A 57671-nucleotide genomic window follows, 5' to 3' on the forward strand; every position below is an offset into this window, starting at 1 on the left:
GATTGATATTAAAGATCAAGAGTTTGAAATTGGTGATTTAGGCTCGGTGACCTTGGGTGGTGCCTACTCGTCTTTGCTAGCTGACATCGCTGTAAAAAGCCGTCAGGCGCAGGCAGATCACGATGCAGCAAGCAGCATTTATATGCAAGCCGCGATTGAAAAATCCGGCACCAGTGGTGTCAACATGGATGAAGAAGCGGTAAATCTAATGACTTACCAGCAATCTTATCAAGCTAACCTGCAGGTGATTAACACCGCCAATCAGGTGTTTGCTTCAGTGATGCAGTTGTTCTAAACCGGAAATTAAGCGGAGTAAATAATGCGAGTCAGTACTAACCAATATAGCTTGATGATGTCCGGCAGCCTTAATCAGAACTCACTGGGCATCAATAAACTGATGCAGCAAATGGCCACTGGAAAGCGTCTGCTATTGCCATCCGATGATCCAATGGCCTCGACCCGCGTGCTAAGTTTGCAGCGTGAACAAGCGGCGATTAGCCAGTATCAAGGTAATATCGAACAAGCAGATATTTTGCTGAAAAAACAAGAGACCTACATGAGCAACACCGTCGATGTGTTGCACCAAGTGCGCGATCTTATCTTGTGGGCAGGTAACGATACTAACGGCCCAGACGAGCTTGCAGCGATGGCGAGCGAACTAGAGCAGTTGCAAGACACCATTGTTAGTTTAATCAACGCCAAAGATGAAAACGGCAAATACATGTTTGCTGGCAATGAAGTTAATACCAAGCCATTAGAGCGTGATGCGGATGGTAATTGGGTCTATAACGGTGATGATGGGGTGCGAGAAGTGGTGGTTGGTGACGGGGTGACCATCAAGCTTAACATCAATGCCGGCGATCTGTTGTTTGGTGATGATGGCAACTTGCTGGATCAGATGGATGAGCTGATTGCCGCGCTACAAGACCCAGACTTTGATCACGCGACGAACGATGTGATTGAACGCAGCCTAGGGATGCTAGATAGAACCTTGGGCTCGGTAAGCAGTGCGATCACCGATTTGGGTAGCCGTCAAAATTCATTAACCACTATGGAAAATGGCCACTCAGAAGTGAGTCTATTTAACGATGCCTTGATTGGCGAGCTAGAAGACCTCGATTATGCCGATGCAATGGTGCAATTTAATAACTACATGTTAGCATTGCAGGCGACGCAGGCGACCTATATTAAGACCGCCAATATGTCTTTATTTAATATGATGTAATTGGGTTAATACACGCACTGTATTTAGCATCCCATCACAACCAATAGCAGTAGGGCAGCAATGGTATCTCAGGTAAACGACTTACGCTCAACAGCCGCAGGCATTAATAACCGTCAGCCGGTGATCGCGCGCCGTAATCAGGCCGCAGCTGCCGTGCCTGATACACAAAAAGCGGATCCATTGCGCCTCTCGCGCACCCTGACACCGGAGCATACCCGTCAGCAGAGCTTGATCCAGCGCGCGCAAAATAAAATGGCCGCTGGGCAAGTAGCCGAACGCACCCTTACTGACATTGGTAATGGCCTCGCACAACTAAGCAAGCGCCTGCACCATGTGCTGAAAGGGCAAGGTAATACCTCGACTATGGCGCAGCAGCTCGATTCACTCAAAGCGACTATGGAGGAGCGCTTTAGTCAGGCCGAGCATCGCGGCCAAGCGGTACTGGATCGCCAGCTAAAACCGGTCTTTCAAGGTGAAGCGCGTACGCAATTTCGCCTTAAAGGACTCGATAGCCGCACCGCAACGCAGCGCGATGAAACCTTAATTTTTAATTTTGCCAAAGGCGGTGCTAGCGCGGTACCGGTGCGCTTAGAAGCGGGCGCCTCACCGGAAAAGCAGGCCGCACAGTTTCGGCAGGTATTTAACCCGCAAGGGGTTGGGGTAGGCTTAGATCGCCAGCGTCAGTTGGTCTTTTCCGCCAGCGAAGAGGACTGGCAGCACCTGAGCCAACATATGCGTGTGGTTGGGCAAGGGGAACGCTTTCCCGCCGGGCAAGCCAATAAAGCCAAGCTAGAAAGCACCGCGCCGCGCTTTGAGCCGACAAACTGGAAAACCGACAGCAAAGCACAACTGCAAAAGACGCAGGTGGAAGCCAAGCGTATGCTGGCGCAAGTTAAGCAGAGCTTGCAAGAGGTACGCGAGCACAACCGCGAAGTGCAGCACAAAATGGACGAGCTCAATGATCGCAATGGTCAGCTGGCTGCCACCCAGTTAGATAAGGTGATGCAGCAGTTGGATGCGATGCTCGGCGAGAGTGATCGTTTTGCGGTGGCTTACCATAACTTAAAAGCGCAAGCCCATGTGCACCGCCACACTGTGGTGTCGCTACTTGCCGATCTGTAAGATCGGCTAAATTTGTAACTTATGCTTTCTAACGTTTTTAACCAACCTGTCATTTAACCTTTCCGTCATTTTTGGGAGCATCGCTGTCGTTCAGCGTCAGAACTGATGCTCACTCGACACCTATGGCCACTATCGCCAACTGCTCCTTACCACAAGGAGCCGTTATGCAGCCGCAACTTCCCCCAGGGTTAGATCGCCTCAGTCAGATCCCCCCACAACAACTTAAAAGCGAACAACAGCAGTCTCAGCCAGCGAAAACTGCGGTGCATGTTGGCACGCAACAAGGGCAACAGCAGTGGCCGCAACTGCAGATGCCCCTCGCGCAGTGGCAAGTGGTGCGCATGTTGTATCAACCGAGCAGTCTAACCGCGACTCGTCCCGAACCTCCCTATAGCCAAGCCACTTCGGCGCAGCAGAGCAGCCCTGCACTGCAGTTGCGGGGTGATGGGGTGTTGCAACTGCGCGTCACCATTGATGGCCAAGTGCAGCAGATCAGCTGGCAGATCCAACATGGCGAAGCGGTGTTGCTCGCTTCCACACTTAATAAACCAGACGATATTCAGCTCTTGCCGAGCCTCAACGGCGGCTGGCGTGTGGTGGTTAATCGTGGCGAAGTCAACGAGCCGGTACAGCTATTATGGCGTTTGGATCATGGCAACCCAATTACTCATCAAAAGGGGCAGCTGGCCGCTCGAGTCTGGGTCGGAGCTTTTTTGGCATTGGTGCTGCTGTTGCTGTTGATTGTTTAAGCAAATGGCCATTTAGGTGTGTTTATACGTGGGAAATCACGCTATTTAGGTTTAAGAAAAAAAAATTTCTGCCGAGGTGGAAATTTTTTTTATTGGATCTTTAAGAGCACAAATTGGATCGCCGTTTCCAATTAGTGAAAAGAGAACAGCATTACCAACTGAGGGAATTACCATGCTATCTATCCACACTAATTACACGTCTTTGCTAACGCAAAACAACCTAAACAAAACAGCTTCTGGTATGGACCAAGCGATGCAGCGCATCTCAACCGGTTTTCGTATCAACTCTGCATCTGACGATGCAGCGGGCCTACAGATTGCAACTAGCCTACAATCGCAAGTAAATGGCCTAACGGTTGCTTCGCGTAACTCTCAAGATGCAATCGGTCTGCTACAAACTGCAGAAGGTGCATTTGATGAGATGACTAACATCGCACACCGCATGAAAGACCTAGCCACCCAAGGCGCGAACGACACCAACGATGTCAACGAGCGCGCTGCAATGAAAGCTGAGTGGGATGAACTACAAGACGAACTTGTCAGCATCATGGAGAACACTGAGTTTGGTTCTGGTAATAACCTACTGAGCGATTCAGGTAAGCTATCAGAAGCGATGACATTCCAAATTGGCGCATCAGATCAAGAGCAGTTGACTGTCGATGTATCAGATCAGCTAGCGGCAGTTCAGACTGCTGTTGACGCACTAGCGGATGGTGATTTTGATGATTCTGCTGCTGCTTCGGGACTAATGGGCCTTGCTGATGCGCTAACTGATGCTACTGGCGATATCCGTTCTTCACTGGGTGCGAACATCAACCGTCTAGACCACACCATTACCAACCTTGGTAACATGCGTGAGAACACTGAAATGGCGAAAGGCCGTATCATGGATACTGACTACGCGGTTGAGTCTTCAAACATGATGAAGAACCAGATGCTAACGCAAATGTCTATGTCTATGCTTTCTCAAGCAAACGGCATGTCTGGCATGGTAATGAGCCTAGTAGGCTAATACCTATGGCTAAATCAGCGTAGTTAAAGGAGGGTGGTGAGGCGACTACGTCTACCATCGTCCAACGCTGCTAAAAAACCGCCTCTCTGTTGAGGGCGGTTTTTTGTTTGTTTATTGAGCGTTAAACGGCTAATTATCTCCCTTTATTGTTTACTCTTTTTTGTTAAAAAAGCCTGTTTTATCTTCCACTTATTCGCCTGTCGTTTGGCTTAAGATCACTTAAGTCTCTTCTCGCTTGTGTCGCTGTATATCCATAGTTTACGCGGTTTTACTTTGTTGCACTGCTCGTTGCCTAGCCTGTTGCTTTATTTGTTGCAGCGGCTGTTGTGTAGCAGCGGAAACGGCAATGCCCACTTCCGCCTATCGGAAGCACCACTTCCGCTCGCAGCGTTCGGCATTTCTGCCGTTCTTGCAAAAATCGCCGTTTTTAGCGTTTAAACCCAATTAGTGGCAAGAAGTGGTCAAAAAACCATGTTTTTAATATTGGAACACTTCTTGCATTTACCCGTTAGCTTATTCGAGTGCGTAATGCACCAGGGAGACAGTTATGTCGATGATGGATCCGGCGTCGATGGCGCGACAAATGGTGATGCTGCAGCGTCAGCCGTTTGATATTCAGTATGCTAGCCAAAAGCAAGGCTATCAGGCGCAGCTTGATGCGTGGAAAGATATCGATTCGGCCTTTAGCCGTTTTAGCTCCGCATTGGGCGGCTTAAACAGCACAGATAGCAGCTTTGTTAAAAACAGTGCCACGCCAAGTGAAGAGGGCTTCTTTAACGCCTCTGCCAATCAGTATGCGCGTGAAGGCTCGTATGATCTGTTTGTTAGCCAATTGGCGAAAGCGCAGCAAGATGCCTTTACCCTAAAAGGGGATGCGCTGCCAGAAGAGGGCGAGATCACCATTGAGCTGGGTGGCGAAAGCATCACCGTCGATTTTGCCCAGTTTAATGCTGAGGGCGATAAGAATGTGCAGGATTTAGCGGACTTTATCAATACTGAAGCGGACGATTTAGGCGTTGAGGTCTCCGCCACGGTGGTACAGAGCGGCGGTGAGCGCAGTTTGGTGCTAACCAGTAACGAAACCGGTGAAGAGAATGCCTTTACGGTTAGCTCAAACGATGATTTCAGTGAGTTCTTCGCAGAGCGCCAAGAACTAAACGCGGCTCAGAATGCCATTGTTTACCTGGGTGGTGAAGATGGTCTGAAGATTGAGAACAGCACCAATACTATCGATAACGCCATTTATGGCGTCACCATCGAACTAACCAAGGCGCAGCAGTCAGGTGATGAGCCAATCACCTTGGTGGTCGGTAGCGACAAAGAAGCCTCGACCGATGCGGTGAAAGAGTTTGTTGATGCTTATAACGCTCTGGTCAACACCCTTAATAAGCACACTAAAACTGACTATGCGTTAGAAAACGACGAAGATGATGGCTCTGATGACGACGATGATGACGATAACAGCATCACCATTACCCAAGCGGGCGCGCTAGCAGGCGATGGCACTGCACGCGGCTTGAAGAATATGCTTAACAATGTCACCCGTGGCCAATTTGATGAAGGCACGCTATACAGCATCGGCATTGAAGCTAACCGTGACGGGACATTAAAGATTGACTCGGCACGCTTTGAAAAAGCCCTGAATGAAAATCCAGAGAAGATCGATGCGATTTTCTTAGGCGAAAATGGTGCTATCGCCTCGCTGGAAAAAGCTATAGATCCCTATACCGGTAGTGCCAACTCAGGCGGTAACTTGCTAAAGAGCCGCCAAGATACCCTGCAAGGCAATATCGATCGCGTTGATGAGAAAACCGAACGTCTCGATAAACGTATGGAAAGTACTTACAACCGCTACTTGCGCGAATATACCGCGATGCAGCAAGTGATGTCACAGATGGCTAACACCAGTGGCATGTTCATGTTTTAAGGAGCACACAAAATGTTGATGGATGAGAACGGCTTTGATGCGTATCACCAAGTAAATGTAGAAGCCCAAGCCGCTGCCGCCAGCCCGTACCAATTGGTGATGATGTTGATCAATGGTTTTATGGACAACCTAGAGCGAGCAGAAGGCCACATGCAGGCCAAACGCTTTAAAGAGAAAGGTGAAGCCGTCACGAAGTGCATTGACATTATTGGTGGCCTGAACAGTGCGCTGGATATGGAAAAGGGCGGCGAGCTAGCTAAGCAGATGAGTGGGCTGTATGAGTTTTGCAGCCTGAAACTGTTTCAAGCCAGTTCGCGCAATGACCTTGAGGTGCTGGGTGAAGTGAGAGCGGTAATGGGCAATGTTCAAGAAGCATGGCAGAACTTCGGAGCGACACATGGATATTAATGCCACGTTGCTACGCCGCATCGGCGCTAAGTTACAGCAGTTGGTGCGTGATGATGCGTGGGATGAGGTGCGCAAGCTGGATCGACAAATCCATAAGCTGTTGTTGGCATTAAAGCAGCAACCGGATTTGGCGCAGAGCTTGAAAACCGAGTTGCTTACTTTGAAACAGATCCACCTCGATGCGATGACGGCCTGCGAAATAGAGAAAACGCGCGTTGGTCAGCTATTAGCTAACTATCAGCAGCAACGTGAAGGCGTCTCAGCCTATCACAATGTGGAATTGGGCGGTGGCGCATGAGTACCGTAGGTTTTAATGCAGGTTCAAGCTCAGCAGCGTCTGGCAATGCCTCAGCAAGGGGATCAGCGCCCATTGCGAAAGGGCAAGCTGGCGCACAAGGCGAAGGGGGGGATCTGTTTGCCCAGCTGTTGGGGTTACCTCAAGCGTCGTTAGAGGTGGGTAGACAATCAGATGGCATCTTTAACGGTATGCCAGAAGATCGCGAGGCGTATTGGTTTGATCTTTACGATCAACTTAAGGGCCTTGCTGATGGTCAAGATTGGGTGTTTAACCACGATCAACCTCTGTTAGATCAACTGCCCCCGGAAGGACAGTACCGCGTACTTAACGTGGTTAATCAGCTCGGTAGCACCTTGCGTGAGCAAGTGATTGGCATGATGCGTACGGCCGATGGCTTGCAAGATGTGTCGGTACAAATGGCACGTCAATCGGGTCAATTTGCTGCGCACCTGTCTCAGCCTATGGCGGCGGATCTGATGCCAGCATCGAGCTTAGCTGGTGGCACGGCGGCAGCGAGCGCTGGCACTGAGCAGTTGAACTTTATGCAGGCCATGGAGCGCATTATGGCCAATGCGATGACGCCAGTCACACCAGAGCTGCACAAGTTGGATCTGGCCGATGGGCAGGTGTCGTCACTGCATGTGTCTCTGTTAGCACAGTCGGCGCAAAACGGTGACGGTGCAGCGCGTGCTGAGTGGGCGCCAGTGAAAATGGATGCCAACCAGCAGCAGTGGGGTCAGCAGATGGTCTCGGTGCTGAAAGAGCGAGTTGAACTGCAGATGAAACAAGACGTGCAGCAGGCACGCATCCGTTTAGACCCGCCTCATTTAGGTGCACTGGAACTGTCGGTGCGCATGGAAGAGGGCAAGATGACAGTACAGATCAATGCCGCAGATCCAGCGCTGCGAGAAGCCTTGCAGCAAAGTGTTGAGCGTTTGCGAGCTGAGCTGGAAGGCAAGCAGCTGGCGGGTGGCAATGTGAATGTGGATGTCGGTGATAGTTCGCCAGAATCAAATCCTGAACAGGCTACCCCATTGGATATTGCTGCTAACCCTCTCTCTTTGGATGCGGAATCGGTGATTGAACCGATCACCCCGACATCATCACTTTCAATGCTACAGCGAGCCAATCGTGTAGCCCATTTGGTTTAAGGAACTAGCGATGACGCGTGGAAATAAAATTGGATTGAGCTTAGTCATTGCCGTGGCAATTGCGATCTCAATTATTGGTGTAACAGCATTTACGACTTACTCGTTATTGAGTGGCGATCAACCGGTGTCGATCAGCTTCTTTGGTGGGTCAGATGAAGATAACCGTGTGCGTTTCACCAACTTGGATAAATTTGTTATTTCAATTGACGGTGCAGAGCGTACCCACTTTTTAATGTTGGAAATGTCTCTGAAAACCAGCTCTGAAGAAGCGCATGATGCGTTGTACGAGTTTAAGCCGTTAGCACGCAACGTACTGTTGCGTATGTTTAGCAAGAAAACCTACGAAGAGCTTCGTGAAATAAAAAATATTGAGTTGCTTGAAGGCCGTGTCCATCAAGAGCTAACCATGGCACTGGTACAAAACGGGTATAACCACCGCATTGATGAAGTGCTGTTCACTAAGATGGTGGTTCAGTAAAGCAGGGAGTGGTGAGATGTTAGACGCGCAGTCAATCACACATGAAGACGATTATAGTCAATGGCAACAACAACCCACCGCGGTGAATGAAGAAGCCATTATTCGCAAACACTTAGGAATGGTAAAGCGGATCGTTAACCAGCTTCGTCCGCATGTCTGTGGCTCTATGGGGCTGGATGACATGGAGCAGATCGGTTTGATGGGATTGCTAGAAGCGATCCGCCGCTATGGCGATATGGATGATAACTTCCAGTATTTCGCTGTGCGCCGTGTTCGTGGTGCCATATTGGATGAGCTGCGTCGTCGTGATTGGCGTCCGCGTCAGCTGCGGCAAAAGGTGCATCAGCTCAATAACAAGACCAAACTGCTTGCCAAAGAGCTGAAGCGTAATCCGACGGAGCATGAAGTGGCCGCCGCCATGGACATAGATCAAGAAGAGTATCATCGCTTGTTGTATGCCGCACAAGCCGAAGAGCTGCATAGTCTTGAGCAACTGTTTGAAGACGGACAAGTGTTACATAGCCTCGATTATGAAGATCGTGGCGTGCGTAACATGATTGATGAAAATTTGCTGACCTTGGCGCTGCAACAGTTGCCAAAGCGTGAGCAGCTTATTCTCAGCCTGTATTACAAACATGAAATGAGCTTAAGAGAGATCGCTTTAGTGCTCAAGCTGACTGAGGCACGGATCTGTCAACTACATAAACAATCACTAAAAAACCTACAGGTAGTGATCAAACACCTGCAGTAGAGGTACTAACATGCAAAAAATAATGGGTCTTTTGATCATCATCGTCTGTGTCTTTGGTGGTTATGTGGCTGCTGGCGGATATTTAGGCACGATGTGGCAACCTGCGGAGTTGCTGATCATCTTAGGTGCGGGTGCAGGTGCGACTGTGATTGGCGTCTCGGATAAAGTCATCAAAGAGATGTGGGAACAAACCAAAGGACTAATGGATAAGCGTGACGAGCGTAAGCTTTATCGTGAATTGCTGTCACTAATGCACCACTTGTTAGAGCAGGTGCGTACTGGCGGTATGCGAGTCTTGGATGAACATATTGAAGACCCGTTCCAATCGAGCTTGTTCCTTATCTACCCTGAAGTGTTGGAATACCCTCACCTAGTCACCTTCATTAGTGATAATTTCCGTTTGCTGGCGATGGGCAAAATCTCCTCGCATGAGTTGGAAGGGATGTTAGAACTTGAAGTGGCAGCGATTGAAGCCGATATGCTGCAACCATCAAAAGCGATGCACAAGATTGCTGAAGCGATGCCAGGCTTTGGTATTTTGGCGGCGGTAATGGGCATTGTTATCACCATGAGTAATATCGATGGTGATATGTCAGCGATTGGTGTCAGCGTTGCTGCAGCCTTGGTAGGGACATTCCTAGGTATTTTCTTCTGTTACTGTATTTTCGATCCACTCAGCAGCGCGATGGAGAAGCGTGTTCGCCGTGAGATTTCTGCGTTTGAGTGCGTGAAAGCGATCATGGTGAGCTTTGCGGGTCAGAAACCGTCGCTGGTTGCCGTGGATGCGGGGCGTAAATTGATCCTGCTTGATGTCAAACCAACCTTCGCGGAAATGGAAGCGTGGGTTACGCAGCAGGTATTCCAGTAATGCGCAGTCAACATCAGACAATCGTTGTAAGGCGAGGCGTTCGGCGTAGTGACGACGGTGGCCATGGTGGGGCGTGGAAGGTGGCGTTCGCTGACTTTACTTTGGCGATGATGGCATTTTTCTTGGTGATGTGGGTGCTGGCAGCTGCAACCGATGAGGAAAAAGCGGAAATTGTTGGTCACTTAAGTGGTGGCAGCCAAACACAGAACCCTTTTGCTGCGCTGTTTGAAGATAACAGCCCATTTGTGATGGATATGGGCGGTAGCGCCCTGCCTGCGGCGGTGCCGGGGATGCCATATAACCCAGCGAATATGGGGAACTCGTTAACCACAAGTGTGGTCGGTGGCGATGGCGACAGCTATGGTGGTTTGGGTGAAGAAGGCCCGTCACTGGTGGCAGGCCGTTATGAAACCCAAGAGCAGATGGTGTTGCTGGGTGAGTACTTGAAAGGGCAAAGCGATTTCTTATCGGCATCGGATGTGATGACGGTGGATGTCGTACCGCAAGGGCTGCGCATTTTGGTTAACGATGACAAAGATAAACCGATGTTTAAACGTGGTCAGGCGTATATGACGCCTTACTTTGAAGATCTGTTATTGGCGTTGGCCCCAACATTTTCTGTGATAGAGAACCCGCTGATGATCACCGGTCATGCAGATGCCGCAGCGTTTACCACCGCGACAAGCGGCAACAATTGGGAGTTGTCAGGCCGTCGTGCGCAAAAAGCGCGTCGCGTGTTGGAGTATGGTGGTATGCCTGCTGAACGTGTGGTTCAGGTGTCAGCAATGTCAGATACCATGTTGTTAGATAGCGAGAATCCCACCAGTGATATCAACCGTCGCATAGAGATATTGGTCTTGAACAATAACAGCGAACAAGCGCTGTATCAGTTATTTGGTCGTGAAGCACCCAACCCGTTAGATGAAGCAAAAAGGGTCGCAGAGCAAAACCGACCAATAGGGTAAGACTGTTCGATGCTTTATCCTAAAAGACGGTGACGGTTTTATTAAGCCAGTAGCGCAAGCTGCTGGCTTTTTTATTGATGGCTAGAGGGAAGGCAAAAAGAGGATTAGAAAAAATAGAGTACCCAAGAGGCGATGGCAGTGAGAAAACTCGCAAAGGTAATTGTAAAGCGCAGTGCGTCATCCTCAAATCGCCGTGCACGGATACTACCAACACGCAGTAAAATAAGGTTATAGGTTAGCAGCAGCAATGAAAGCAAGATACTGATCTTTCGTGGTAAATAAAACATCTGCACCCAAAAGCCGATCAGCAGAATCCAGTTAGTGGCAATCAACAGAATGAAAATCTGTTGTATGCGATCTGCGCCATTACGAATAAATTCCGTTTGTGGTGTGCCTTTTTTTCCTGCCATAAGAATCGTCCAAGATATAAACCCTGTAGGAAACCAAACGACAGTAGTGAGATAAGACTTAAACGTGTTGGGCTTTTTCTTGAATGAATTCCAGAAATAGACGCGTTTTAGTGTGATTGTAATCTAACTTTGGATAGTAGGCATAGGTGGCTTGGGTCGGTTTTTTAATCTCTGGGAGCACAGGAACCAGTAAGCCTTTATCGAGTTCACGATGGATGTGTTTTTTTCCAACTAGTAGAATCCCCATGCCACTTACCGCAGCGCCAATCAAGGCTTCTGGGTTGGGACTGGTAAAATTACTTTTTAATTTCAATCGAATATCGTTTTCGAAATCATGTTGCTGCTCAAAGCGGGCTAAACCAAAAAGGAGAAAATTATGCTCTATCAGATCGCTAGTGGAAGTAATTTCTGGGTGTTGGGCCAAATAGTGCGGTGAGGCAAAAAAGCTGGCTTGGAAGTCATACAGTTTTTTGGCGATGTAACTGCTGGAATTGAAGTCGGCTAGCTCGCGGCTAATAAAGATATCTAAGTTGAGGTCGGGTAGCTCTCCGGGGGTAATCGTATGCAGCTCCACATTGAGCTTGGGATGCATCGCCATAAACTCGGCTAAATAACTGACTAAAAAACGACTTCCTACCGCTAAGGGAGCGCCGATACGAAATACGCCGCTGACTTCGCCAAAGGTCGAGTTGGTTTCGGCAATGAGCTGATTCCACTCTTGCAGTAAACGCTGGCTCTTAATGTAAAACAACTCTCCTGCATCGGTCAGTTTCAAGCTGCGGGTGGTACGCTTTAGCAGTTGCACCCCGAGCTGTTGCTCTAGCCAAGCAAGGCGTTTGGATAAGGCTGAACTGGTGGTGTTTAGAACGGTCGCGGCTTTGGCTAACGTGCCATTATCGACCACAGTGACAAAGGTCTTGGTGCATGTCATCCAGTCCATATTATCTTCCTTTTAGTTATTTTGTCTTATGGTGACCGGAAGGTAGCAATAACACAAGCTAAGATAATAAAACAGGCTGCAATGCGGGGACTTATAAGCAACCGCATAAAAGCGCTATACCTTATGAGTGACAATAAATCTACGGTTTGCCATGCGGCTTTTGTTACCATTAGGCATGAATATCAAAACGCAACATTTATCACCCCAACGAAATTGAGGCATGGATGAGAAAAGCATATGGAATGACGCTGAGTAATCGCTTAGTGGCGTTTGTGACGATTGTGGTGTTCGCGGCAATGATGGTGCTGTTTATCGGTGGTGCGATGAGCTTTCGTCACCTCGCGGACAATGCGGTTGACGAGCTGTATCGCCGAATGGTCGAGGTGATTGATGAAGAGCTAGAGGACCCACAAAGTGTCCGCACTATCGATAAATGGCTACCGAAGGTATTGCGTTCTGCCAATGTGATTGAGTTTGAGCTATCGAATCAGAGTGGCAGTGTTTTCCACTATACCGTAACGACATATCAAGCGCGCACCACGCTGCGGCAACAAAGAAACTACACCTTGGTACACAACCCTGATTTGCAGGTGCAATTAACATCTGAACCCGCTCTTAGCTATGCCAGTTACTCTCTCAGTGCGATGAGCACGATTACTTTGGCGATTTTGGTGGTTGGAATCGGAATTATCTTTGGTGTGCAGTGGCTAAAAAGGCAGTTACATGGCTCGGAAGTGCTGGAAACGCGTGGACGTATGATCTTAGCTGGACGGTTAGAAGAGTATCAAAGTGGCCGTGTTGAAGAGTGGCCAGTAACGGCCAGTTTGGCGTTGGATCAGGTGATTACAGAGTTGCAAGATGCGAGGCAAGAGCGCAGTCGTTTTGATACGTTTATCCGCACCCATACTTTTCTTGATCAACTCACAGGAGCGGCCAATCGGGTGCTATTTGATAGTCGGTTGAGTGCCCAAGTGAAGGAGCATGACAATACTGGAGCGGTGATTCTCATTCAGATCTTTGAGTTTGATGAGGTCTACGCCGACATGGATAGTGAGCAGACAGATGAGTTCATTAAAGATGTCGCCACGGTGATCACCAGCTTGAGTCAACGCTTCCCAGATTCTGTTTTATCGCGTTATTTTGACGGGCAATTTGCCTTATTGTTAGCCAATCCAACTCAAGCCGAAGTCGGCGCATTCATCAATCAATTGCTTAAAGCATTAGAAAAGTTGCAGCCTCCGCAGCCATTGACGCCGGATAACTGGTGCCATGTGGGAGTGAGTTACTTTAAAGCGGATGAGCGCCGTGGTCGTATTATGGATGAAGCCAATATGGCCCTAAAAAGTGCTCAACTACAGGGTACAAATAGCTGGTTGGCATTTCGTAAAGAGAACCAATTAGTGGAAGGGCGGGGAAATGTGCGTTGGCGAACCTTGTTTGATCATATCTTAGAGCAAGAGAAGATCGTGCTCTATCACCAGCCTGTATTTCGTCATCAACAGTGCATTCATCATGAGTTGCTGGCTCGGATCCGTGATGAAAATGGCATGCTAATCAAAGCATCCCGCTTCCTTCCCGCGATGAAAGAGGTGGGCTATATTTCCCGCTTAGACCGTTTCATGTTGAGTAAGGCATTGAAATTGTTGGCACAGGAAGAAGGGGCGATTTCTATCAATATCAGTGTCAGTTCACTGTCTAATCGTAATTTTTACCGCTGGTTTTCACAGTCACTGCTCGAATGCTCCCGCTCTCGTTTGCAGCGGTTGAGTATTGAAATTTCTGAAGCTAGCGCCGTGGCGTCCATTGATGTGCTGCGCCCGGTTGCGCGTCTGTTGCACGGGCTCGGTGTGGCGTTGATCGTTGACCATGCGGGTCGTTCCGTGGTGAGCATGCACTATATCAAAGAGCTAAAGCCACAGATGATCAAGCTACATCGTAGTTTGGTGAAAGACATTCATCAACGTTCTGAGAACCAACTCTATATCCGCAGCATGTTGGGCTCTGCCACCAATACTGAAGCAGAAGTGGTGGCGGTGGGAGTTGAACGCGACAAGGAGTGGCGTTGTCTGCAACAGTTGGGTGTCAACGTAGGACAGGGACGATTGTTTGGGGCTGAGTTACGTCGCAATATGCCCGACTAAATGGGGCATAACATACTTATTTTAATGATGAAGTGAGAAATGACTCATAGGGTTCAAAAAATAGACTTGATCTACGCGAGCCAATATTATATTTACTCTATTACATATGAATTTGAAGTAATATCACAGAAATATTGATGCCAGCAATACTAGGGAGTGGTTGGTTATGGCTTGGTGGCGTAGCGTACTTCCAGTTAAGACGAAAAAGAAGCGGATGCCCGCTGGTATTGCTGTAACCGCTGCGGGTATCTATGCAGTAAATGGTGCAGATGGACGTGCGCCGCAATTTGCCTGGGATTTTTGTGCTTTTGATGCCGTCTCCTCTTGGCAGCAGGCCGTTGACAGCGTTGTAAAGACCCTTTCCTTACGCGGGCGTGCGGTGACGTTGACCCTAGACGCTAGTTTCTACCAAAGTTTTTCAATTGATATGCCTGCCATTCCCCCGAATGAATGGCCTACCGCGCTGCCTTTTTTAGTCAAAGATTTGCTCAATGAGCCGCCGCAACAGATTGTTGCCGCAGGGCTTCCCCATCTATCTGCAAAGCGCTTGCAGACATATGTCGCTCGCCGAGAACAGATGATTGATTTGGTCGTGGCTTGCGACGCCGCTGGCATCAGCATTGAGAGCATCGGTGTTGAAGAGTTATCTTTGGCAACCCTAGCGTCTGCCACTCAGCATGATGTTATTTTGTATCGTCAGCAAAATGGCGCACTGATGCTGGCGTCTTTTATTGAACAGCAGCACGGTTTGCAGCGCCGGATTCGCAGTATTCATGGCGCGATCAGTGGTCCCGATATTACCCCGTTAGAGTTGGATACGCTGGCATTGGAGTTGCAGCGTTCATTGGACTATCTGGCGGCGCAACATCGCGATACGCCCGTGTCGCGTTTACGTCTACGCTGTGATGGAGAAGACAACGAAGCCCTTGCTGTGGCGCTGTCTGAGCGTTTGAATGTGAGTGTCGACCGGCTGGGAGATGGGCTTCCTACCGATCTGCCGATGGGCGGGCTGCTTGCACTGAGTGCCGCCGGCGCTTCTTCTCATGCGCTTAATCTTTATTCACCGCTCCTGCGTCCTCGCGCAGAGCGGCTAACCCTCAATAGAGTGGCATTGTGTGGTGGTATCGTCGCGGCATTGTTGGCGACAGCCGGGATCCACCAAGAGTGGCAGTATCGGCAGTTAATGGCACAGACCAGTACGATAAATGTGCAGTTGGCAAGTAGCGTGGATCGTTTATCCCGCTTAACCGCAGAGCAGGCGCAGCGCCAGCCTAGTGCGGAGAAAAAACAACAGGTGCGAGTCTTAGAGCAGCGCATTGCTGACAAGCGCGTCGCATTACAGACGATCACCGCCCATGATGAGCGTTTACGGGTGGGGTATGCACAGGTATTGGCGGATCTCGCCACCATTCATCAGCGTGATATCTCTCTACAAAGCATTTCGATAACTGGCAATGCACTGAATATTGATGGTTTTGCTGCGTCACCTGAAGCGGTCCCGCGCTGGGTGCAGCAATTTAATACCCGCCCGGCGCTGATGGAGCGCGGATTCCGCCATTTTGAATTGACTCGCTCAACGTCAAAGGGAGTGACGTTTGCCTTGCAAACCCTGCATTCTGAACCGATGGCAGAGCCGTTTAAGCATGAGGTGTTGCAATGATACAGCAGCATTGGAAAGTGTGGCAGACGCGCTTTCAGGCGTTATCACGACGAGAAAGAAGTTTGTTGGCGCTGTTACTGTTGACCGCTGTGGCTTGGTTAGGCGGCGTCGGGATTGTTGAGCCTATCTATCTGAAGCGTCTACAACAACAGCAAGCATTTGATACGACCGAGCAGCAGTTGATACAGCATCAAGAGCTGTTGGCATCAGCACAATGGCAATATAAACAAGACCCTGATTTGGAGTTGAATCGACAAATCTCAGCGTTGAAAGCACGAGAAGCGTTGTTGCAGCAGCAACTTGAATTGCAGGTTCGTCAGTTAGTCAGTCCTGCAGAGATGGCAGCACTGTTGGAAGAGACATTAGCACTTGCGCAGAATATCGAAATTATCTCGCTACGCTCCTTGCCAGCTCAAGCCTTAACCCAAGATTCAGATAGTGAGCAACAAGAGGCGATACAAGGAGGGGGTTACTATCTGCACCCATTCTCATTGACCCTTTCAGGGCGGTATCGAGATATTTACACCTACCTTAAAGCGCTAGAGGCAATGCCAGTAGCGTTCTATTGGCAGCAGTTTGATTACCAGGTTAAACGCCACCCTATCGCAGAGGTTAATTTAATGCTTTATACCTTAGGGCCGAGGAAGGAGTTTATTCGTGGTTAGGATATTGAGTGCGTTAACGCTTTTTCTGTCAACGGCGGTATCGGCGACTTGGGTCGATCCGACGGCACCATTGGGACAAATGCCCCCGCCTAAGCAGCAAGCTAAACCTTTGGTGGCCCCAACCTTGGAGGGCATTATTTGTGTGTCGGAATGTCGCGCTGTACTCAATGGCACGTCAGTCAGTTCTGGCGAGACGATTCAGGGGTTTTATGTCGCGGCGATACAGTCCGATCAGGTGACGTTACGTCATGGTCGCAAAACCCTCGCTTTGACACTTTTTCAGGATCACATTAAGCAGTAGGAAATCGATGCGTAATACAGTGATGGTATGCCTGTGCCTTATTTTGGCCGGGTGCAGTATGGGGCATCAGCCGCCAACGGATATTCAACAAGCCCTTAATCAAGCTGCGTTAGATGCGCAGATACGACACGCTTTGCCAGCCGCTGTGAGCGCAGATTTAATGCCATCTGGAAGACGGGGAATGGAGATGGCACCGCCGCGACCAGATGCACAACGATTTAGTGTCAGTGCTAAACAGATTGATGTGCGCGATTTCTTGGGCGCATTGGTCAAAGATACTGAATACAGTGTGGTGATTCACCCTGAGGTGAGCGGTCAGGTGAGTTTTAATTTGCAGTCGGTCACCTTGGAGGATGTCTTTACGGTGATGACCGATATCTACGGTTATGAGATCCATCGACGCAATAACATTATTCAAGTCTTTCCGGCAGGGCTGCGTACAGAAACATTTCGGGTCGATTACCTGCAATTAACGCGACAAGGTAGCTCGATGACTACCGTGAGTACGGGCTCGGTTTCTAATGACGATAGGGGGAACAGTCTTGACTCTCAGGCATCTGATGGTGGTTATCACAATGGTTCTCGCGGCGGAGCATCTGGGGGAACACAAATTAGTACCTTGTCGCAAAGCCAGTTCTGGTCACAGTTAGAACGCAGTATTGCCGCGATTATTGGTGCCGGTGAAGGTCATTCGGTGGTGGTGTCGCCGCAAGCCAGTTTGGTCACAGTGAAAGCGCCAGCGGCGCAGTTGCGTGAAGTGAAGCAGTACCTTGATATGTCACATGCGCGCTTGCGTCGTCAAGTGATCCTTGAAGCCAAGATCTTAGAAGTCACCCTCAATGATGGCTACCAACAGGGAATTAATTGGACCAATCTGAGTAAGTCGATTGGTGGCACAGTGATCGGCATCGATCGTCCAAATACTGGTAGTGCGACACTCCCTGGCCTTGACGCTATTGGCACAGTGCTGGGCGGGCAGACCAATATTACCATTGGTGATGGTAATTTCGAGGCTGTGATGCGCTTTATGAATACGCAAGGTGATCTGAATGTGCTTTCTAGTCCACGCTTGACCGCGGCCAACAACCAAAAGGCAGTGATCAAGGTGGGTAATGATGCCTACTTTGTCACCAATGTCTCCAGTGATAGCAGCACCGAAACCAATCGAATCTCTTCTGATTTAGAGCTAACGCCCTTTTTCTCTGGGATCTCGTTAGATGTCACTCCGCAAATTGATGATGATGGTGGGGTTCTTCTGCATGTCCACCCTGCAGTGATCGAGGTGACTGAGGATATCAAACATATTGATCTTGGCACGAGCCAAGGGGCGATCACGCTGCCTTTAGCCAGTAGTTCAATTCGAGAGTCTGACTCAATCATTCATGCTCACAGTGGCGATGTGGTGGTGATTGGCGGTTTGATGCGCAGTAGCAGCAGTGACAGTGTGTCCAAGGTACCGTTATTAGGGGATATTCCGGGCTTGGGGCACTTATTCCGTAATGTATCGAAACTACACAGTAAAACTGAACTGGTCATTTTATTGCGTCCTACGGTAGTTGGTGCAGATACATGGCAGCAAGAGATTGATCGTTCGCGTAACTTGCTCGATAGCTGGTTTGCAGGGAGCTAAAGATGAAGCACAAAATGCAGGCTGTGTTCCTGTTTGTGATGTTCAGCACTGACGTGAACATTGGCGTGAGCGCTGACATGATGCCAGTCAACATGCAAGATCAGTCGCCAGCTCATACGGCAGTTGACGAGCCAGCTCAACAACAAACGCTAATGATTGAAGTGGCATCTTTAACGACAGAGCAGCTGGTTGAGCAGTATTTGCAGGATGGCAAGAAAGCCATGGCCAACGGTGATAGCCAAAAAGCGTTGCAGCACTATACGCAAGCGCTCGAATTGGCGCCGCAACGCACGACGCTTCGCCAACAAGTGGCGGCACTGCATTATGGTCGTCGCGAGACCGCACAGGCGGTAGACATTTTGCAGCGTGGTCTTGCTGTTGAATCGGATAATCAAGCATTGCGACTGACGCTAGCCCGCTTGTTACAGCAAGAGTCGCAACCCCAAGCCGCATTGACGGCTCTGCTCCCCTTTACGTCCATTAATGATCTTGAATATGCCGCTTTACGCGGCGCACTTGCTCATCAGTTAAATGACAACAAGATCGCGCTACAAAGCTATCGCTATCTAACCCAACAACATCCTTTCGATGGGCGCTGGTGGTTGGGATTGGCCATTGCCAATGAGCGTAGTGGAAAATTTGTACAGGCTGAAGAGGCTTACCAGCAGGCCCAGCAATATAGCGGTCTCTCTGTGCAATCGCAGAGTTTTGTTCAGCAACGTTTGTATGCACTACAGCATTTACAAGAAGAGGGTAGCGTGTGGCAATAAAGCTGAGAAAACGGCTTGGTGACTTGCTGGTTGAGGAGCAGGTGATCAATGCGCAGCAACTCGATCACGCTTTGCGTGTTCAGCGCGACTCTGGGCGTAAGTTGGGTGACACTTTAATCCAACTTGGCTTTTTAAACGAAACGCAGTTGATCAAGTTTTTGGCCGAACAGCTCGGGATTGCTCGTTTGGATCTTACCCGTTTCCATGTCGATATGGATGCTGTTGCGCTGTTGCCAGAAGTGCATGCGCGACGCTTACGTGCGTTGGTGATTGGCTTTAATCGTGGCAATAAGTTGCGCGTTGCGATGAGCGATCCAGCGGATCTGGTGGCACAAGAAGCCTTGTTGGCACAGTTGCATCAGTATGATGTTGAGTTGGTTATTGCGGCGGAGTCGCAACTGTTGCAAGCCTTTGATCGTTTCTATCGTCGTACGAAAGAGATCCACTCTTTTGCTGAGCAGTTACATGCAGAACACCAGCATAGCAGCGGACTCGATTTTAGTCTGGCAGCATTTGACGATAATGATGAAGTCACTGTCGTTAAATTGATTAACTCGCTGTTCGAAGATGCGCTGCAAGTGGGGGCGTCTGATATCCACATTGAACCGGATCAAGACACGCTACGTATCCGGCAACGCATTGATGGTTTGTTACATGAAACGCTAATTAACGAGGTGGATGCGGCGGCGGCGCTGGTGTTGCGCTTGAAATTGATGAGTGGGCTGGACATTGCTGAGAAACGTCTACCGCAAGATGGCCGTTTTCATGTCTCGGTGCGCGATCGTGAGGTGGATGTGAGGATCTCTACCCTGCCGACCGAGCATGGTGAAGCAGTAGTGATGCGCTTGTTGGATCAATCAGCGGGATTGCTGAGTTTGAGCGAGATCGGCATGCCGACTGAGATCTTGGCACGTTTACGCCGTCAGTTGCAACGTCCCCATGGCATGATTTTGGTAACAGGCCCAACAGGCTCGGGAAAGACCACCACCCTGTATGCCGCATTGAATGAGTTAAACCAACCGCAAAAGAAAATTATTACCGTTGAGGATCCGGTTGAGTATCGATTACCTCGAGTAAGCCAAGTACAGGTTAACAATAAAGTGGGGCTGACATTTTCAGCCGCACTGCGCACATTTTTGCGCCAAGATCCGGACATTTTGTTGGTTGGCGAGATGCGCGATGAAGAGACCGCAGAGATTGGTTTACGTGCGGCATTAACGGGTCACTTAGTGTTATCAACACTGCATACCAACAATGCGGTGGATAGTGCGTTACGACTCTTAGACATGCAAGCGCCCGGCTATTTAGTGGCAAGTTCGGTGAGTGCAGTATTGGCACAGCGTTTAGTGCGGCGGGTCTGTCCAGACTGCCGCAGTGATGAGGTCTTAGAGCCGCAACAACTGGGTTGGCTGGGTAGCCGTTTTCCTCAGCTATACCATCAGCGTTTTGTGCGTGGTACTGGCTGTCAGAACTGTAACCTAACCGGATACAAAGGACGTATTGGCGTCTTCGAGCTGTTAGAGATGGACGTGACCATGATGGATGCATTGCGCGGTGGCGATAGCGTTGGCTTCGCCCAACTAGCACGCTTGAACCCAGATTATCAGCCACTACTGATGAATGCACTGGAGCTAGCGATACAAGGGGTCACGTCACTGGAAGAGGTGATGAAGTTGGCTGACGGCGAAGATGGAGAGAGGCAGGAATTGACTCTACCCATGGGATTAATGGAACCGATATCTGCTGTTGATCCATCTGCGTCAGAGCTGGCGCCATCTGCACCTGAGCTTGAGCAGTGAGATCCATAGGATGAATAAGTCAGCGCGTTTTCGCTATCGGGGTCGCACGCTAGCAGGGGAGTTGGTGACTGGTGACATTGAGGCCACCAATGTAGATCTGGCGCGAGATGAGTTAGTGCAGCAGGGGATCATTCCTTTAGCACTCAAGCCACAGCGGCGTGGCGTGACGTGGGATCCCTCGCAATGGTTGCCTCAATCGGTGCCGTTAGATGTGTTGGTGATCTTCTGCCGCCAGATGTACAGCCTAACCAAAGCCGGTGTGCCCTTGCTGCGTGCGATTCAGGGCTTGGCACAGAGCACCAGCCATAAGCGTTTGGCGCTCACGCTACAGCAGGTGTATGACGATCTGCTAAATGGTCGCACACTGTCCGTTGCGTTGCGTGCCCACCCACGGGTGTTTTCTGAGTTGTTTGTGTCGATGATCGCGGTGGGAGAGAGCACTGGCCGATTAGAGGCAGCATTGTGGCAATTAGCGACCTACTTTGAGCAAGAGATGGAGACCCAACGGCGGATCAAAACCGCCATGCGCTACCCAACCTTTGTGCTCAGTGCGATTGTGCTGGCCTTGGTGGTACTTAATATCAAAGTAATCCCGCAGTTTTCGACCCTGTTTACCCGTTTCGGTGTCGATCTCCCGCTACCCACGCGCATTTTGATCAATATGTCGGCGCTGTTTATTAACTATTGGCATGCGATGCTTACTGTTGCCATCGCAAGTGCCTTAGCCGCGAGAATATGGTTAACCACGGCTGTTGGACGTGAACGTTGGGATGGTTGGCGGCTACGCCTGCCAATTGTCGGTGACATTATGAATCGTGCTTTGTTGTCGCGCTTTTCGCGCAGTTTTGCCTTGATGTTGCAGGCGGGTGTGCCGCTCAATCAGGCAATTCAATTGGCAGCCGAAGCATTAGGTAACCGCTATCTGGAAAAACGTCTGTTTGAGATGAAGCAGGGCATTGAATCAGGTAGCAGCATGACAGTCACGGCCGGTCAGAGTGGGGTGTTTACTGCCTTGGTGTTGCAGATGATTGCCGTTGGTGAAGAGACCGGGCGGATTGATGAGCTACTGCTGGAAGTGTCTGACTTTTATGATCGTGAAGTCGACTATGACTTGAAAACACTCACGGCACGCATTGAGCCCCTATTGCTGCTGCTGGTCGCGGGTATGGTGCTTTTGTTGGCGCTGGGAATATTTTTACCGATGTGGGACATGCTCGATTTGGCGCGTAGTTATTGATTCTGCGTCAGTCGAGTTTTGCCGATCATGTTTCGCCTCAATTAAGCGGGGAGAAGCATTGACTTATTCACTGGCTGTCATTGGGCTGGTGGTAATTTTGTTAACTAAATGGAGTTATATATGAAACGTCAAGGTGGTTTTACGCTAATCGAACTGGTGGTGGTGATTGTTGTGCTGGGTATTTTAGCGGTCACTGCAGCGCCACGCTTTTTTAATCTGCAAGGGGATGCGAGAAACGCGGCACTAAAAGGCTTAGAGGGCGCAGTAAAAAGCGGTGCCAATATTGTTTATGCTAAAGCGGCGATAGAGGGTAAAGAGGTTGGCGATGCAGATTTAGATATCAATGGTGTACCAGTCAAAACTAAATTCGGTTATCCAGAGGCTACAGAGAACGGCATTACACAGGTTATCGAAGGTTTTGAGGCTGATTGGGCTATCGTATCTGGTTCAGTAGCAACGGGAAGCATTAAACTGACCCTAAAAGAGTTTGGGGCTGATGATACGACAAGCTGCTTCTTAATTTACAGTGAGGCACTGTCAGCGGTTAGTGCGGCAAGCGCAGTTGTTGATCCTGATGCTTGTAAATCTTAGTTAAATGCGCGTGAAGGTTTGCGTTGGCTTCACCTTGATTGAGCTGGTGGTAGTAATTTTATTGCTGGGGATTGTGGCGCTAAGTGCCCAATCCCGTTGGCCGGGGCGCAGCAGCTTCCAAGCTCAGCTCGCTCGCGATCAAGCGGGATCGATATTGCGTCAGTTACAGTTAGGAGCGATGCAATTTGATGCCACCAGCAACATGGCGGCGTTAACGCCCGAGCAACGCCTGGCGGTGCAGTGTCGCCGCATTGAAGTGAGTGAACAGCACTTTGGTGCGCCGATTGCCGTGGACGGTGTGGCGTGTGAGATGTCCAGTGCGCGTCTATCAACCGCAGCGGATGGGGTTCGCTTTGCCCTGCAAGGCGGCTTGGACGCAACGCTGCCTCTTTACTTTGATCTCTTGGGGCGACCGGTGCAGATGATGGTGCAAGGCGCTGTTTCGGTGTGCCGCGCTGAAGCCTGTCAGTTTACCTTCTCTCCACAGCAGAGCGACACCGCCACAAGCGCGCTGTTATGTCTTAATTATGAAGGGTTTATCTTTGATTGTTAATGCGCGCAGTACTCGTTACTAAGGAGCGGGGTGAAGAGACGAACGATTCAGCAAGGCTTTACCTTGATTGAGAGTGTGGTGGCGATCGTGATGATCGCTTTCGCGGTGTTGATCCTGAGCCGTTTTTTGCTGCCTGCAGTAACCCAATCAGCAGCGCCTTACTATCAGACGCGAGCCGTTGCGTTGGCGAATGCTGTAATGAGTGAAATTGTCGCCCGTCAATTTGATCACCACTCTGATCCGCATTCGATTGAACGTTGCGATCCCAATGTTTCGCAATGTACTGATCCAAGCCGATTGGGTTGGGAGGCGGGAGAAGAAGGCAAGCCGATTCTGTTTAATGATGTCGATGACTATCTTGCGGATCAGATCGCGCGAGGGAAAAGCTGTTGGGGTGATGTGGCCATGTGTGCGCCATTGCCCTCACAAGGCACGATTGATCAATTGCTGCCTGGGGATCATCACCATTACGCCAATTTTGCTGTGACCATTGCGGTCTACTACGACGCCAGCTTTGATGGTCAGGCCGAGGCAACACAAGGTAATCATAAGCGTATCGATGTGACGGTCATGACCGCTGCTCATGGCAGCTATGGGGTGAGTGCTTATCGGAGTAACTACTGATGAAGGGATTTACTTTGCTAGAGATGGTGATCACGCTGATGGTGGTGGCTGTGCTCTCTTTAGCGGTAACAGGCATGATCAGTTTGGCTGCGGATGGATATAGCAGTGGTCAACAGCGAGAACAGCTCCAAGGCGAAGCGCGCTTCTTGCTGGGACGTCTATCACAAGAGATCCGTCATGCCATCCCTAACAGTCTCTCTGTTGATGAGGGCTGTTTAAGCTTCTACCCAGCGATCTTGTCTGGCTTCTATCTTGATGATCGCGACAACCCATTACAAGTGTTGCCATTGCCAAGCGAACGCTCTGCGTGGCTATCTCCCGGCGCTCGAGATGGTTGGCAGGTGGCGGTAGGGCTGGGCTTGCCGAGCCAGTTTTCGGAGGCGCCGCGTGTTGTCGGTGATATTGAACAATTGGAGCCTGACGCCCCGCTGCGTTTGACGTTAAGTGAGGATCTAACCACGCGATCCTCCGGGCAGCGACTCTACTTGTTCGATCAGCCAGTGAGTTTCTGTGTTGAAGGGCGTTACTTGTATCGAGGTTATCAAGGGCAACGTGCCGTGCTTGGCGATCAAATTGATCAGTTGGCTTTCCATGTGGTTGGCGGCGGTCTGCATGGTAGTGGCCTGGTGAATATCGATTTGGGGCTTATTGGGCGTCGTAGCGGTGAACGTGCTCAGTTTAATCACAGTGTGCAGGTGCTTAATGTACAGTAGTCGGCCCTTTTTTCTCGGCAAAACATGCTTACTCGCCAAGCCAATTAAACAAGGCGGCAGTGTTTTATTGACCACGGTATTTATTATCGTTGTTGTCGCCCTCTTTGCTGGTGGGTTAAGCCGTTTGCTGTGGTCAAATCAAGAGACCACCACCTTGGAATTGCTTGGATCTCGCGCTTGGTGGGCGGCGCACTCAGGTAATGAAGTGGCGTTGAATCAACTTTTCCCTGTTGACCAGCGGGTTGCTGATCTGAGCGTGTGCCCCGATGGATCGCAGCAGATGGCACTACCACCGCTCGATCTGCATGGTTGTGAGATAGCTGTGATCTGTTCAAATTATTCATACGCTGTATCTGCGGCGACATCCAGTGCCGAGACAGAACGGTATTTTCTGTTAGAAAGTACCGCCAGTTGTGGCTCCGGTAAGTATCGAGTGAGTCGCGTTCAAGAGCTATTAGCGAGGGATATTGAATGAAGAGGTTGGTCGGTTACTTGTTGTTGCTCTTTTCTTTTTCCCTTTCAGCGCAGTCTATTGCGTTATCTAACCAAGATGCATCATTGATGAGTGATGTACCGCAAGAGTGCCGCTATTTTACTGGACCAGTGCAAACTTGGTACGACGCATCCACCGACAGTAGCGGCACGCTACATACCGATTGGAACGGAGTGATTGTTAATGCCACTAATGACGTCGAAGTGGGTTACATGCCCGGGCAGATCGACCACCCCGACGAGCATAAGCTTAATTGTGAAGCGGGACAGTGTGTTGCGAACCCCCGCCTGATGGTGGCCAAGCCAGACTTCCCTATTTTGAATAGCTTCAGGGATAGATTAAAGATAAACGGGGATGATGAATTCCACTTGTCGCCAGAGGATGTTCCTAATGGAGGTTATCGTTTATTGAGTGTTGGTGGTAACTCGACGCTCTATTTGAGTGCGGGAAATTACTATTTTAATACGGTTGAGATTGGCGGTTCAGGACAAATTGTCATCGCAGGAGAGACCCGGCTTTATGTTAATCAACTGACGGTATCTGGGGCTGGCATGTTCAACCAAACAGATGATTCAACCAAGCTGGTGGTTGTGGCAAGCGGTTCAACAGCCAAGATAGAGATGAAAGGAAGTGGTGATTTAAAGGGATTACTGCTCAGCGAAAATGAGGTGATCTTATCGGGTAATACACGCATCACTGGTGGGGTTACCGCATGGAATACAGAGTTAAGTGGCTCTGCAAAAGTGATTGGTGACGTTGATAAGTGTTTAACGCCTCCAACCCTTTCTCGACATTTAGTGATTCAGCCAACACAAGCGGTGGGGTTAACTTGCGAGGATTTACCCTTTGCTGTGACAGTGCACCGTGAGGACAACAGCCTAGATGTCGATTTCTCGGGTCACATTGATTTAGCGATCACGGCGGATTCTGGAGGTGTGGCATGTTGGGGCCTTAGAGAGGAGGATCAGTGCCGCACGGTGCCTGTGCCGATTGAACAGGGGCGAGTTGAGCTATTTTTACGTAGCCAATCGGTGGCAGAGTTTGCACTGCGCGCCGAAGTGGTGGAAACGCCATCGGTGCATGGGCAAGCAGGGCCTTTTATTTTTGCTCCGTACGGTTTTCGTCTGCGAGATTTAACCCAACGCAACCCCGTTGTTACCACGGCCAACAAGCCAACCACGCTTGAGATTGCGGCGGTGGCGGCGAGTGGTGCTAACTGTGAGGTGATTGAAGATTATCAACCCAGTGGTGAGTTGCAACTCAGCCAGTTTGTGCATATGGCTCCGACGACGTTTCCTGCAGCACAGCCTTTACTGTTTAACGAGACGGTATTGCGACCTGAGGATATGGCTCTGATAGATCTCACCTTTAACGATGGAATAGCACATGCTGAGATAACCTATGCAGATGCAGGGCAAATACAATTTTTATTGAGCGATCCGAATTGGCAGCCTCAGGGGTGCGATGAAGAAGCGGAGTGGCGTTGTGATGATAATTCGCTAGAGGATTGGTTAGGATTGCGCGGTACTGCCACCGTCAATAGTCGACCTTATGCCTTCGCTCTTTGCGATTTTGAGGGTGTGCAAGGAGAGACAGAAATCAGCGGCACGGCATCGCAAGGGGCGGGGTTCAGCGCAGCAGGCGATCCGTTTTCTCTGCATGCTATGCCAGTAGTGTGGCGACAAGGCGATGATGCCGTGGTATCGGAACCTCTTGATGGCTTAAGCTTATGTGAGCGTGCGATAACGCCGGCTTTCTTCGAGCCAGATGCGCCGGCGGCAACATTGACCTTATCTGTTGCAGAGCTTGCGTCGCCAAGCGGTGGCGAGTTGGGGACGTTAGCAGGTACAGTAACGCTCTCACCTACTGCTGGGTCCACGTCGCTATGGTTTGATGATCTGCGTTGGGACCAGGTTGGCAGCTTGCAGTTATTGGCCAGTCCGAGTCAATATTTAGGTCAGACGATTCCCGACTCAGCGGTGGCGAATGTGGGTCGCTTCTATCCTGCTTACTTTGACTTATGGATGGATGAGATCAGTTATCCATCGGGTCAGCAGGACTTTGCTTACCTCGAGCAACCCTTTGTGCTTAACTACCGATTGAAAGCCTACAGCCGTGATGGTGTGGAAAGCGGTAATTATTATATCGCTGACTATACGCAGCGTGCCGAGATTGGTGTTGACGCGTTTGCACTCGATACCATGACGCGATTTGATGGGCGGATCGATAAGTACCTCTCTACGAACTGGGCCCCATCAACAGATAGTACGCAGGCTGGACTTAATTTTTCTCGGGAGGTGCTCATGGGACGTTTAGTCGATGACGCTGAGCGCGAACCGTTATCTGGTGAGGTAACAATTCCTGATGGTCCTTGGTCGAGTGCTAACGCAGTATGGGGATTGTATATTGAACATTCACCGGATCCTACGCAGATGCGAAGCGATAAATTGAGTCCGGTTAATCGCCGGATTGAGGGGGCCAATCAACGTGCTGAGCAGGTGTTACCTTTTATCAGTCAACCCCACCTCCGCTATGGCAGAATGCGCTTAGAGGGGGTAACTGGACCCAGTAATGTGACATTGAGCGTACCTTTACGCACGGAATACTGGAATGGCAGTAAATTTGTCGTTAATAGTGAAGATAGCGCCTCGCATTTTGATGCCGCGTTTAGCTATCGCCATCTTATCGCTTCGACTTCTGGACCGTCGGATAGCGTGTTGCATGGACAAGGCCATGTTGAAGCGGGAGAGTCATTGCAGCTGTTCGTTGCGCACGACGCAAAGGAAAATGCCCGAGAGCAATCACGTTTGTGGTTATGCTTAATGGATGAAATGCTGAACGTGGGCGATGGGAATAAGAAAAGTTGTCCTTACGCTGACGCAGAGCAGCCTTGGCTGCGTTATAATTGGCGAGATTTGGGGGATGAGTCTCCTTCCGCAATAATCACCTTTGGATCCTTTCGCGGAAATGATAGAGTTATCTATCGCGGTGAACGGGGGCTGAATCGTGACTTGCAATGAGGATGTTCAGAGCATGGGGTGCTAACGGCACACCAACCCTTAATACGCAATAGTTTTTATTTGTTGCCAGTGATAACTGGTGGCAAACGCCGCGCTTTATGAAAAAACCGAATTAATCGTCAGGTTTAAGCGATGCTAGCTTGCCGAGACCTCTGTCGGTTGATACATTTAGCGCAATTTACCGATTTTTATAAGTTTGCAGGAAATAACCGAAGATTATGTTTAAAAAACTTCGTGGCATGTTTTCAAACGATCTGTCTATTGACTTGGGTACCGCCAATACCCTTATTTACGTAAAAGATCAGGGCATTGTTCTAGACGAACCTTCGGTTGTTGCGATTCGTCAGGATCGCGCAGGATCTCCCAAAAGTGTGGCTGCAGTAGGCCATGAAGCAAAGCAAATGCTGGGTCGTACGCCAGGCAATATTGCTGCTATCCGCCCAATGAAAGATGGCGTAATTGCTGACTTTTTTGTTACCGAAAAAATGCTGCAACACTTTATTAAACAAGTGCATGACAATGGTTTCTTGCGCCCAAGTCCGCGTGTATTGGTGTGTGTGCCATGCGGCTCTACTCAAGTTGAGCGTCGTGCTATCCGTGAATCAGCAGAAGGTGCTGGTGCGCGCGAAGTGTATTTGATCGATGAGCCAATGGCGGCAGCAATTGGTGCTGGTATGCCAGTATCAGAGGCAACTGGTTCAATGGTGATCGATATCGGTGGTGGTACTACTGAAGTGGCGGTGATTTCATTGAATGGTGTGGTTTACTCTTCGTCGGTACGCATTGGCGGTGACCGCTTTGATGAAGCGATCATTAACTATGTTCGTCGTAACTACGGCAGTTTGATTGGTGAAGCAACGGCAGAGCGTATTAAACAAGAAATTGGTAGCGCTTACCCTGGTGATGATGTGCGTGAAATTGAAGTTCGCGGTCGCAACCTTGCTGAAGGTGTGCCACGTAGCTTTACGCTTAATTCGAACGAAATTCTAGAAGCGTTACAAGAACCACTAACGGGTATTGTGTCTGCGGTAATGGTTGCACTAGAGCAGTGTCCACCTGAGCTAGCATCTGACATCTCAGAACGTGGCATGGTATTGACGGGCGGTGGTGCGTTGTTGCGCGATCTGGATCGTTTACTAACCGAAGAGACTGGAATTCCAGTGGTTGTTGCTGAAGACCCATTGACATGTGTGGCACGTGGGGGTGGTAAAGCATTAGAAATGATTGATATGCACGGTGGCGACCTCTTTAGTGAAGAGTGATTGCTATACAATAGCAGGTAATGGTTTGTTATGAAGCCTATGTTTGGCAGGGGGCCATCCCTGCAGTTACGCCTGTTTTTTGCCATTTTTCTATCGGCCAGCCTTATGCTGGCCGATAGCCGTCTCGATGCCTTCGCAAATGTAAGATACCTTCTTAATAGTGCTGTTGCACCTTTGCAGTATTTGGCAAATATGCCACGGGAAATGCTAGGTGGGGTGACTTCTAGCGTTGGTTCTCGTGCGCAGATTCTGGCAGAAAATGAGGCGCTTCGTCGCGAGATATTGGTACTGAAAAGCAACATGTTGCTGTTCGATCAGTTAACACAAGAAAATCAACGCTTACGTGAACTTCTTGGCTCTCCATTTATGCGTGATGAGCGTAAAATGGTCGCATCAGTAATGGCGATAGATTCGGATCCTTATACGCATCAAGTGATGATCGATAAAGGACGGGTTGATGGTGTTTATGAAGGCCAGCCAGTTATTAACGACCGTGGTATTGTTGGCCAGGTGATTCATGTTGGTGCACATAATAGCCAAGTGATGTTATTGATTGATGCCAGCCATGGCATTCCGGTTCAGGTGGTAAGAAACGACATTCGGGTCATTGCAACCGGAACTGGTGCGCCTAATCAGATCCAACTTGAGAATGTGCCAAGCAATACCGATATTGAAGTGGGTGATTTGCTGGTAACATCGGGATTAGGTGAACGCTTCCCTGAAGGGTATCCAGTTGGCTATGTTACTGACTTTTCTTTTGATAACCAGCGACCTTTTGCTGAAATTAAAGTGCGCCCAGCGGTACAGTTTGACCGCTTACGCTACCTTCTGTTGGTATGGCCAACGGATGAAGAGCACGGAGGCCTAGAATGAATATTGCCAGTGGTCGATTGGTCATTTGGATCTCTTTCACGATAGCAATGTTATTACAGGTTGCCCCGTGGCCTGGTGAACTGGCTTTTTTCCGGCCAACCTGGATATTGCTTGTCGCTTGTTACTGGGTGCTAGCCTTACCGCATATTGTTAATGTCGGCACCGCGCTGGCGCTAGGCTTGATTTGGGATCTGATGTTAGGCTCTACCTTAGGGGTGCGTGGCATGATGATGTCCATATTGTGCTATATTGTGGCGCTTAATTTTCAGGTCTTACGCAACTTGTCGCTTTGGCAACAAGCGCTGATTATCGCGTCGATCTCGTTAGCCGGTAAGTTGATTGAGTTCTGGGCTGAATATTTGATGGCTCCAGTGGTGTTTGATCTACGCCAGTTGTGGGGAGTTCTGTTAAACTTTTTACTTTGGCCATGGTTATTTTTATTATTGAGACGGGTGCGTCGTCAATTCTCAGTCAAGTAAGCCAATGATATTTCAATAGAGGTGAACGTTGTTAAACATAAGATTATTTTTGGCCTCCGCGTCGCCTCGCCGCAAGGAATTGCTAGGTCAGTTAGGCGTTGACTTTGACGTCATTAAAGTCGACGTAGAAGAACAACGGTCTCCCCAAGAAAGCGCTGCACACTATGTGCAGCGTTTGTCGTTAGATAAAGCAAGCGCCGGCGTGATGATGTCTGATGGTTCTCGACCTGTTTTGGGGGCCGATACCATTGTTGTTGTCGATGGCGTTATTTTAGAAAAGCCCAGAGATTATCAAGACTCTCTTGCCATGTTGCGTATGCTCTCTGGTCGGCAGCATCAAGTGATGACCGCCGTGACACTAGCAGATAACAAAAAGCACAGAACTTGCTTAGTGACCACACAAGTTTGGTTTCGGCCATTGACTGATGCAGAGATCGCCGCCTATTGGGCCAGCGGTGAACCGCAGGACAAAGCGGGTAGCTACGGAATACAGGGACAGGGTGGTTGTTTCGTCAGCCGAATAGAAGGCAGCTATTTTGCTGTGGTTGGCCTACCACTTTATGAAACGGAAAAATTATTACAACAATTTTGCGCATAAGTTGAGGTTACGATGAGTACTGAACTGCTGATCAACGTTACTCCGAGTGAGACTAGGGTTGCCATGATAGAAAATGGCAATCTGCAGGAAATACATATCGAGCGGGAAGGAAAGCGCGGTATCGTGGGTAACATTTATAAAGGCCGAGTGAGCCGGGTGTTACCAGGAATGCAAGCTGCTTTTGTTGATATTGGATTGGATAAAGCGGCCTTTTTGCATGCCTCTGATATCGTACCACATACTGAGTGCGTCGCAGAGAATGAAAAACAACAGTTCCAGGTTAAAGATATTTCTGAGTTGGTTCGTCAGGGACAAGATCTGGTGGTGCAAGTGGTAAAAGACCCGCTCGGTACCAAAGGTGCCCGTCTTACGACTGACATTACGCTACCATCTCGTTACTTAGTCTTTATGCCAGGCGCAAGCCATGTCGGTGTATCACAGCGCATTGAATCTGAAACAGAGCGTAACCGCCTGAAAAAAATTATTGGCGAGCAGTGCGATGATCTTGGTGGCTTTATTATTCGTACCGCATCGGAAGGGGCCAAGGATCAAGAGTTGGCGCACGATGCAGTATTCTTGAAGCACCTGTGGCGTAAGGTACTAGAACGGCGCGTTAAATATAAGCCAAAATCGATGCTGTATGGCGAATTGGGTGTGGCGCAACGAATATTGCGTGACTTTGTGGGTACCGAATTAGATCAAATCGTGGTTGATTCACGTTTGGCTTTTGAACAGTTAAAAGATTTTACCCAAGAATTTGTGCCGGAATTGACGCCGAAACTGCACTATTACAGTGGTGAGCAGCCTATTTTTGATCTTTATGATACCGAGAATGAGCTGCACCGTTCGTTGGAGCGAAAGGTTGAATTGAAATCTGGTGGTTATCTGATTTTTGATCAAACCGAGGCGATGACCACGGTGGATATTAATACCGGTGCCTTTGTTGGGCGGCGGAATTTAGAAGAAACCATTTTTAATACTAACATTGAAGCGACGAAAGCGATTGCTAGACAATTGCGCTTGCGTAACTTGGGTGGGATTATCATTATCGACTTTATCGATATGATCTCTGAAGAGCATCAGCGTCGCGTATTAACGGCATTGGAAAATGCGTTGTCACATGATCGCGTGAAAACCAACATCAATGGCTTTACTCAGCTCGGTTTGGTGGAAATGACCCGTAAGCGCACGCGAGAGAGTATCGAGCATGTGTTGTGTGGGGTCTGTCCAACTTGTAATGGACGAGGAACGACCAAAACAGTTGAAAGTGTTTGTTATGAAGTTTTACGCGAAATTACTCGTGTTAACCGCGCTTACGATGCTGACAAATTCCTTGTCTATGCTTCTCCCGCTGTGGCTGAAGCCTTGTCAGATGACGAGTATCACGCTTTAGCTGAGCTTGAGGTCTTTATTGGTAAACAAGTTAAGATATCCGCTGAACCGCTGTATAGCCAAGAGCAGTTTGACGTTGTCATGATGTAATTGGGGTTAGTTTGGTTTCTTATTCGGTACGCATAGCTCGCGCTACAATGTGGGCGCTGCTAACGTTCTTTGTCGTGGTGGCGATTCTCGTCACCACGTTACGCTTTTTGTTGCCTCAATTAAATCAATTCCGCGAGCCGATCAGTTTGTGGGCATCTCGGCAAAGTGAAGTTTATATTGATATTGGTGAGATTGAAGGGGTATGGACAATGTCTGGCCCTGATCTTTCCCTTAAACAGCTCACGATTACCCAACCGGGGCAAAATGATGCGCTACTATCTCTGCATGATATTGATTTAAAATTGGATTTATGGCGCTCTCTGTTGCGTTTTAAACCGGTCTTCTCTGATATTAATCTGCGCGGTATTGATCTCGATTTCACTAAAATTGCCGAGCTTGATCCTGAATACCGGCGCCAGAAGGCCCTCAACGATGGTCCAGCGCTCTCTCCGCAACGAGAAAATATTCAATATCAGCTTGAGCAACTGTTTTTTGTGCAGTTGGAACAGTTCAACATCTTTGACGCCAATATTGCTATCTGGACACCGTCCGGAGAAAAGCAGCATTTGTTTATACCTGAGCTGAAATGGGTTAATCAGTCTGGCACACATTTGGCGCAAGGGCAGATGAGTTTGGCTGATGCCCCAGAAACTCAAGTCGCGATTCGTGCCAACCTTCGTAAGCCTATGGTCGGTTTTGCTTTCTCTGGCCTGTTTTATATTGAGGCCTCCAATGTGTCGGTGGCACATTGGTTAACTGACTCGGTTCGTGAGCATATCGCCTTACAGGATAGCGATATTAGTTTTCAGAACTGGATTGAGATCGAGCGGGGGACGCTCAAGCAGGCGCAGTGGGTGATTGAGCCAAGTCAACTGACGTGGCTGGACGAAGGGAACACACAGCAACTCGCGGTAACGAGTGGTATTCTCTCCTTAACGCCAGCGTCCGATGGTTGGTTGTTTGATACGCAGCAATTGGTGGTGTCAGCGAATGGCATTGAGTGGCCAGATCTTGCTTTTCGTGGCAGGATGCATACCCAAGGCTGGGACATCAACCTAGCAACGGTTGAGCTGGCCGCACTCACGCCTTTGTATCCACTTTTTCCTTCAGCACAGCCTTATCTTGATGCACTGCGTCCTGGTGGTATAGTCAATGACGTACGAATTGGTTGGGATCAAACACAAGGGCTCAGCTATTCGGCGCGCGTAGAAAACCTAGCACTGCAGCAATGGGCTTTATTACCAGGCATCAACAAGTTAAATATTGACGTGCGTGGAAGTAACGGGGCAGGTTCTGCTTATCTGTCACTGACAGATGATATTTTGCCCTATGGCGAGGTGTTTCAGGCACCGCTCGTGATTGACGATAGTCAGATAGCACTGCACTGGCAGGTTAATGAGCTAGGCTGGCGTTTGTGGAGTGATGCGCTAACGTTGGCCACGCCGCATCTTAATGTTAATGGTGAGTTTCGCTTGGATTTCCCCACCGATCAACCGGCTTGGCTAGCCTATTATGGTGAGGTGGATGTTATTGATGCTGCTCAAACATGGCGCTATTTACCATCATTGGCGTTGGGGGAGGGCTTGACTCAGTACCTATCCGGGGCGGTTCAAGGCGGTCAGGCACAAGGAGCACAGCTCCTATGGTACGGGGCTCTACAAGATTTTCCGTATACGAACCATCGTGGTATTTTCCAGGTTGATTTAACCTTAGAAAATGCCATGTATGACTTTTATTCAGGTTGGCCTGGTCTCGATAATGCCGATGTTCATCTGCTATTTGAGAACGCATCGATGTATATCAACGCCGAAAATGCACAGACATTGGGGGCAAAGGCGAGTCAGATCAAGGGCGTTATTCCTTCACTGGCTGGTAACGGGCATCTAGATATATCAATGAACCTCGCCTCGACAGGGGCAGAGGTGCGGCATTATATGGCAGCCTCACCACTAAACACTTCGGTTGGAGCCGCGCTCGATTATTTGCAGCCATCAGGCCCCGTTACTGGGCAGTTAGCATTAAGCATTCCTTTTGACGATCGCGATGTTGAGGTTCGTGGTGATGTCTTATTTGATAACAATAGCCTGCAGCTAACAGCGCCTGAGCTATTACTAACGAATATTGCTGGGCGGTTACGCTATGACGGCACCGACATTCGAGCCGATGAACTACAGGGGCAGCTCTATGCGCAACCTGTCAGCGTCTCTTTAGAAGGCTACTCCTCGTCGGTAGATGATTACCGTGTTGAGGTCGATCTCTCGGGAGATTGGTCGGTTTCTGAGATTGCCGAGCAATTTGATTTCTCCCCATTGGCTGAGATACAGGGGGTGTTCCCTTGGCGGGGGCAATTGGTGGTTGAGGTCGATGACGAGGTGAACTATCAAATAGCGTTGCACGGTGAGCTTAATGCGCTTAACTCCTCTTTGCCGTATCCTTTAGATTGGTCAAATGTTGAACATCGCCCGTTAGATATTTCTATCACAGGTGGTACTGAGCAGTTAAGCGCCCGCGGTAGCGTTGAAGATATTCGATTAGCTTTAAGCATGGCCTTGGACGATACGCCTTACGTAACAGCTAGCTATTTAGGGATTGGTGATACTCAGTGGCGTAAGCTCTCACCACAACAACATGCTGTGACCTTACGCGCTGAGCAATTCGATCTAGATCGTTGGATTCAGTTGATACCAGAACAACAAGCGAGTGACTCTCCCACGCGAGCAAATCACTTGATCCCATTACCCACACGAGTAAACGCGGAAGTTGAGCTACTTAAGTTGGCCACCATGGACTGGCATGAGTTGTCACTGGCTTTAAGGCGTCATCCAGAGAGTTGGCATGCGCTGATTAATAGCCGTGAAGTAAATGGAAGCGTAACATGGCCAGAAGATCAGCCCGTGAATGTTGATTTGCAAGAGGCTTACCTGCACTTTGCAGCATTGAATGAAGTGGATCACTCACAACCGTATGAGGCTAATCCGGTACCACCGAAAGTCGGTGCATTTGAACAGACGTTGATGCGTTATATTCCAGAAATCGACTTGGCGATTCAAACTGCATGGCTGCAGGGCTTTCGCTTGGGTGAAGTGAGTGGTCACTTGCGCAAGGAGCACAATACCTTGCTACTACAACAGTTTGAGATCGAGTCTGGAGATACGTACGTCAGCATGGATGGACATTGGATCGTTCGTGGTGATAGCAGTGAATCGCAATTTATTGTTGAACTGGATGCGGCAAATAGCTCAGACTTAATGGGGCGTTTTAGTATTTCTGGTGGATTAGAAAATGCGTCCATGAATACCTATGGTGCGATTGAATGGCAAGGTGCGCCATGGCAAGTTCATCGCGAGTCGATGAATGGAGAGATCCGTACCCGCATGGGTAAAGGAACCATCGCCCAAGTGGGTGGAGCCGGACGTTTGTTGGGTATGTTTAGCCTAGAGTCTATATTGCGTAAGATGCAGTTAGATTTTAGTGGCGTGTTTGATGATGGATTGCCGTTTAACTATTTGGTGGGCTCAGGGCGTTTAGAAAACGGCATTTTTAGCAGTAATAATATCGAAATGGAAACCCTAGCCGGAGATTTGAAAATTGCAGGCGAAGCTGATCTGGTCAACGAGTGGGTTGATGCGAATGTGCGCTTTACGCCAGATTTCACCTCAGGCTTGCCAACCTTAACGGCATTTGCGGTGGCACCGCAATCGGCATTGTTGGTGTTTGCGGTCTCGACGATCCTCTCCCCAGTGATTGATGTCTTTACTCAGGTCAGTTATCAGATTGAAGGGCCGATTGATGAACCTGTTGTGCGTGAGCGATCACGTAGTACCGGTGAAATCCGACTAAAATCGTTAGAGGAAGAGTAGCAAAAGGAGAGGCCGGTGAGCCAGATTGGTGTGATTCAAATGAACAGTGGTGAAGAGTTGAAACAAAACCTCACCAAGCTGGAAAAGGCGTTGGATAGTCTGGCTAAGCAAGGTGTATCGCTGGCTATCAGCCCTGAAAACTGTTTGCTGTTTGGCTCACCAGAGCAAGTGCGTCAAATTGCAGAACCGCTGACGGCTGGGCCTATCCAACGCCACTTGAGTCGACTGTGTCAACGTTATCATATTGGATTGGTCGTGGGATCGTTTCCGATCCAAACCGCTTCTGAAGGCTATCAAACTACGTGCTTGGTTTATGATGCGAACGGAAACTTAAACGCGTCGTACGCTAAAATGCACCTTTTTGATGTGCAAATTGACGATGCACACCATACTTACCGAGAGTCGGCAATTTATCAATCGGGGTCTTCTGCCGTGGTGGTGGAGTCGACGGTAGGAAAGCTGGGCTTAACGATTTGTTATGATTTGCGTTTTAGTGGTCAGTTTGAGGCGTTAGCGCAATTAGGGGCAAACGTGATCCTTGTTCCTGCGGCATTTACCCGCCCAACAGGTGAAGCGCACTGGGAAGTGCTGCTTCGAGCACGAGCGATTGAGTTTCAGTGCTGGATTGTTGCGGCAGCGCAGTGTGGCCAGCATAGCCATGGCCGTGAAACCTATGGGCATTCAATGATTATTAATCCTTGGGGGGACGTTGTTGCGTCGCTTGGTGAGGAGGAGGGCGAATTGGTGGCAGAGATTAACCATCAACAGACCCAACATATTCGGCAGCAGATGCCAGTGGCACAACACCGTCGCTATCACGCTGCCATTAAAAAATGAACACAAGAGAACGATAAATGAATCTGGAAATGGTTGAGCAGACCCTATTGGCGGAAAGTGACATTAATCGTCAGCAACTGCAGCTAACGCTGGAGATGATGGCTACACGTGATATTGAGTATGCTGATATCTACTTTCAATCATGCTGGCATGAATCTTTGGTACTGGAAGACAGCATCATTAAAGATGGCTCTTTCAACATTGATCGTGGCGTTGGGGTACGCGCTGTTTCTGGTGAAAAAACTGGTTTTGCTTATGCGGATCAACTCACTGTCAACGCGCTAACCCAGAGTGCGATAGCCGCTCGCGGCATTGCCAAGGCGGGACAAAGCCAAAAGACCCAAGTTAGCTTAGCACCGGTTAGCTATAAAGAGATCTACCCAGATCTCAACCCATTGCAGAGTTTTGATAAGCAACAGAAAATTGACCTATTAAAGCAGATCGATGCCTATATTCGCTGTAAAGAACCTTTGGTCAAAGAAGTGAGTGCGAGCTTAAATGCTGTGTATGAGCAAATCTTGGTGGCAGGTTTGGACGGTACGTATGCTGCAGATGTACGCCCTCTGATCCGTTTGTCAGTTTCAGTGCTAGTCGAGCGCAACGGTGAGCGAGAGCGTGGCAGTGCAGGAGGCGGTGGTCGATTTGGTTATGACTATTTCTTGTCGGATGAAGATGGGCAGATGGTGGCGCTAAATTATGCTGATGAAGCGATTCGTATGGCATTGGTCAACTTGGATGCTGTCGCAGCACCGGCAGGGACAATGCCAGTTGTTCTTGGTGCAGGTTGGCCAGGAGTTCTGTTGCATGAAGCGGTAGGACATGGATTAGAAGGCGATTTTAACCGTAAAGGTTCATCAGTCTTTAGCGGGCATATGGGCGAGCAGGTGACATCACCGCTATGCACCATTGTTGATGATGGCACATTAACGGGGCTGCGTGGTTCACTGAACGTGGATGATGAAGGTACGCCATCGCAATATAATGTACTTATTGAAAATGGCATATTGAAAGGCTTTATGCAGGACAAGCACAATGCCAGTTTAATGGGTGTCGCGCCAACGGGGAATGGACGTCGCGAGTCGTATGCGCACCTGCCAATGCCGCGAATGACCAATACCTATATGCTGCCGGGCGAGCACTCGCCAGAAGAGATCATTGCATCAGTAGAAAAAGGCATCTATGCGCCGAATTTTGGTGGCGGTCAGGTGGATATCACCTCGGGTAAATTTGTTTTCTCTGCGTCTGAAGCTTATATGATCGAGAATGGTAAGATCACACACCCAATAAAAGGGGCAACCTTGGTGGGAAGTGGTATTGAGGCGATGAACCATGTCTCAATGGTGGGTAACGATTTAGCCATCGACCGCGGGGTTGGCGTCTGCGGTAAAGCAGGGCAGTCGGTTCCTGTTGGGGTCGGCCAACCAACACTGAAACTCGACGCAATGACTGTCGGTGGTACAGAGTAAGCACAGCTTACTTTTACCTTGAGCGAAAAAAAACCGCACCATGATTGGGTGCGGTTTTTTTAGTCCTATTGATTTACAGTGCAGCGATGGTTGCTTGCTGCTCTTCTAGCTTAATCAATGTCTCTTTGTAGCCATCTAGCTTTTCACGCTCTTTGGCAACGACGGCTTCTGGTGCTTTCGCCACAAAACCTTGGTTGCCCAGTTTGCCTTCGATACGCTTGATTTCGCCTTGAGTCTTCTTCACTTCACCAGCAAGACGCGCCAACTCTGCATCTTTGTCAATCAGGCCTGCCATTGGGATCATCAGCTCAGATTTGCCGACCAATGCGGTGGCACAAGCTGGCGTCTCTTCACCAGCCGCAAGAACTTTAATCCCTTCTAGCTTAGTTAGAGAGAGTAGTACAGTGCGGTTAGCTTCAATGCGGGCTGCATCGTTCGCATCAGCAGCTTTTAGCATCACATCAAGCGCTTTGCTTGGGGCAATGTCGTATTCTGCGCGTAGGTTACGGATAGCGGTGATGAAGGTCTTCACCCACTCGATATCGTCAACGATCTCAGCATTGAAGTTGTCTTCATTAAACTGAGGAAGTGCTTGCGTCATAATCGTCTCGCCTTCCACGCCGTCGATCAGCGGCTTAACGCTCTGCCAGATAGATTCGGTGATGTAAGGAAGAACTGGGTGCGCAAGGCGTAGTGTCTTCTCAAGAACTGTGATGAGCGTATAACGCGTCGCTTGCTGTTGCGCTTCAGTGCCTTTCCAAAGCACAGGTTTAGTTAGCTCTAGGTACCAGTCACAGAACTGGTTCCAGATGAACTCATAAAGCGTATTTGCCGCCATATCTAGACGGTAGTTGTCGAGGTGAGCGTTAAACTCTTTCGCAGCCACTTCAAACTGAGATTCAATCCACTTATCGGCTAGAGAGAATTCCATGTTCGCACGGTCTGCTGCAGATAGAGACATGCCACAATCGTGCTCTTCTGTGTTCATCAGTACGTAACGGCTAGCGTTCCATAGCTTGTTACAGAAGTTACGGTAACCCTCAAGACGCTTCATGTCCCAGTTGATGTCACGGCCCGTTGAAGCCATAGCTGCAAGGGTGAAACGCAGGGCATCAGTACCGTAAGGTTCAATGCCGTCTTCGAACGTTTTACGGGTATTCTTTTCGATCTTGGCAGCAAGTTGAGGCTGCATCATGTTGCCACAACGCTTTTCAACCAACGCTTCTAAGCCGATGCCGTCAATCATATCGATTGGGTCAAGGACATTACCTTTTGACTTAGACATCTTGTCGCCGTTTTCATCACGGATAAGACCCGTCATGTAAACGGTCTTGAAAGGTACTTGTGGCTTGCCGTCTTCGTCTTTGACGAAGTGCATGGTCATCATGATCATACGCGCAACCCAGAAGAAGATGATATCAAAACCGGATACCAGTACTTCTGATGGGTGGAAGGTTTTCAGCGCTTCAGTATCTTCAGGCCAGCCTTGGGTGCCGAAGGTCCAAAGTGCAGAAGAGAACCACGTATCTAGAACGTCGTCGTCTTGCTTAAGTACAACAACTGGCGCAAGGTTGTTTTGCTCACGCACTTCTTCTTCGCTGCGACCAACATAGACTTTACCGTCGTTGTCGTACCATGCTGGGATACGGTGACCCCACCAAAGTTGACGCGAAATACACCAGTCTTGTACGTCACGCATCCACGCGAAGTACATGTTTTCATACTGCTTAGGTACGAACTGAATCTGACCATCTTCAACCGCTTTAACGGCTGGCTCTGCTAGAGGCGCAGTACGTACATACCATTGGTCAGTTAGCATCGGTTCGATAACCACGCCACCACGGTCGCCATAAGGGACAGTTAGGTCGTGATCTTTGATTTCGTCTAGAAGACCTAGTTCTTCGAATTCAGCGACGATGGCTTTACGCGCGGCAAAACGCTCCATACCTTGGTATTTGGCTGGAAGCTCAGTTGAGTAAATATCGCTCTCTTCACCATTAGTGGTGAACACTTCAGCAGCATTACGAATGTCAGCATTGAAGGTAAGGATGTTGATCATTGGTAGGCTGTGACGCTTACCCACTTCATAGTCGTTAAAGTCGTGAGCAGGGGTGATTTTCACACAACCTGTGCCTTTTTCCATGTCAGCGTGCTCATCGCCTACGATAGGGATAAGACGGTTGACAACTGGAAGCAGGATTTCTTTACCGATAAGATCTTTATAACGTGGATCTTCAGGGTTAACCGCAACACCAGTATCACCCAGCATGGTTTCTGGACGCGTCGTCGCAACCACGATATAGTCTTTACCATCAGCGGTTTTCACACCGTTGGCTAACGGGTAGCGGAAGTGCCACATGAAGCCTTTCTTGTCTTTGTTTTCAACTTCTAGATCCGAAATAGCGGTGTGCAGTTTCGGATCCCAGTTAACAAGACGTTTGCCACGATAGATAAGGTCTTCTTCGTAGAGGCGAACAAACACTTCTTGAGTCGCAGCCGATAGGCCGTCATCCATGGTGAAGCGTTCACGATCCCAGTCAACCGATGCACCTAGGCGGCGCAGTTGCTGGGTGATGTTGCCACCGGACTCTGCTTTCCATTCCCAGATTTTGTCGATGAAGGCGTCACGGCCGTAGTCGTGCTTGGTCTTGCCTTCTTCAGCAGCAATTTTGCGCTCGACGACCATTTGAGTAGCGATACCTGCATGGTCAGTACCGACCTGCCACAGGGTATTTTTGCCTTTCATACGCTGGGCACGGATCAGTGTATCCATGATCGTATCTTGGAAGGCGTGGCCCATGTGAAGGCTACCTGTGACGTTCGGTGGTGGGATCATGATGCTATAGGCATCTTTAGTCGTATCACCATGAGGCTTAAAGTATCCAGCCTCTTCCCAGCGCTGGTATAGCGCCTGCTCAATTGATTGTGGGTTATATGTCTTTTCCATAGCGCTCTTAATGGATCTGCTTAATATCAGGAATCGGATGTTTGTGTCGCGGCCAGTGTCTGTAACTGTATGCCAGCATGTCGGTACTGTTTATACCGTTCACGCGCAAGTTGTTTGAGATTTTCATCGCAAGGGACGAAGTCTACCACTTGTGCAAAGGTTACCGCAAAGTTTGCAGCGTTATTGGCCAGATTAATTAATATTGAACGATGTCCGCTGTGGCGCAAGTAACCCCAGCCAATTTCTACTGGCGCGCCTTGCCTTGGCCCTTCACCTAATAAGTTGTGTGGAACAAACCCGTCAGGCTCTCGCTGCCACAGTAGATTATCAATCTGCTCAGCTGCTGCTTTGTCTTCGGTGTGAATATAGACGCGTTGCCCCTGTCGGTAGTATTGACTGGCGAGATCACATGCAAATTTAAATAATGGTTGTTTATCATCCATCAGGTAAAAAGTTGCATGGGTCATGGTATGTCCTTAGCCGGGCGTGCGTTTACCTTTTATCAAAAAAAGGGCCATAAAGCCCTTTTTATCGTGATTACTTGCGGATGTCGAGCCTAACTAAAGAGAAAGGCTCAACATTACCCATGAAGAGAATATTACTCATCGCCATCTTGGCTAGCGCGGTTTAGCATAAACTGAATGAGCATGGGAACAGGACGCCCGGTCGCGCTCTTATTTTTCCCAGAACGCCAAGCGGTACCAGCAATATCGAGGTGTGCCCAGTGATACTTCTTGGTAAAGCGCGACAGGAAACAACCAGCAGTAATGGTACCTGCCCCAGGCGAGCCGAGGTTGGCCATATCGGCAAACGGACTTTCTATCTGCTCTTGGTACTCATCGGTCATTGGTAGTCGCCATGCTCTGTCTCCAGATTGCTCAGAGGCATTGCTGAGCTCGTGGGCGAGAGGGTTGTGGTTGGCAATCATACCCGTATAGTGGTTGCCTAATGCAACGACACAAGCACCGGTTAAAGTGGCGACATCGATAACGCACTCAGGGTCGAAACGTTCAGCATAGGTTAGCGCATCACACAAAACGAGACGTCCTTCAGCGTCAGTATTGAGCACTTCAACCGTTTGACCTGACATGGTGGTAAGAATATCACCTGGGCGGTAGCTATTGCCATCAGGCATGTTTTCACAACCTGCCAACAGTGCCACGACATTGATAGGCAGGTTGAGGTCAGCCAGTGCACGCATGGCACCAAAGACGCCAGCCGCACCGCACATGTCGTATTTCATTTCGTCCATGTTGGCACCCGGTTTAATCGAGATACCACCAGAGTCAAAGGTGAGTCCCTTTCCAACCAGCACGATAGGTTTGGTGTTGCTATCTGGTGCGCCTTTATATTCGATAACAGAGAGCATCGATTCATTTTTTGAGCCTTGACCTACCGCGAGGTAGCTGGTCATGCCCAGTTCTTTCATCTCTTCTTCACCGATGATTTTTGTGGTGATTGCGCTATAGTCATCTGCGAGGCGACGCGCTTGAGAGGCAAGGTAGGCTGGATTTGCAACGTTAGGCGGCATATTGCCAAGATCTCGGGCAGCTTTTACCCCAGAGGCAATCGCGAGCCCATGTTGGATTGCTTTTTCACCTAACAACAACTCTCGACGACTCGGTACATTAAAGACCAATTTACGTAGCGGACGGCGCGTTTCTGGTTTGTTGCTCTTGAATTGGTCGAAGGTATACAGGGACTCATTGGTTGATTCGACAGCTTGTCGAACTTTCCAGTAGGTATCGCGCCCTTTAACGTGCAGTTCGGTTAGGAAGCAGACTGCCTCCATAGAGCCGGTGTCGTTGAGTGTGCTAATGGTCTTTTGGATGATTTGTTTGAATTGGCGCTCATCGAGCTCACGCTCTTTGCCGCAGCCGACCAAGAGAACACGCTCAGATAAGATGTTGGGAACGTGGTGTAAAAGCAGCATTTGGCCTGCTTTTCCTTCTAAATCGCCACGTCTGAGTAGGGCACTGATATAGCCATCACTGATTTTGTCGAGCTGCTCAGCTACAGGGGAAAGGCGGCGAGGCTCAAAGACGCCAACGACGATACAGGCACTGCGTTGCTTTTCCGGGCTGCCACTTTTTACACTGAACTCCATGCGTACTCCTACATCTAAAGACAATTGATGCTAAATGTTAGATAATGGCTGGCTTAACTTGTTGGATGCGTTCCGTTAAGGTTAGGGTTAGGCCAGCAAACAGTTAGCTTAAAGATAAAAAATAACAGGTTTATTCTGAAATTATAGCGATTCCAGCAAAAAAACAAGTTTTCTAAGGGCAGATTAGCAGTGATCATTGTTCGATATTTGACACGAGAGACAATTAAGAGCCAGATAGCAGTGCTTTTTATTTTGTTTCTTGTCTTTTTTAGCCAGCGTTTTATACGAGTTCTAAGCTCGGCAACGGAAGGGTCGATCCCCAGCGATCTGATTATGACGTTTATTGCGCTCTATATGCCTTCTATGGGGTTGTTACTGCTGCCATTAAGCCTTTATGTGGGAATATTGCTGACATTTGGACGTTTGTATGCGGAAAGTGAAATAACTGTCATGAACGCAACAGGCATTGGCAATAAGTTCTTAATTCAAGCGGCAATGGTGTTGGCATTAATGACTGGTATTATTGCCTCATTTAACGCCTTTTGGTTGACGCCGTGGGCAAATGAACAAGAAGTACAGTTACAAGAGAAAATTTCTGCAGAGTCAGGTTTAGACTTGTTGATTAAAGGGCAGTTCCAACGTGTTCCGCATGGCGGTGCAGTGGTATTTATCGATGATATTACTGAGAAGGGCAGCCAGTTAAGTCATGTTTTCGTAGCGCAGCCGGTTCAAAATGGTGGTATGCGTCCGAGTGTGTTAATGGCAGAGTCTGGTCGAGTGACCGAAATGCCAGATGGCCGACAGGTTTTACAGCTGTTTGATGGTGAGCGTGTTGAAGGGGTTGCGACGCAACTTGATTATAACCAAACTCAGTTCGATAACTATGAAGTTTTAATTGGCCAGCGTGAGATACGCACGCGGCGACGTGATTGGGATGCGTTGCCAACGTGGGCGTTGTTGAAGGTTGATAATTTATATGCCAAAGCCGAGCTGCAATGGCGCGTTTCTCTGGTGTTATGTATACCGCTGCTTACCATGGTGGTCGTGCCATTATCAGCGGTTAACCCAAGGCAAGGGCGTTTTGCTAAACTGATGCCCGCCATCTTGGTTTATTTGACCTACTTCTTGGCACTCAGCGCGGGCAAATCTGCGGTTGAAGATGGTGCATTGCCAAGCTACCTTGGTTTGTGGGTGATTAATGCAGCCCTATTTGTGGTGGCAATCCTTTTGAATAGTCTAGATTCTCTCTTTGTGCGTAAATTAAAAGATAAATGGCGGAGACGACGCGCCAATGTTTAAAATTTTAGATATCTATATTGGTCGAACCATTGTTGCTACAACGGCGTTGACGTTATCAATGTTGGTTGGTCTGTCTGCCATCATTAAGTATGTCGAGCAACTACGAAAAGTCGGTGATGGTACTTACGATTTGATCGCAGCATTGTGGTTTGTTGTACTGAGTATTCCTCGGGATATCGAAATGTTCTTCCCGATGGCGGTGCTACTTGGTGCTTTGATCGGCCTTGGCATGCTGGCATCAAGCTCCGAGTTGACGGTGATGCAGGCGGCAGGTGTGTCAAAACTGCAAATTGGTGTCTCTGTCCTTAAAACGGCCGTGCCTTTAATGCTAATTATTATGGCATTGGGGGAATGGGGCTCGCCAGTGACTCAGAAAATGGCGCGTGAATTGCGGGCCGTGGCGACGTCTGGCGGTAATTTACTCTCGGTACAAAACGCCGTTTGGGCCAAAGATGGCAATGACTTTATCTATATTGCTCGGGTTAATGATGATGACTCGCTACGTGGCGTGAACATCTGGGAGTATGACGACAGCAATACACTACAAACGTCTCTCTATGCAGAAACGGCTGACTTTGATCCAGTGCGCGGTTGGTATCTATATGATGTTACGTCTACTGAGATGCAAGGTGAGTGGCGTACTAAGCAAGAAGCAGAGCAGCAAGCGTGGAGCACAACATTAACACCGGACAAGCTGGCGGTGGTGACCGTGAAGCCGGAAGAGTTATCGATGTCTGGCGTGTATGAGTATGTGCGCTATCTGCGTGAGTCACAGCAAGACGCGTCCCGCTATGAATTAGCGTTTTGGCGCAAAGCAGTGCAGCCCATTTCTGTCGCTGTTATGATGTTGCTGGCTTTGTCGTTTGTTTTCGGCCCATTGCGCTCTGTTACCATGGGGGCGCGTGTGCTATCGGGTGTGGTGTTTGGTTTTGGCTTTTATATCTCAAACGAAGTGTTTGGGCCAATGAGCATTGTTTACCGCTTGCATCCTTCTTTCGGAGCTTTAGGCCCCAGTGTTCTATTTTTGTTTGTGACGCTCTACTTATTAAGCCGTAAGCTATGATAAGCCGGATCATTGAGATAAGGAAAAGCGCCGTTTAAGGCGCTTTTTTTATTTGTTTGCGTTATAGATGACATGGGTCTGTGCCATGTGATCTTGAAAGGAGCGGTTATTAGGATCGATCAATGCGATAAGGTTGCCAAGCCCGAAGGCAGAGGTGGCCATTCTTATTAATGCCTGTGTCCAGGTAATGCGTAGCCCCTGTTGATTAATAACATGGAGACGCCAAGCTCTCATGCCGAGCGTTTGCCCCCCTCGACACCAAAAGAAGGCATAGAAAAGCGCCATAACGACTAACAGATAGAGCGGATAGACGATTCGTGCGATGGGGTGTTGATTAAGGTAGTCGCTAGCATCGAGGTAACCATCGATAGTTAATACGCCAATCGCTAAACAGCCACCAATGATCGCCATCGCGACTCCTGCGGCGAGCATAAGCACGGCACAGACAACCAACCCATCATATAACCACGCCCCGGCGCGGCGTAGTAGCGAGGCTTCTTTCACGAGCATTTATCCTTCCTTGATTAAACTACTGAAGATTATTGTTGGCGATACAGAGACCTGCAAGCAAAAATCTGGAGATTTGTGAGCAATAAATGTGCGTGCATCACTGGGTTTGTCTAAATATCATGCAAACGGTTTGTATTATTCACTTTTTTTGCAATCGACGCTTGCCACAGGTCTAGAGATACGTATAATCAGTCCCACAAAGCCCGAGTGGTGAAATTGGTATACACGACGGATTCAAAATCCGTTGCTTTCGAGCGTGACGGTTCAAGTCCGTCCTCGGGCACCATATTCACAAACAAGCCCTGACGAAAGTCGGGGCTTTTTTGTATCTGTGGTATATGCACTCTTCTTGGGCTTAGAGCCGTGCGATGCTATGTTTTGCGCAAAAAAAAGGTAGCCCGCAGGCTACCGGTTTCACCTAATCCTATTTCACTGACCCTCAGGTAGGTGATAAGAGCAAGATACAGCTAGCAGCGCTTTAATTCCCACAAGGGAAAAATATCTCAAGGAGTGAATATTACGATTTCAGGAAGAAAGTTCTCATTTGAGCCACAACGGCTTCAGCCGTCGCTTGATCTTCCATTTCAACAAATAAACGCAATAGAGGCTCGGTACCTGAGAAGCGTGCCAATGCCCAGCCGCCATTTTTAAAGTAGACTTTCAAACCATCAGCGTAACTGACGGTTTCAATTTCAAAGTCAAAATCAGGCAGTGCTTTCTCGACGTAAATTTTGTCATAAATAACTTGTTTTTGATTCGCTTTAAACGTGCAATCGCCTTCAGCGGTATAGGCGTAGCCGTAGCGGGCGTAGATTTCATCGAGCATTTCAGAGAGTTTCTTGCCTGTAACACTGATCATTTCAACCAATAGACTAGAAGCAAAGACGCCATCTTTGCCTTTAATATGACCGCGAATCGTTAAGCCACCAGAGCTTTCACCACCAAGCAGTGAGTCATCGGCTTCCATTTGTGAACTGATATGCTTGAAGCCAACTGGGACTTCAAAACTTTTCTCATTATGGTCTGCTGCAATTTTGTCGAGAATATGGGTGGTGGCGATATTACGTACCACTGATCCCGTCCAACCTTTGTATTCTAACAAGTAGTAGTAAAGTAGCATCAAGACTTCGTTGGGATGAATAAAGTTACCTTTCTCATCAATGATGCCGAGTCTGTCAGCATCGCCATCGGTACCGATGCCAATATCATAGCCTCGTGTAGCGACTAAATGCTTGAGGCGATAGAGAGTGGCTGCGTTTGGCGAAGGCATCATGCCGCCAAATGCAGGGTTTTCGCTGTCGTTAATCACATCGACATCACAGCGACCGGAGATCAGCACGGTTTGTAAGGCATTCTTCGCCACACCGAACATTGGGTCGATAAGGACGCGAAGGTCTGCACGTTGGATAGCATCAGTGTCGATAAAGTCGATGATACTATCCACGAATTCGTTCATGGGATTGATAATGGTGATGCTGTTTTGCGCGATCGCCTCTTCGAAGTCGATGCTGTTAACATCATTCGTAGTGAGTTGCGTGACCTGTTGTTCAATTTTCTGTGTGATGACTTCATCGGCATCACGTCCACCTTTGATAAAGACTTTAATGCCGTTGTAGTCAGCAGGGTTATGTGAGGCGGTAATGCACGCAGAATAGTCAGCATCAAGCTGTTTGGCTTTAAACATGACGATAGGGGTAGGGACATATTTATCGATAAAACTGACATTGACCCCATTTGCCGCCATGACTTCAGCAAACCAGCGGCCTGCTTTATCAGATAAAAAACGCCGGTCATAGCCAATCACAAAGCCATTTTTTGTTACGCCTTCATCGTTCATGATGTTAGCCAGAGCTTGTGCCACTAAGCGAACATTATCTTTAGTAAACTCTTCACCAATAAAGGCGCGCCAGCCTCCGGTGCCGAACTGAATCATAACTACTCCTTAACCCAAACCCTCAGGGTCTGCATCTTAATCAGAAAAAAAGCAGCGGCTGTGCCGCTGCTATAAAAGGGCAGTATTAGCCCATTACCACAAGGACTTCATTGGTTGTGCCTGCTGGTTGGACAGGGATAGCACCTTCAATTGGCTCACCATTTAAGGTAATTGAAGCGATACCTTTGCTGACACCATTTGGATTACTGACTTTGATGTTGAACATTGCATCACGCCATTCACGACGTACTTCAAATCCAGGCCAATCTGTTGGGATGCATGGGTTAATGGTTAGGCCATCAAAGCCGGTTTGAACGCCAAGAATAAAGTTAGTGACGGCAAAATAAGCCCAACCTGATGTGCCAGTTAACCACGGGTGATTGGCTCGGCCATGATTTTCGTGATCGCGCCCCATAATGAACTGTACATAGGAGTAGGGTTCTGCAATTCGGGTGTCAATCATCTCATTTTGATTGTACGGGTTAAGTGCGTCGTAGAATTTCATTGCACGGTCACCACGTCCCAGCTTAGCTTCCGCTACCCACGCCCATGGGTTAGGGTGAGAGAAGATAGCACCGTTCTCTTTAACACCTTGATAAACACGGGTAACAAAGCCGATATCATCATTTGGTGTCGCAAAAGATGGGGCATTTAGGTGTAAACCGTACTCGCAGAAGAGGTTCTCATCAACAGCGTCCATGGCTTGCTCGCCGCGCTCTTGTGATGCAACGCCAGACAGAACAGCTAGCGTGTTTGACTCGAGGTGGATACGTCCTTCAGCTTGCTGCGCGGTACCAATCTTGTCGCCGTCCTTGGTTAAGCCGCGAATGTACCAGCCACCCTCGTCTTCCCAGAGGTGCGTTTCACACGCTTCACGTACATTTGCGGCCATTTCGGTATATTTTTCAACGTCAGCGCTATTACCACGGTACTTCGCTAAGGTAATAAACTCTTGTAGCGCCCAGAAGTGAAGGAAAGAGACCATGGCTGACTCACCGCCGCCAAGGTTGAGGCAATCATTCCAGTCAGCACGTAGCCCTTTACAGATCCCCGTTTGTCCCACGTATTCAGCAGAGAAATCGAGCGCTGCTTTCATGTGGTCATAAACACTGGCATCATCGCCATTGGCATAAGGGATCATCTCATCAAGGAAGCTCTCTTCTCCGGTTTCAGTGATGTATTTGCAGATGGTCGGGACGATCCAGAGGTGATCATCCGAGCATGTATCTTCAATGCCGTGAATTTTGTCTTCATCGCTGGGTGTCGGAACAACGGTTGGAGACTTAGATGGTTTTACATCAGCTTTTTCTGGATCGAACCAATCTGGATCAAAGAGGTGTAGGCCGTAGCCTTCCTTGACTTGACCACGAAGTAGGTCAACCAAACGCTTGCGGGTCATTGCTGGGTTTGAGTGTGGTACTGAAATCGCATCTTGTGCCGTATCGCGATAGCCTAAGCCTGTACGGCCACCGACTTCAATGAATGACGCAAAGCGAGACCAAACCACACACGTTTCTGCTTGGTACAGTGTCCAAGCATTGATCATGGTATCTAGGCCTTCATTTGGAGAAGAGACCTGAAACTTATTACAGCGGCTTTCCCAGTGGTTTTTGATCGCGGCAAAATCGGCGTCAACGGTAGCAAAGTCTTGATACTTGTTACGTAGGCGTTGGCCTTCATCTTTACCAACACCGAGTACAAAAGTAAAGCGCACTTCTTCGCCGGGTTGAATGACAAACTGCTTGTGCAAAGAACCACAATGGTTATAACAAGTTTGCACGTGATTCGAACATTGACCATTAACAACGGCAATCGGGTTCGCTTCGTCGCGGTATGGACCAATAAAGCTATCACGTTGACCATCGTAACTATCTGGATCAAAGCTTGAAGCCATGAAGTAGTAGCCATCGTCATCGTTGGTGTTGTAGTAGAGATCATACTCAATAACACCGTCCTTATACGACGTGCCAGCCGAGTAGAGGCTCATTTGATGGTTTTGGTTATCTGATTGAATGTGGCTGAAAGAGAACTCGACAAAAGAGAAAGCACTGATTGTACGTGGTTGATCACTATCATTTTTTAACGTGATATCCCAGACTTGGCAGTTTTCGCCTTTCGGAACAAACAGGGTTTTTTGTGCCTTGATACCATTATATTCACACTTGAATTTTGAATATGATAAACCGTGACGTACCTCGTAGGTCGCTTCTTCTAAACTTTTAGCGACCGGTTGCCATGAGATTGACCAATAGTCGCCACTGATGTCATCGCGTAGATAAACATAGTGCCCTGGACGATCAAGAGTTGCGTTAGGGCGGAACTTGGTGACACGATTATGTTCTGGTGATTTATAGAATGAGTAACCACCAGCGTTGTGTGAAATGACGGTACAAAACTGCTCGGTACCAAGGTAGTTAGTCCATGGAGCAGGTACATCGGGGCGAGTGATAACATATTCGCGGTTCTCGTTATCAAAATAGCCGTATTTCATTATTACTATCCTTTACCTAGTAGAGTGATTATTCGTTATGGTCGAGTGGGCGGTATGTGATGCCCTGCGTATCGAGAAAATTAAGGTGATGATTGAGCTTATTCTGGAAGTTAGACCAATCTTTGTGTTGACTCCACGCGCATTCAGCGACGGCAAAAAGACGCGGAAAGAGCATAAAATTAAGGCCTTGAGGGGTGCTAACTACTTCAGACCATAGTGCCGTTTGAATGCCTAAAATATGGTGCTGATGAGAGTCTGGTACTGCACTCAGAGCGTTATAGTCGTAGACTGTTTTTAGCGGCAGTACGCCAGCCCAATCAATGCCAGGCTCATCAACACAATTGGCCTGAATCAGATCAAGGTAGAGTGCTTGTGCCGGCTGCATTACCACATCAAACCCTCGCTCAATACATGCCAGACCGGCATTTTCATTGGTCCACGAGTAGATAATGGTATTGGTGCTGACCTTGTCACCATTCACGGCTTCTTCCCAGCCCAACATGCGTTTGCCTTTCTGCTCTAGGTAGTTTTCACAGTAGCGCAGCAGATGGCCTTGTAGCTCAGATTCACATTGGTAGTTGTTGTCTCGCATTAATTGCTGGCAGCGTTCGCTGTTGACCCATACGCCTTTCGGTACTTCATCTGCACCAATATGTACATAAGGCGCAGGAAATAGTTGGCAAACTTCATCAAGCACGGTGCGAATGAATTCATAGGTGCCGTCCAGCGCTGGCGATAACACATTGTCGGGGTAGTTTTGAATACTTTCGTAGATTGACTTATCGTCTGGGTCGACGAGCAACTCAGGCAACGACTTGATTGCCGCACGGCAGTGACCTGGGATGTCAATTTCAGGTATGACGGTAATGCCTCGGCGCCTAGCGTAGGCAATGATTTCTCTAATTTCCTCTTGACGATAATAGCCGCCATAACGCTGCTCGAAATGGCTGTACTGTGCTTCTAGTACTTCCTCTGGACCACGCCAAGCGCCAATGTCAGTCAGAGCTGGTAACTGAGGGATCTCAATTCGCCACCCTTCATCATCCGTTAGGTGCCAATGGAACATGTTGAATTTTAAACGTGCTAATTGATCGATGAGTTGTTTGATTGTCTCGACGGAATGAAAGTGCCGCGCACAATCTAGCATCATGCCTCGGTAGTGAAAACGAGGGGAGTCTTTGATGGTGGTGCATGGCAAGAAGTATGCGCCCGCGTCGTTAGGCTGTAATGGAATTAGCTGTAACAGTGTAGCCACAGCAGCATGAAAGCCTGCACTATCAATGGCATGGATTTGGACCGTATTGGTATCGATCGTTAATATGTAGCTGCCTGGCTGGCGTCGTTTATCATGATTGAAATAGATACCACCAGCGGTGCGCGGAGCTTGTTGAGTCAATTCAATCTGGCACTGTTGCTGTAACTCTTCTTGCAGCCATAAGGCGGCCTCGGACATGTTGCCCTCGCCACATAGCACGCAGTGACTGTCTAGTGTGAAGTGCCCCGATAGCGGCTGAAGTTCTACTGGTTGTGGGATAATTGGAAACGGGTGGTTAGCTTCTGGTCGAGGAGATGCCAATTTGTGACGAATTGGCGCGTCTGGACCAAGGTTGAGTGGTGATAACTGGATTGGATAGTGATGCTCACCACAGCATAAAACCGCCGACAAAATACCATAACTTTGTAGGGTTAAATGAGGGAGGGTCACCTCAAACTCAGTATAGAAATGTTGGTTGGGTTCGAGCGAGCAAGTTGCATCGGGGGGAGTCAACCGACAATGACTGCCTGTTTGTTTGAGGTCACCACAACTGATTGATTCTGGAATTATCTTACGAGTAAAGGCGAACTCGATGTGCCAATCATATAATGATGTATCGCCTAAATTAAAAAGGCTAAGCGCTAACCGACTCCCTGCCTCGCCATGGTGAATCAAGGTTAAATCTAATCGTAAACTCATACAGCACACTCAAGTTTATAAAGGTTGTGGTTTTTCCCTGCCATTAGCAGGGCACCATCCATCGCATCGCCTAGCGGAGGCGAAACGCGTAATTGATACGGGGGGGCTAACCAGCTTAAAATACGGCTTGCCACCCCTCCCATTAGACATACCTTGTCTGCTCCTTGTTTGAAGAGCCCATCCATGAGGAGTTCGATGTCGCGAGCGGTCTGACGTAGCAAGGTTATCGCTAACTTATCTCCCGACTCAGCATAGTGAAAAATGCGAGGCGAGAATTGACCGTAGTCGCGGGGTTTGGCTGTTTTCGACCAGCGCACAATGGCATCTAAGTCATGATTGAAATGCGCCAATACGTCTTGAGCTAGGCGAGAATCGGCGACCAACCCATCAGCCACCAATAGTGCTTGTTGAATAAGACGTAAGCCCATGATCGCGCCGCTGCCCAGATCTGAGATCGGGAACTCTCGACCACCAACCACGAATTGTTGTTGCTGTTTCAGCATTAAACCCACGGATCCTGTGCCAGCAATGACAATGGCGCCGTCTGAGCCATTCCACGCGCCAAGGCATGCGCCATAGCCATCGGTGTTTAATGTTAAAGAGGCAAAGGGGTGGGGCAGAGACATGAAGGCTTGCCAGGCTTGTTGCTCTTCAGCACCCGCTAAAGCGAGGCCAACCGCCATTTCAACAAAATGCTCCGAGCCTAGCTGAGCCTGCGCCGCTGCTTGTGTAATCGCTTCGATCACGGAGGCCATGGCGCTTTCGGCTCCCAATAAAACATTGGCACTGCCAGTTATCGCTTCACCAAGGAGATGACCACTGAGGTCGGTAATACGTGCTCGGCACGACGTACCACCACCATCAATACCGACCAGATAGTTAAAGCTGCTCATCATGGTACTCCTTGCTATGTGCAGCAATGGCTAGCAATAACCAAGCCCCGTGTGGGATCCACTGTTCACCCCAGCGCCAGTTTTGCAACATGTCGTCTTTTTGTCCCTCTGGTTTGAAGGCAATATCGGCTTCATTCTCAAAACCAGACGTTATTCCATTACAGACGCCGCCATGTGCGTTATAGAACCCTAATTCGGGTAGATAGTCGGGGTTGTTGTGGCCATGACCGTCAAGCATTGACATGTCGTAGGGATTCAGTCCCAAAATCCAGTTCAGAGATTGGCTGGCATATTGACGCAGCGCGTGTTTCAACGCGTCGTCATCTATATACGGCAGGGCGAGAAGTGCCATACTGACCAGAGAAGCAAGACGCGCATTTTCCCCCTGCCACCAATAGCCAGATTCGTTGTTGTGGGGGATGAAAAACTGGCTCTGCTTATCTCCACCAACCGGTTGCACATACTGCCGTGGATAGCCGAAGGGATTATGAACCTCTTGGCTGATATTGAGTTCGAAACGAAGTGCGTTCTCTACCACTGCCTGCACGGTTGGTGCTTTTGAACGGTCGGTTTCAACCTCTAAATACTGCAATAATGCAATGACGGGTAAACCTGCTTCTGCAGCGTGATAGTACGGACGCTCAGCGCTGGCGAGCCAGAAATGTTCGAAGTTTTGATCACTGCCTTGACGTTGACATAAGCGCTCAGCCCAGATTCTCGCCTCTGCTAGATAGCGGCTGTGCTGCGTTGTTCGGTACAGCTCTGTTGCAGCAAGAAGCGCACAGTATTCGTCGATAATGTTCTCTTCACCATTATCAAGATAAGCCAAGTTATGCTCGCGCAAATGCCAATAACCTTGCTCGGCAGCGGCTAGATAAGTCGCAAGTGGTGCCGGGTCAGCATCATAGAGCGAACAATAAGATGGATTGTTGTTGAGATTTGCGGCTTTTGCTAGCGCTGCAATTGCTACCCCTCCGCCTTGACGGAAAGCAGCTTGCCAAGCGTTAGATTTGTGGCCGTCTTGTGTCTTATAAGCGCAAATATCACGTTGTTGCGGGTTTTTGCTCCATTTATCAAACACAGTCATGTAAAAGTAACCATCACTGGATTGCATGCGAGTCAGAAAATCACAGCCATATAGCGCCTCATCAAGCAGACGAGCTTGCGTATAAGCGGGTTGTTCTGGCTGCAGTGTAAGTGAGGCCAACATGTTCCACACGACCATTGGAATTTGTTGTGGATTTAGATGATTGGCATAAGAGAGGTGGCTGAGGTATTTGCTCACATCTCCAGATGCATCATACCACCCGCCGTGAACATCAATGGTCTCATCAGTCTGATAGCGCTTGGCATTTCGGTCTGCGCTATCGAAGCGACCACTGCAGCGTTGTGATTTAAAATAGTGCAGTAAATCGGAAAAAGGTTTGTGTAATAGCCCCTCGGTAACACGAAATGGGTGGGAGACATGCTCTCCCACCTGCAGGTAATATTCACCTTCATCACACATGTGGCTAAAGTCGATGCTGGCATATTCGCCTGTGTGCCATTGTGCTACCGGACCACAGGCCGGTAGGGGCAGCTGTAACACTAAACGTTGATCATTGAGGTGTCGAAGTTCGACATAGCGTGCATTTAAAATCGGCCCTTTAATGACGGCCAATTTTGGTCCGCGACACTCATATCCCAAATGGTTGGTCAACAGCTGCATAGTGACTCCTACTTTTCAAACAAATAGCAACGCACGAAGTGGTTGTCAGCGAGTTTAGTTACACCGGGTAGCTGCTCGCGACATTTGTCTGAGGCGTGCACACAACGGCCAGCAAAAGGGCATCCAACAGATTCTGGTGTCCATAAAGGAATTTCGCCTCTGTTACCTTTTAGCTTTTCGTGAATGGATTTCTTAGGGTCAGGGACCGCTGAAACCAAAAGCTGGGTATATGGGTGCTGAGGATCATGAATGATCTCTTCAGTGTCTCCCCACTCCACCATATGGCCGACATACATAACAGCCAGATCTTCTGCGATGTATCGTGCTGTAGCGATATCGTGAGTGATATACAGTAGGGCCATTTCGCGTTCGAATTTCATCTCTTCCATCAGGTTAAGAACCCCTGCACGGATAGAAACATCAAGCATGGATGTTGGTTCGTCAGCTAATACGACTTCTGCACCCACGGCAATATTTCGCGCAAGATTGACACGTTGGCGTTGGCCGCCAGAAAGCTGGTGCGGGTATTTTTGTGCCGTCTCTTTGGGTGGAACCAAGCCCACTTGGTTTAAGAGATCGTATACACGCTCTTCCAGTTCCTTCTTGTTGCCTGATACTTTGTTATGAATCAGCAGTGGACGTGCAATGTGATGGAAAATGGTATGGGTTGGGTTTAAAGAACCAAACGGGTCTTGCCACACCATTTGTACACCTTGGCGATACTCCATCATGTCTTGTCGGTTGGTGATTTCTGCAATATCTCGACCAAAGTACTCAATGTGTCCGCCAGAAGGTGCATACATTTTCGCGATCATTTTCGCGGTGGTTGATTTACCTGATCCAGACTCACCTACAACAGATAGGCCACGGCTCTTAAACATTTTGAATGACACATCGTTAATAGCTCGCATCTTGGTGCTTTTTAACGAATTAGAATTGATAGGAAAGTCCTTTATTAGGTTCTTGCCTTCAATAATTGGTTTTGTAGTTGGTAAGCTCATTATTGTTTCCTCAAGTCAACCAGTAAGGCCTAGCGGTTAGTAAACAGGTGGCAGTTGCTTAGGCGACCTGGTTCAATTTGCTGTAGCTGAGTTGCTTTACTGAAGCACGCATCGTGTGCTTTGCTGCAGCGTGCCTGAAAACGACATCCTTCTGGGATTTCCAGTAAGTTCAGTGGATTACCTGGAATACCAGTCAGACGTGTTTTTGGCCCCGTCAGAGGAGGGAATGAGTTACCTAGCCCTTCTGTGTATGGGTGATAAGGGGTTTCCAAAATTTGCTTAGATGGAGCCACCTCAATGAGCTGACCTGAATACATGATGCCAATTCGATCTGAGAACTCGACCATTAGCGACAGGTCATGGGTAATAAACAGAATTGAGAAACCAAACTCTTCTTTCAAGGCGTA

At 48.8% G+C, this 57671-nt stretch carries 50 protein-coding genes and 1 tRNA gene (2 of these 51 cut by a window edge); 38 read left to right on the plus strand and 13 right to left on the minus strand.

Going from position 1 to position 57671, the window contains the following annotated elements; all coding sequences use genetic code 11:
- The 13 genes from flgK to ACKLNH_RS12800 all read left to right on the plus strand — a co-directional run.
- Positions 1 to 295: the 3' portion of a flagellar hook-associated protein FlgK gene (gene flgK / locus ACKLNH_RS12740; protein ID WP_413112638.1), read on the plus strand. It extends 1082 nt beyond the left edge of the window; the window shows 295 of its 1377 coding nt (coding positions 1083-1377); its start codon lies off the left edge, out of view; the stop codon is at positions 293 to 295.
- Positions 296 to 319: 24 nt separating this feature from the next.
- Positions 320 to 1225, plus strand: a complete 906-nt coding sequence (gene flgL, locus ACKLNH_RS12745; protein ID WP_413112639.1) for a flagellar hook-associated protein FlgL — start codon at positions 320 to 322, stop codon at positions 1223 to 1225.
- Between the two features lie 60 nt (positions 1226 to 1285).
- The gene (locus tag ACKLNH_RS12750) at positions 1286 to 2347 is read left to right on the plus strand and encodes a hypothetical protein (protein WP_413112640.1); all 1062 of its coding nucleotides are present in this window, start codon (positions 1286 to 1288) and stop codon (positions 2345 to 2347) included.
- 164 nt (positions 2348 to 2511) lie between these two features.
- Entirely contained in the window at positions 2512 to 3096 is a 585-nt protein-coding gene (locus ACKLNH_RS12755) for a hypothetical protein (protein ID WP_413112641.1), read from the plus strand.
- A 172-nt stretch (positions 3097 to 3268) separates the two neighbouring features.
- The gene (gene lafA, locus ACKLNH_RS12760) at positions 3269 to 4108 is read left to right on the plus strand and encodes a lateral flagellin LafA (protein ID WP_413112642.1); all 840 of its coding nucleotides are present in this window, start codon (positions 3269 to 3271) and stop codon (positions 4106 to 4108) included.
- Positions 4109 to 4655: 547 nt separating this feature from the next.
- Positions 4656 to 6035, plus strand: coding sequence for a flagellar filament capping protein FliD (fliD, locus tag ACKLNH_RS12765; protein WP_413112643.1), 1380 nt, complete (start codon positions 4656 to 4658; stop codon positions 6033 to 6035).
- A 12-nt stretch (positions 6036 to 6047) separates the two neighbouring features.
- A complete protein-coding gene (gene fliS, locus ACKLNH_RS12770) occupies positions 6048 to 6443 on the plus strand; it encodes a flagellar export chaperone FliS (protein WP_413112644.1) in 396 nt (131 codons plus the stop codon).
- Positions 6433 to 6741, plus strand: a complete 309-nt coding sequence (locus ACKLNH_RS12775) for a hypothetical protein (RefSeq protein WP_413112645.1) — start codon at positions 6433 to 6435, stop codon at positions 6739 to 6741. The genes fliS and ACKLNH_RS12775 overlap by 11 nt, the downstream gene beginning before the upstream one ends.
- Positions 6738 to 7892: a flagellar hook-length control protein FliK gene (locus ACKLNH_RS12780; RefSeq protein ID WP_413112646.1), complete on the plus strand. Its 1155-nt coding sequence runs from the start codon at positions 6738 to 6740 to the stop codon at positions 7890 to 7892. Before ACKLNH_RS12775 ends, ACKLNH_RS12780 begins: the two co-directional genes overlap by 4 nt.
- 10 nt (positions 7893 to 7902) lie before the next feature.
- Positions 7903 to 8370, plus strand: coding sequence for a flagellar basal body-associated FliL family protein (locus ACKLNH_RS12785; RefSeq protein WP_413112647.1), 468 nt, complete (start codon positions 7903 to 7905; stop codon positions 8368 to 8370).
- Positions 8371 to 8386: 16 nt separating this feature from the next.
- Positions 8387 to 9121 (plus strand): FliA/WhiG family RNA polymerase sigma factor, encoded by a 735-nt coding sequence (locus ACKLNH_RS12790; RefSeq protein WP_413112648.1) that lies wholly within the window; start codon positions 8387 to 8389, stop codon positions 9119 to 9121.
- A 10-nt stretch (positions 9122 to 9131) separates the two neighbouring features.
- A complete protein-coding gene (gene motA / locus ACKLNH_RS12795; RefSeq protein ID WP_413112649.1) occupies positions 9132 to 9989 on the plus strand; it encodes a flagellar motor stator protein MotA in 858 nt (285 codons plus the stop codon).
- Entirely contained in the window at positions 9962 to 10954 is a 993-nt protein-coding gene (locus ACKLNH_RS12800; RefSeq protein WP_413112650.1) for a flagellar motor protein MotB, read from the plus strand. Before motA ends, ACKLNH_RS12800 begins: the two co-directional genes overlap by 28 nt.
- Before the next feature lie 104 nt (positions 10955 to 11058).
- Here ACKLNH_RS12800 and ACKLNH_RS12805 read toward each other — a convergent pair whose 3' ends face one another.
- Positions 11059 to 11364 (minus strand): hypothetical protein, encoded by a 306-nt coding sequence (locus ACKLNH_RS12805; protein WP_413112651.1) that lies wholly within the window; start codon positions 11362 to 11364, stop codon positions 11059 to 11061.
- A gap of 58 nt (positions 11365 to 11422) precedes the next feature.
- Entirely contained in the window at positions 11423 to 12304 is an 882-nt protein-coding gene (locus ACKLNH_RS12810) for a LysR family transcriptional regulator (protein WP_413112652.1), read from the minus strand.
- A gap of 224 nt (positions 12305 to 12528) precedes the next feature.
- On the opposite strand from ACKLNH_RS12810, the gene csrD reads away from it, so the two are divergent.
- From csrD to tldD, 22 genes are all read left to right on the plus strand, one after another.
- Positions 12529 to 14445 (plus strand): RNase E specificity factor CsrD, encoded by a 1917-nt coding sequence (gene csrD / locus ACKLNH_RS12815; protein WP_413112653.1) that lies wholly within the window; start codon positions 12529 to 12531, stop codon positions 14443 to 14445.
- A 166-nt stretch (positions 14446 to 14611) separates the two neighbouring features.
- A complete protein-coding gene (locus tag ACKLNH_RS12820; protein ID WP_413112654.1) occupies positions 14612 to 16105 on the plus strand; it encodes a PilN domain-containing protein in 1494 nt (497 codons plus the stop codon).
- Positions 16102 to 16770 (plus strand): hypothetical protein, encoded by a 669-nt coding sequence (locus ACKLNH_RS12825; protein ID WP_413112655.1) that lies wholly within the window; start codon positions 16102 to 16104, stop codon positions 16768 to 16770. The genes ACKLNH_RS12820 and ACKLNH_RS12825 overlap by 4 nt, the downstream gene beginning before the upstream one ends.
- A complete protein-coding gene (locus ACKLNH_RS12830) occupies positions 16763 to 17071 on the plus strand; it encodes an MSHA biogenesis protein MshK (protein WP_413112656.1) in 309 nt (102 codons plus the stop codon). Before ACKLNH_RS12825 ends, ACKLNH_RS12830 begins: the two co-directional genes overlap by 8 nt.
- 7 nt (positions 17072 to 17078) lie before the next feature.
- On the plus strand, positions 17079 to 18701 hold the full coding sequence (gene mshL / locus ACKLNH_RS12835; RefSeq protein ID WP_413112657.1) for a pilus (MSHA type) biogenesis protein MshL: 1623 nt from the start codon (positions 17079 to 17081) through the stop codon (positions 18699 to 18701).
- 2 nt (positions 18702 to 18703) lie between these two features.
- Complete coding sequence (locus tag ACKLNH_RS12840) at positions 18704 to 19471, plus strand: tetratricopeptide repeat protein (protein ID WP_413112658.1); 768 nt, start codon at positions 18704 to 18706, stop codon at positions 19469 to 19471.
- A complete protein-coding gene (locus ACKLNH_RS12845) occupies positions 19462 to 21270 on the plus strand; it encodes a GspE/PulE family protein (protein WP_413112659.1) in 1809 nt (602 codons plus the stop codon). Before ACKLNH_RS12840 ends, ACKLNH_RS12845 begins: the two co-directional genes overlap by 10 nt.
- 10 nt (positions 21271 to 21280) lie before the next feature.
- Entirely contained in the window at positions 21281 to 22507 is a 1227-nt protein-coding gene (locus ACKLNH_RS12850; protein WP_413112660.1) for a type II secretion system F family protein, read from the plus strand.
- Between the two features lie 120 nt (positions 22508 to 22627).
- A complete protein-coding gene (locus ACKLNH_RS12855; protein ID WP_413112661.1) occupies positions 22628 to 23098 on the plus strand; it encodes a prepilin-type N-terminal cleavage/methylation domain-containing protein in 471 nt (156 codons plus the stop codon).
- Between the two features lie 10 nt (positions 23099 to 23108).
- On the plus strand, positions 23109 to 23651 hold the full coding sequence (locus ACKLNH_RS12860; RefSeq protein ID WP_413112662.1) for a type II secretion system protein: 543 nt from the start codon (positions 23109 to 23111) through the stop codon (positions 23649 to 23651).
- A gap of 30 nt (positions 23652 to 23681) precedes the next feature.
- Positions 23682 to 24275: a type IV pilus modification PilV family protein gene (locus ACKLNH_RS12865; RefSeq protein ID WP_413112663.1), complete on the plus strand. Its 594-nt coding sequence runs from the start codon at positions 23682 to 23684 to the stop codon at positions 24273 to 24275.
- Entirely contained in the window at positions 24275 to 24988 is a 714-nt protein-coding gene (locus ACKLNH_RS12870) for a PulJ/GspJ family protein (RefSeq protein WP_413112664.1), read from the plus strand. Before ACKLNH_RS12865 ends, ACKLNH_RS12870 begins: the two co-directional genes overlap by 1 nt.
- Positions 24978 to 25463, plus strand: coding sequence for an MSHA biogenesis protein MshP (locus ACKLNH_RS12875; RefSeq protein ID WP_413112665.1), 486 nt, complete (start codon positions 24978 to 24980; stop codon positions 25461 to 25463). The genes ACKLNH_RS12870 and ACKLNH_RS12875 overlap by 11 nt, the downstream gene beginning before the upstream one ends.
- Entirely contained in the window at positions 25460 to 28501 is a 3042-nt protein-coding gene (locus ACKLNH_RS12880) for a DUF6701 domain-containing protein (protein ID WP_413112666.1), read from the plus strand. Before ACKLNH_RS12875 ends, ACKLNH_RS12880 begins: the two co-directional genes overlap by 4 nt.
- Positions 28502 to 28719: 218 nt before the next feature.
- Entirely contained in the window at positions 28720 to 29763 is a 1044-nt protein-coding gene (mreB, locus tag ACKLNH_RS12885) for a rod shape-determining protein MreB (protein ID WP_413112667.1), read from the plus strand.
- 30 nt (positions 29764 to 29793) lie between these two features.
- Entirely contained in the window at positions 29794 to 30636 is an 843-nt protein-coding gene (mreC, locus tag ACKLNH_RS12890; protein ID WP_413112668.1) for a rod shape-determining protein MreC, read from the plus strand.
- A complete protein-coding gene (gene mreD, locus ACKLNH_RS12895; protein ID WP_413112669.1) occupies positions 30633 to 31115 on the plus strand; it encodes a rod shape-determining protein MreD in 483 nt (160 codons plus the stop codon). Before mreC ends, mreD begins: the two co-directional genes overlap by 4 nt.
- Positions 31116 to 31143: 28 nt before the next feature.
- A complete protein-coding gene (locus ACKLNH_RS12900) occupies positions 31144 to 31713 on the plus strand; it encodes a Maf family protein (protein WP_413112670.1) in 570 nt (189 codons plus the stop codon).
- 12 nt (positions 31714 to 31725) lie between these two features.
- Positions 31726 to 33195 (plus strand): ribonuclease G, encoded by a 1470-nt coding sequence (rng, locus tag ACKLNH_RS12905; protein WP_413112671.1) that lies wholly within the window; start codon positions 31726 to 31728, stop codon positions 33193 to 33195.
- Between the two features lie 11 nt (positions 33196 to 33206).
- A complete protein-coding gene (locus ACKLNH_RS12910; protein WP_462476585.1) occupies positions 33207 to 37055 on the plus strand; it encodes a YhdP family protein in 3849 nt (1282 codons plus the stop codon).
- Between the two features lie 15 nt (positions 37056 to 37070).
- The gene (locus ACKLNH_RS12915; protein ID WP_413112673.1) at positions 37071 to 37892 is read left to right on the plus strand and encodes a carbon-nitrogen hydrolase family protein; all 822 of its coding nucleotides are present in this window, start codon (positions 37071 to 37073) and stop codon (positions 37890 to 37892) included.
- 29 nt (positions 37893 to 37921) lie between these two features.
- Positions 37922 to 39358 (plus strand): metalloprotease TldD, encoded by a 1437-nt coding sequence (gene tldD / locus ACKLNH_RS12920; RefSeq protein ID WP_413112700.1) that lies wholly within the window; start codon positions 37922 to 37924, stop codon positions 39356 to 39358.
- A gap of 73 nt (positions 39359 to 39431) precedes the next feature.
- Here the strand turns inward: tldD and ACKLNH_RS12925 are convergent, their stop codons facing one another.
- The 3 genes from ACKLNH_RS12925 to pepA form a co-directional block, all read right to left on the minus strand.
- Complete coding sequence (locus ACKLNH_RS12925; RefSeq protein ID WP_413112674.1) at positions 39432 to 42305, minus strand: valine--tRNA ligase; 2874 nt, start codon at positions 42303 to 42305, stop codon at positions 39432 to 39434.
- A gap of 26 nt (positions 42306 to 42331) precedes the next feature.
- Entirely contained in the window at positions 42332 to 42772 is a 441-nt protein-coding gene (locus ACKLNH_RS12930) for a DNA polymerase III subunit chi (RefSeq protein ID WP_413112675.1), read from the minus strand.
- Positions 42773 to 42903: 131 nt separating this feature from the next.
- Positions 42904 to 44412 (minus strand): leucyl aminopeptidase, encoded by a 1509-nt coding sequence (gene pepA, locus ACKLNH_RS12935; protein WP_413112676.1) that lies wholly within the window; start codon positions 44410 to 44412, stop codon positions 42904 to 42906.
- A gap of 189 nt (positions 44413 to 44601) precedes the next feature.
- Between pepA and lptF the strand changes: the two genes are divergently transcribed.
- Together lptF and lptG are read left to right on the plus strand one after the other, a co-directional pair.
- Positions 44602 to 45711: an LPS export ABC transporter permease LptF gene (lptF, locus tag ACKLNH_RS12940; protein ID WP_413112677.1), complete on the plus strand. Its 1110-nt coding sequence runs from the start codon at positions 44602 to 44604 to the stop codon at positions 45709 to 45711.
- Positions 45704 to 46774, plus strand: a complete 1071-nt coding sequence (gene lptG / locus ACKLNH_RS12945) for an LPS export ABC transporter permease LptG (RefSeq protein ID WP_413112678.1) — start codon at positions 45704 to 45706, stop codon at positions 46772 to 46774. The genes lptF and lptG overlap by 8 nt, the downstream gene beginning before the upstream one ends.
- 48 nt (positions 46775 to 46822) lie before the next feature.
- Here the strand turns inward: lptG and ACKLNH_RS12950 are convergent, their stop codons facing one another.
- Positions 46823 to 47284, minus strand: a complete 462-nt coding sequence (locus ACKLNH_RS12950) for an RDD family protein (RefSeq protein WP_413112679.1) — start codon at positions 47282 to 47284, stop codon at positions 46823 to 46825.
- 201 nt (positions 47285 to 47485) lie between these two features.
- Here ACKLNH_RS12950 and ACKLNH_RS12955 point away from each other — a divergent pair.
- Positions 47486 to 47570, plus strand: a tRNA-Leu gene (locus ACKLNH_RS12955).
- Positions 47571 to 47801: 231 nt separating this feature from the next.
- Here the strand turns inward: ACKLNH_RS12955 and ACKLNH_RS12960 are convergent.
- The 7 genes from ACKLNH_RS12960 to ACKLNH_RS12990 form a co-directional block, all read right to left on the minus strand.
- The gene (locus ACKLNH_RS12960; protein WP_413112680.1) at positions 47802 to 49217 is read right to left on the minus strand and encodes a phosphoglucomutase/phosphomannomutase family protein; all 1416 of its coding nucleotides are present in this window, start codon (positions 49215 to 49217) and stop codon (positions 47802 to 47804) included.
- Positions 49218 to 49302: 85 nt separating this feature from the next.
- Positions 49303 to 51708, minus strand: coding sequence for a glycoside hydrolase family 94 protein (locus ACKLNH_RS12965; protein WP_413112681.1), 2406 nt, complete (start codon positions 51706 to 51708; stop codon positions 49303 to 49305).
- Positions 51709 to 51736: 28 nt separating this feature from the next.
- Entirely contained in the window at positions 51737 to 53662 is a 1926-nt protein-coding gene (locus ACKLNH_RS12970) for a beta-N-acetylhexosaminidase (RefSeq protein ID WP_413112682.1), read from the minus strand.
- Positions 53659 to 54558 carry a glucosamine kinase nucleotide-binding domain-containing protein gene (locus ACKLNH_RS12975; protein ID WP_413112683.1) on the minus strand — a complete coding sequence of 300 codons (900 nt, stop codon included), beginning with the start codon at positions 54556 to 54558 and terminating at the stop codon, positions 53659 to 53661. The genes ACKLNH_RS12970 and ACKLNH_RS12975 overlap by 4 nt, the downstream gene beginning before the upstream one ends.
- Positions 54542 to 56263 carry a glycoside hydrolase family 9 protein gene (locus ACKLNH_RS12980; protein ID WP_413112684.1) on the minus strand — a complete coding sequence of 574 codons (1722 nt, stop codon included), beginning with the start codon at positions 56261 to 56263 and terminating at the stop codon, positions 54542 to 54544. Before ACKLNH_RS12980 ends, ACKLNH_RS12975 begins: the two co-directional genes overlap by 17 nt.
- A gap of 8 nt (positions 56264 to 56271) precedes the next feature.
- Positions 56272 to 57264 (minus strand): ABC transporter ATP-binding protein, encoded by a 993-nt coding sequence (locus ACKLNH_RS12985; protein ID WP_413112685.1) that lies wholly within the window; start codon positions 57262 to 57264, stop codon positions 56272 to 56274.
- 29 nt (positions 57265 to 57293) lie between these two features.
- Positions 57294 to 57671, minus strand: partial view of an ABC transporter ATP-binding protein gene (locus ACKLNH_RS12990; protein ID WP_413112686.1) — the 3' end only. Its footprint extends 594 nt past the window's final position; 378 of the gene's 972 nt are visible here — the last part of the coding sequence; the start codon falls outside the window, past its right edge; the stop codon is at positions 57294 to 57296.

The organism is Thaumasiovibrio clandestinus (genome assembly GCF_047250365.1).
Classification (GTDB): domain Bacteria; phylum Pseudomonadota; class Gammaproteobacteria; order Enterobacterales; family Vibrionaceae; genus Thaumasiovibrio.

Bases quoted from the DNA above. Each gene is read 5' to 3' on its own strand.
- flgL (WP_413112639.1), top strand. From the start codon at position 320: ATGCGAGTCAGTACTAACCAATATAGCTTGATGATGTCCGGCAGCCTT.
- ACKLNH_RS12750 (WP_413112640.1), top strand. From the start codon at position 1,286: ATGGTATCTCAGGTAAACGACTTACGCTCAACAGCCGCAGGCATTAAT.
- ACKLNH_RS12755 (WP_413112641.1), top strand. From the start codon at position 2,512: ATGCAGCCGCAACTTCCCCCAGGGTTAGATCGCCTCAGTCAGATCCCC.
- lafA (WP_413112642.1), top strand. From the start codon at position 3,269: ATGCTATCTATCCACACTAATTACACGTCTTTGCTAACGCAAAACAAC.
- fliD (WP_413112643.1), top strand. From the start codon at position 4,656: ATGTCGATGATGGATCCGGCGTCGATGGCGCGACAAATGGTGATGCTG.
- fliS (WP_413112644.1), top strand. From the start codon at position 6,048: ATGTTGATGGATGAGAACGGCTTTGATGCGTATCACCAAGTAAATGTA.
- ACKLNH_RS12775 (WP_413112645.1), top strand. From the start codon at position 6,433: ATGGATATTAATGCCACGTTGCTACGCCGCATCGGCGCTAAGTTACAG.
- ACKLNH_RS12780 (WP_413112646.1), top strand. From the start codon at position 6,738: ATGAGTACCGTAGGTTTTAATGCAGGTTCAAGCTCAGCAGCGTCTGGC.
- ACKLNH_RS12785 (WP_413112647.1), top strand. From the start codon at position 7,903: ATGACGCGTGGAAATAAAATTGGATTGAGCTTAGTCATTGCCGTGGCA.
- ACKLNH_RS12790 (WP_413112648.1), top strand. From the start codon at position 8,387: ATGTTAGACGCGCAGTCAATCACACATGAAGACGATTATAGTCAATGG.
- motA (WP_413112649.1), top strand. From the start codon at position 9,132: ATGCAAAAAATAATGGGTCTTTTGATCATCATCGTCTGTGTCTTTGGT.
- ACKLNH_RS12805 (WP_413112651.1), bottom strand. From the start codon at position 11,364: ATGGCAGGAAAAAAAGGCACACCACAAACGGAATTTATTCGTAATGGC.
- ACKLNH_RS12810 (WP_413112652.1), bottom strand. From the start codon at position 12,304: ATGGACTGGATGACATGCACCAAGACCTTTGTCACTGTGGTCGATAAT.
- csrD (WP_413112653.1), top strand. From the start codon at position 12,529: ATGAGAAAAGCATATGGAATGACGCTGAGTAATCGCTTAGTGGCGTTT.
- ACKLNH_RS12820 (WP_413112654.1), top strand. From the start codon at position 14,612: ATGGCTTGGTGGCGTAGCGTACTTCCAGTTAAGACGAAAAAGAAGCGG.
- ACKLNH_RS12825 (WP_413112655.1), top strand. From the start codon at position 16,102: ATGATACAGCAGCATTGGAAAGTGTGGCAGACGCGCTTTCAGGCGTTA.
- mshL (WP_413112657.1), top strand. From the start codon at position 17,079: ATGCGTAATACAGTGATGGTATGCCTGTGCCTTATTTTGGCCGGGTGC.
- ACKLNH_RS12840 (WP_413112658.1), top strand. From the start codon at position 18,704: ATGAAGCACAAAATGCAGGCTGTGTTCCTGTTTGTGATGTTCAGCACT.
- ACKLNH_RS12850 (WP_413112660.1), top strand. From the start codon at position 21,281: ATGAATAAGTCAGCGCGTTTTCGCTATCGGGGTCGCACGCTAGCAGGG.
- ACKLNH_RS12855 (WP_413112661.1), top strand. From the start codon at position 22,628: ATGAAACGTCAAGGTGGTTTTACGCTAATCGAACTGGTGGTGGTGATT.
- ACKLNH_RS12870 (WP_413112664.1), top strand. From the start codon at position 24,275: ATGAAGGGATTTACTTTGCTAGAGATGGTGATCACGCTGATGGTGGTG.
- ACKLNH_RS12875 (WP_413112665.1), top strand. From the start codon at position 24,978: ATGTACAGTAGTCGGCCCTTTTTTCTCGGCAAAACATGCTTACTCGCC.
- ACKLNH_RS12880 (WP_413112666.1), top strand. From the start codon at position 25,460: ATGAAGAGGTTGGTCGGTTACTTGTTGTTGCTCTTTTCTTTTTCCCTT.
- mreB (WP_413112667.1), top strand. From the start codon at position 28,720: ATGTTTAAAAAACTTCGTGGCATGTTTTCAAACGATCTGTCTATTGAC.
- mreC (WP_413112668.1), top strand. From the start codon at position 29,794: ATGAAGCCTATGTTTGGCAGGGGGCCATCCCTGCAGTTACGCCTGTTT.
- mreD (WP_413112669.1), top strand. From the start codon at position 30,633: ATGAATATTGCCAGTGGTCGATTGGTCATTTGGATCTCTTTCACGATA.
- rng (WP_413112671.1), top strand. From the start codon at position 31,726: ATGAGTACTGAACTGCTGATCAACGTTACTCCGAGTGAGACTAGGGTT.
- tldD (WP_413112700.1), top strand. From the start codon at position 37,922: ATGGTTGAGCAGACCCTATTGGCGGAAAGTGACATTAATCGTCAGCAA.
- ACKLNH_RS12925 (WP_413112674.1), bottom strand. From the start codon at position 42,305: ATGGAAAAGACATATAACCCACAATCAATTGAGCAGGCGCTATACCAG.
- ACKLNH_RS12930 (WP_413112675.1), bottom strand. From the start codon at position 42,772: ATGACCCATGCAACTTTTTACCTGATGGATGATAAACAACCATTATTT.
- pepA (WP_413112676.1), bottom strand. From the start codon at position 44,412: ATGGAGTTCAGTGTAAAAAGTGGCAGCCCGGAAAAGCAACGCAGTGCC.
- lptG (WP_413112678.1), top strand. From the start codon at position 45,704: ATGTTTAAAATTTTAGATATCTATATTGGTCGAACCATTGTTGCTACA.
- ACKLNH_RS12950 (WP_413112679.1), bottom strand. From the start codon at position 47,284: ATGCTCGTGAAAGAAGCCTCGCTACTACGCCGCGCCGGGGCGTGGTTA.
- ACKLNH_RS12960 (WP_413112680.1), bottom strand. From the start codon at position 49,217: ATGATTCAGTTCGGCACCGGAGGCTGGCGCGCCTTTATTGGTGAAGAG.
- ACKLNH_RS12965 (WP_413112681.1), bottom strand. From the start codon at position 51,708: ATGAAATACGGCTATTTTGATAACGAGAACCGCGAATATGTTATCACT.
- ACKLNH_RS12970 (WP_413112682.1), bottom strand. From the start codon at position 53,662: ATGAGTTTACGATTAGATTTAACCTTGATTCACCATGGCGAGGCAGGG.
- ACKLNH_RS12975 (WP_413112683.1), bottom strand. From the start codon at position 54,558: ATGATGAGCAGCTTTAACTATCTGGTCGGTATTGATGGTGGTGGTACG.
- ACKLNH_RS12980 (WP_413112684.1), bottom strand. From the start codon at position 56,263: ATGCAGCTGTTGACCAACCATTTGGGATATGAGTGTCGCGGACCAAAA.
- ACKLNH_RS12985 (WP_413112685.1), bottom strand. From the start codon at position 57,264: ATGAGCTTACCAACTACAAAACCAATTATTGAAGGCAAGAACCTAATA.